This is a genomic window from Chloroflexaceae bacterium (genome assembly GCA_025057155.1).
Taxonomy (GTDB): Bacteria; Chloroflexota; Chloroflexia; order Chloroflexales; family Chloroflexaceae; genus JACAEO01.
Genome location: JANWYD010000006.1, coordinates 57,672 through 115,342, shown reverse-complemented (window position 1 = coordinate 115,342; position 57,671 = coordinate 57,672). Strand labels below are relative to the sequence as shown.

Sequence of the window (57,671 nt, the reverse complement as noted above, 5' to 3'; positions counted from 1 at the left end):
TGCTTGCGCAGCGCGTAGTAAGTGACGAATGCCGCTTGCAGCGCATCAGGCGCCAGGCGATGCGGTTGTTCCTGATTGTCCGACAGGCCCTCGATGATCGTCTGCTCCAGAAACGGGCCGTTGCGGTTCTGCGTATCCGCCAGGTCAACGATCCGGGCGATGAAGGCCGGTTGCGGTTCAACCAGCGACGGTATCTGGCGCAGAAAGAACGTCTTGCCCTGACCGCCCCCGCCCTCGACGTAGAGCATGTGGCAATGGTCCGTGTCCGTGCCGGCCCGTTCGAGAGCGGCGTGCAGGGCCTCAATCGTCGGTTGCTGACCAATATAGCGTTCAGCAATCGGGATCGGTATCGCCACCTTCGGTCTCCTTATCCCTCCAGGTTGTTAGCACCTGCTTGAGCCAGGGTTCCACCACAAAGGCCCTGGCCGGCTCATCGTGGATGACGACATAGCTGGTCGTCAGGCGCTCCAGGCGTTCCATGGCTTCGGATAGCGTAACGACTCTGGAGGAGCGGTTATCGCGTTGCTTGCCGATAGCCTCACGAACCTCGGCGACGCCAAAGGACGGCAAAGCCGCCAGGTCGCGCAGGAGGGCAATATCCTCATCACCAAGCGGCGTCTCACCGCCCCTGATCCGTTGCCGGCGCAGGTGGTCAAGGATCTGCGGATAGAGTTCGGCCCGGCGCTCGCGCTGATCGGGCACGAAGCGAATAATCGCGGCGGCCCGCTGCTGGCAATCGCGAGCGGCGAGCAGCGCCTGCAGGGAAGCGTCCTCGTAGAGCAGTTGCGCCCTTCGCGAGGACCCCACGCGCCACCAGAGCCAGCGAAACTGTTCGGCCCACCGCGCGCAGGCGGAAGGACCGGGGGGCAGGGCGCTGAGACTGTGGAACATCCACTCGTTGATTAAGAAACCATACCGCTGGGGGTTTGTCTCAAGTTGTTGCGCGTACCAGTCGGCGAACCGGTCATGGAGCTCGGTCCGCACCCGGGCATCCAGTTCACGCTCGGCCAGATCGGTCAGCGCCGGGACCAGTTCAGCGCGCCAGAGATAGCGCAGCGGCGCGCTGCCGTGCTCCGCCACCAGATCGGCGGCCAGGTAATCGCCCAGCGCGGCGTGCAGATCGGCCAGACGGAAGGGCGGAATGGCCAGGCCGGGCACCTGCTGTATAGCGGTGGCCAGAGCCCCCAGATCCAGGCTGCGCAGCAGCCCGGCCACGGGGAGCAATTGTCGCGATGCCGGGGCGAGCCGCTCCACCAGGTCGCCCGGATCGGTAACCGGTGGTGGTGAAACGTCGGTGATGGCCGGGCGGATGTCAGTTGCCGCGCCTGAGGCCGCAAGTTCCTGTCGGGTCTGGCGGAAACGATGCTCCGCGAGGTAGGGGTGTCCCTGGGTAAGCATATACACCTCGCCCGCGAGGGGGTCAAGTTCATAGTGCCGGGCCATCTCACGTATCTCACGCGGGTTCAGCCCGGGCAAGGGCTGTTCGTGCACCACCCGAGCCAGTTCAAAATAACGCCAGACGAGCTGGCCCTGTCCGGTAGTGAAGCACAGCACCCTGCCGGTGAGGTACAGAGGGCGCAAGAGGTGGGTTTGCAGGGCCTCCCAGAGGGCCTGAGCGTCAACGCCGATACGTTGCTCCAACTGGTCGAGACCGTCGAGGAACACCACCAGCCGGTCGCGGTACTGTGGCGCGGCTTCATCGTCGGGCAGGATCGCTGCAACCTGAAGATTGCCGGCGATCGCCCCGAGTTGTTCGCTATGCGCGCCATTAAGGCCAAAGCGTCGCAACAGGTTGTCACAGAGTTCGTTCAGGGCCATCGAGCGGGTCATCAACGGCGCCAGCGGCGGTCCCGGCTGGTAGACCAGCGTCCACGACAGCCAGTCGGGCGGAGTGGTGAGGGGAGGCTGTTCGTCCGCCGGAGCGAAGCTGATCCAGCACGTGGCGCTGAGCCGCCCCTCGCGCAGCGCAAGGAACAGCATCCAGATCAGCCAGGTTTTCCCCATGCCGGTAAGCGCATAGATGTGAAAAAAGTAATCTTTATTACGATTTTGTAAGAAACTGCGAATGGAGCGAAAGTACTCATAGAGCAGGGGTCTTCGTCCAAAAAAGGCTTTTGAAACGTTTGTTTCTATTGCTTCCAAGGATACAACTCCAATGGATTCCGGATTGTAAGCCACCATACCATGCTAAGCGCAAAACGGCATGACCCGGTCTTCACCCAGTCTTCCGAATGGTACACCCCTTTCGGCGGATGGGAAGAGGAGAGCGTCCTGACGGAAACCTGACAGGAAGCCGACAATTCTCGGACAGGTGTACGTCTTATATGGCGACGACCTGGCTGGCCCGGGGTCTGATTGCGCCGCGAAAGCAGCGCGTGCGGCGGTTACTGGTCGGGATCGTAATTCACGAGGCGATATCCGCTCTGTCGTACATAATCAATATATTTGCACTGCTCTTCTGTCAAGTTCCGGGGTGGAGCAAGTTTGGGGCGCAGCCGTTTGATGGTTTTTTCCAGCGCCTCTATGTCGTTTGGCTCGCTCTTGCCATAAATCGCATTCGTCAGATCACGTTTGGAAATCAGTTTGCCGCGCTGGCGCCAGAGTTCGGTGAGCACCTTCCGCTCCATCTCGGTCAACTGCACCGTCTCGGCGCGTTGTCCATCGAAGCAGACAAAGCCCTCGGCGTCGAGGGAGAGCAGGGGGACAGGGAGGGGAATGACCCTGTTGAGCAGGGTGCGAGGGATCCTGGCTTCCGGGTTGTCAATCTGTGTGCAATGTTGCTCGACCAGTTCGCGGGCGAGCTGGATCATACGACGGGGGGAACCCGCGGCGGCTTGCACCAGCCGCTCGTCGGCATTGCTGCCGGATTCACAGAGATCCTGAAAGCGATTGACGCGCGCCGCGCGGGTGACCCGGCCCGCGGGCTGGCTGTAGGCTTGCAGGCGCCGGGCCAGCATGGCCAGCAGGTCGTGGTCACGCCAGCGCAACAGATAACTGGGCGGGCGTTCGCCGACCCGCCCGACGCGGCGCTCAGCGAACAGGGACTGGAGCGCGTCGGGAAGGAAGAACTTGAAGGCGTAGCCTGGGTGCTCAAGCACGGGCAGATCGCTGATCAGCGGCTGCAGGCGGGCCAGCACCATCGCCGGATTGTGCACCGTCCATTGATCCTCATCGGTACGGTCCAGGAGAATGTACAGGCTGACGAAGCCGCCTATGCGCGCGAGTTCGAGGAGTTCGCTCTGCAGGTCGCTATCGCTGAGGCCCTCATAGTGCCGGGCGAACTGCTCAACCAGGGCATGGGCGTCGCCGCCTGCGGCAGGCAGGCGAAACGTGCGGGCCAGCTCGGCCACGGTTTCCGGGCCCAGGGCTGGCTCGGGCAGACGCAGGCGGTACGAGGGCGGAGCGGCCCAGTACCGGAGAGCGTGCAGGCGCAGCAGGGCGTGGGGTTGCTCGTGGAAGCGCCGATGGAACTCCGGGTTGCGCTGGCAGTGTTCCCAGAGCTGCCGGCAGGCCTGGTCGGCGACATAACGGAGGTAATCGCGGGCGGTCAGGGTGGTCAGATCGGCCGGCAACCATTTATAGTCGGTGATCTGCACAACCAGAGCCGGCGGCTGCGCCTCCAGGCCGCAGAGGCGCGCAATCTGCAAGCGCTGGCTGGTCTTGCCGTACCCGCGGGGCGCAAACAGCACCGCGCTGGCCGGCTGGCGCGGATCGCCCCGCAGGGCCTCGAACCACTCCGGCTCGACGAAGTAACTGGCAAGCAGTTCTTCGCGATCGGCCTCGTAATACTCGAACGGATTGCGTTCAAACCCCTGAACTTCCAGCCAGCGTCGGATCTGCACAGGCATATGCCGTCTCCCCGTGCGTGTCCTCTCCACGCAAGCATCGGCGTGGCGGTAATGGTTGAGCCAGGAGGAGGCCAGTATCGGCGGGCCTCAGGGGTCCTTGCTCTATTGATGCTCGGAGGATCGCTCGAAAACGGTCCGCAGTGATCGCAATGCGTTGAAAAACGCGCCGATCTGGGTATGGTTCTTCGGATCGCGGCGATGCACGGCGTCCAGGCTCTCTTCCATCAGCGGCCCGAAAGCGCCGCGCGATGCCGTTCCCCGCAACCAGCATTCGAGATAGTTGAGGAGCTTCCGATCGCACGCCGTGTATGGCGTGTCGCTGCGGGCAAGGTCGGCGACGTAGTCGGCCAGTGATGCCTCAAGACCGTACCGTGCCGCGCTTTCCAGCAGGATCAGCCACCAGCGATAGAGCGCGTTGTCCCGGTCGGCGGTCTCGTCAAAGTTGTAATCGGCAATTTCGTAGCGCGAAGGCGTCTCAAAGAGCGAGCGTTTGAGGATCAAGCGGAGCAGGTCCTCGGGAAGAACGTTGTGCTGTTTGCGCAACGTTTCCCGCGCCACCCGCTCGTACCATCTCTTGAACCAGGCGCGAATCTCGGCGCGGATGGGGGCGGTCCCTTCATCGCCGGCCCAGTGCCTGACCAGCGTGCTATCGAGGCGCGCCTGGTAGCGCTGGCCATCGTAAGCCGCCAGTTCTTCTTCCTTCAGATGTTGTAGCGCCTTCGCGACATCGGTGTCTTCACCCAGGGTTTGCATCTCGCAGTAGGCCCGCAGTGTCGTCTCGTGCAGCGCCTGGTCTGCGATGAGCAGCACGGCCAGCAGGCGGTATGCCAGTTGCCCCTTGCGCTGAATGAACCATTCAGTAAAGGCATCCGCGCTATGGAGGTAGGGCCGCGGTTGAGTAAAGAGGCGCGGAATACTGATGGTCTCATCCGCCTCGAGCTTGAGGACATTCATGTACAGTTGCCGGCCAAACTCCGGGTTCCGCGTGGTAACGATAAAGCGCACCTGCGTCTCCCCGCACTCGTTCAGCGGCAGCAGGCTGAGACCGGGGAAGGGTTTGCGACCGTCCTGGCTTTGCGGCTCGCCAGGCCAGTCAATATCGTCAATCAGCACCCAGAACGGCTTTCGGCGATGGGCCTTCAGCGCCGCGACATAGCGCCTGTGCAGATCCTCGGAGTCTGGATGGTCGGACATTGCCCGTTTGAGGCTTTGCCCGTCCCAATGGGCATGCAGGCCGCGGGCCTGACGGAGGCGGGTGATGATCACGTTTTTCAGCAGAGCCAGGCGATCAACGCCGCCTGGCTGTCCATCACCGGGAGCCGAGAGGAGCAGGTGGCCCTTCCGCTCCGCGCGCAGCCTTGCGGCAATCTGGTGCAGCAGGGTGGTGCGCGAGGTTTGCGGCGTCGGTCCGTGCACGTTGACCACCCGGTAGCGACTATGTTCAAGCCGCTCGAAGATGGTCTTGATGTGTTCCTGCTGTTCCCTGTTTGGCGGGTAGTACTGCCCCGGCGGTTGCAGGCGTCGCTGCCAGGCCGTATGGTTCACCAGGGCGCGATCCCAGCAGGGATGGCGCAGGTACAGGGCGGGGATCCACCAGGCGTGCCTGTCGGCGGACCAGTGACCCTGTTGATGGAGGGCATGTTGCCAGAGCGCCCGGCGCATCTGGTGCGCCGCCTGCAACAGGGTCGCGCCGCGGGCCAGGGCCGCGTACCAGGCTTCGCCGGCAACGCCTGCTGCGGCAGCGCTGATCGCGATGGTCATCATCAGCATGGCCGGCACGCTGCCGCTGAAAGTGTTGATGATGCTCCAGCGTTCGCTGGTGAGCGGCTGCTCGCTCTGATCGCCCGGCGTCCCCGAGTGGCAGGCAAAGCAACAGAAGAGCCAGATCGGGCAATCGTGAGTCTGCGTGGCCAGCTCGAGCGCGCCCAGCAAGGCGTCATCAATCTGGAGCGCGTTGATGAGGCGCCCGGGATCGAGGGGCCAGAAGGCGCCGTGGCCGAAGTAGTGCAGCGCTGCCGGCGCGTGCCGCTCGAATATCGTGCGCAGATGGGCCCTTCTGACGCCGGGGCGCGGTTTGGGGCAGTCGCACCAGACCAGTTCCTGGCGATGCCGCCGGGGCGCATAGGGGCGCGCGCGGCGCTCGGCGGCGCGGATTTCAGGCGTTATCGCCTTGTGCGGCAGCAGGGCCAGCATCGGCGCCGGCTGCTCCAGGTTCAACTCCTCCGGTGGCTGGTACGGGTCCGCCGCGATAGTGCGAACGATAACGATGGGGCGCTCGATCTGCAGCGGTGCGGGGCGCTCCGGTTCGGTCAGCGCTTCCCAGGGCAGCAGGAGCAGGGGATTGTACCAGTCGTTGCGAGCCCCGAGCAGGGAGAGATTGATCATCAGACATCCAGGCCTGGTCTCTGCGGGGAGCGGAGCGGGAGGATGATCGTCAAGAAAGGCCTGGATGAGCCGTTGCGCGGACAATCGCCCTTCGGGAGAACGTATCGCAGCCAGACGCCGGAACAGATTAACACCTACGAAGCGCGCCGGTTCGCGCAACGCCCCGGTAGGTCGCGAGAAATCGCTGCATATCACCCCATCGGTCAGTCCAAGCGTATGGAGCGCCTGCCAGTGCTCCGTCTTCTGGGCCAGCATCCAGTAGGTGCGTCCGGCCTGGGTGTCATCGAAAAGATCCGCCAGCAACCTGACGGCGCGGGGCGTAGGCAAACGGCAGCATCCGCTGCTCTCTGCCGTGAGGGTGATCCGTCGCCCGTCCGGGGTCGTTTGTTCCCAGCGGATCAACAGCGGCAGGTCAGCTTCGAAAGCATCAACTGGAACGTCAACACATTCTGGTAAAAAGATAATTGAAAGGATGTCCACCGAAACGACCGACCGTACCTGTGCCTGCGCTTGTTGGTATGCAGTGATAGCTATCAGTGTAGAGGGTAGCAGGCGTGATGTCAATACGGGGTCTTATCGAGGAGCGATAAAACTCACGCTCGTCCTATGCAGGACGTTAGCCTATGGCTTATTAAGTCTGTGAACGAAGTTTTTAGCTGAACCTCCACCCCCTCCGGGGTTTAAAGGCGGACAGAACACCCATCCCTACCTGATCGGAGCCTCGTGAGCGTCCCTATATCGGGCGCAGCGGATCTCAGGGCAACCTGGTTTCCCCGACCCCTCTCCTATTCTTCCCCCCGCTCGTCACCGGCCTCCCCGCCGAAGGTGGCGATCAGGCCGGCGATGAACTGCTGCTGCTCGGCGGGCGCAAGGCGGGCCTCGGGATGCAGCGGCAGATAGAACCACGGCGGCATCTCCCCATTTTGCACCAGCTTCGCCGCCTCATCACCCTCATTATCAGGACGCCCCCACTCAGAGACGTTGAAGGCGGCGCGGCCCTCGCGCACATCGCGCGTGATCAGCCAGGAAGCCGGGGCGACGGCGCTATACCAGGGCCAGGCGGTCTGGTTGCTATGGCAGTTGCCGCAGGCGCGCAGAAAGGTGGCGCGCGTCTGGGGACTATCCCAGGCCGGTTCGGCGGTGACGGGGGGATTGGCGCGGTCGCGGCCGTAGGGCAGGAACTGGATGGCGACGAAGGCAACAAGCAGCGCTCCCAGAGTCCAGGCGCCGACGCGACGCGGGGACCAGCGGCGGGCGTTTGTTTCCGGAATTGTTTTGCCGGCCATGACGGATCCTTTCGCAAGCGTGACGAGCTATGCACCTGCCTGTAGCATAGCGCGGCTGGATTGGAAACGTCTTAGAGCGCTGATCGGCATGCTTGATCCTCTGAGAACCCTGAGCCGTGAGGCTCGCTGCGATCGTGCTGCCATCGTTGCGGGTCAATCGTTTCGAGAAAGGCTGTAGAAAGAGCGGGGCGTGTAACGGAATGCACCGCGGAGGGCGCGGAGAGCATGGAAGGGGGAGAGAGACGGCGTCGTGTCCGGGGGTGGGGGAATAGAATCAGCCCTGATCCGGAGCGCCGCGCGCTCCTGCCGTCGCGGGCGTCGCCAGCAGCTCCTCCCGGCATGCCCCTGCATAGGCAGGTCTGCGTCCGCCTATGCTCCCCTCGTCTTCGTTCCCGCTCCTCAGTCCTTCCCGCCGCATCCGGGAGCGCCACAGGCATGGGAGGCGGAGCCGATGAGGGAGACAAGAGGGAGAGGCGCTCAGGGATTGTTACCGAGGCCGATCACAATCGCGAAGACCAGATCGCCTTCCTCGAGTCGCTTGGAGATCACGATGTGATCGCCTGGCTCGCCATTTATCCAGTTCGCGTTCGAGAAACGAGTTGCCAGCGAGGGGCTGCGATACCGAATGTACCAGTCGTCCAAGGCTGGAGTAGGTTTCGATCAACGCGGCCTCGACCAACCGCGAAGCCAGGGTGTCAGCGCCATGGGCGACTGCCTGCGGCTGAGCAGCCTCAACGCGGACAGCGCGAGGAGGACCAGCGCGGTTGGCGCTTGCCACGAGCTTCGAAGCGTTGCCCCGCCTGGTCGTTGCCGCGCAGCCGCCCCTATGTTCGCCGCCCCAAAGGCGCCGTCGATGAAGCATGCCGAAGGGTCAATCACGCCGCGTTCCCGCAGGTCTTCGGCCAGAGCGGTCAGGATGCGCTCGAACGTTCCGTGCTCGAACCACGCCTGGAACTCCCTGGGCGGTGGATGGTTCGTCGCGCTTAGTATAGGCGCTCGAACGTTCCGTGCTCGAACCACGCCTGGAACCGTGGATGGCGCGTCTGGAAGGGAGGGTGGCGATCCGGGAGAGCGGGCCGCGGCGCAGCCGTTCGTTCGCACGATCCACAGGCTACCGTTGAGCACAGGCCGGTCATCCCGCTGCGGACGCCCTTTGCCATCCGTCCGTCGCGGCGGTCGCACCAGCAAGGGATCGATCACCGCCCATGGTTTCGTTCGTCCCATCCGTTGCCGCCTCCAAATGCTAGCGCATCAGGACGCAGTATGCCATTTTTGAGAACGCCTTTAGTGTCACGACGTGCCGAGGATGACCAGCCGGGACGCTCCGCCGGGTGAGCGGGTTCTAATCCCCTTGCGGGGATTGAGGTTGTTCGGAGGACGCCCAACGGAATGGGACTCGTCATCGAGTCTAGGTTCTAATCCCCTTGCGGGGATTGAGGTTGTTCGGAGGACATTTTTTCCGCGGCCCTGGGCAAAGCGAATGAGTTCTAATCCCCTTGCGGGGATTGAGGTGGTTCGGAGGAAGAACAACCTGGAATCCGACCATGCCGCTCAGCGCCTCGGAGATCCTTGCGGGGATTGAGGTGGTTCGGAGGAAGAACAACTCGCGTTTGCGTATAACACGCTGGAGTTCTAATCCCCTTGCGGGGATTGAGGTTGTTCGGACCGCCGTCAACGAGCCGGATGGTGCGGACGGGGAGACCGAGGTTTTAATCCCCTTGCGGGGATTGAGGTTGTTCGGACACGACGGCAGATGACCTGCTCGCGTCGATCTCGACGCTGATGTTTTAATCCCCTTGCGGGGATTGAGGTTGTTCGGACCCAGCGTGATGCTCCCGTCCGTTGGGATCGTCCAAGCGGGTTTTAATCCCCTTGCGGGGATTGAGGTTGTTCGGACGATGTAATCGCCGTGGAATGAAGTCAGGATCATATAGTTTTAATCCCCTTGCGGGGATTGAGGTTGTTCGGACGGGTCGTGCGGAATACGACGATCGCGGCGATTGTGGTCGTCCTGGACCGCCCTGGGAGATTGAGGTTGTTCGGACACGGCGCTCAGCACGCTCAAGCACACGAGCGCAGCGTCCTGGACCGCCGTGGGAGATTGAGGTTGTTCGGATGGGTCGTGAGGAATGCGACCTGGCCCGATAAGGGTGTAGGTTTTAGTCCCCCTATAGCACATTAACAATTGAAGTTTCAATCCGCCTTGCGGATTAGTGGCCTTTTCGACCGTGGTTGTGTAATGCCGCCAAAAACTCCGAGTACATGTTTCAATCCGCCTTGCGGATTAGTGGCCTTTTCGACGCCGGGCATGCCGGCGCAATCCGGGAGCGAGTGATGTTTCAATCCGCCTTGCGGATTAGTGGCCTTTTCGACCCATTCTGAGCCGCCTCTCCCCGCCTGCTGGTATCAGTTTCAATCCGCCTTGCGGATTAGTGGCCTTTTCGACGAAAGGCGCGTGCACGTTGTACGTGCACACGCCTCTCGTTTCAATCCGCCTTGCGGATTAGTGGCCTTTTCGACCGTCGGAATTGCCGCGGTGAGCCAGCACCTGGGCGTGTTTCAATCCGCCTTGCGGATTAGTGGCCTTTTCGACCGGCGGGGGTCAAAACGCCGTCCTTGACCAGGCCGGAGTTTCAATCCGCCTTGCGGATTAGTGGCCTTTTCGACCTTCCATGGTTATCGTTTCCTAATGATGTAGATGAGGTTTCAATCCGCCTTGCGGATTAGTGGCCTTTTCGACCGCGTAGGGATACGCTGAATTAATATCGTATTTATGGTTTCAATCCGCCTTGCGGATTAGTGGCCTTTTCGACTTGACCAATCAAAGGTCATATGGCGCATACGCACGCAGTTTCAATCCGCCTTGCGGATTAGTGGCCTTTTCGACCTGGGCCGGGCGTTCCTGATGCAGTTCTGGGCCTGGGTTTCAATCCGCCTTGCGGATTAGTGGCCTTTTCGACCTTCGTGCGCCTGGCTCGCACGAAGCTGCAAGACAGGTTTCAATCCGCCTTGCGGATTAGTGGCCTTTTCGACGGCGCTGAAAGCCAGCGTGCGCAAGGAAACGACCGTTTCAATCCGCCTTGCGGATTAGTGGCCTTTTCGACCATCCTGCGGGGGCTGCTGGGTAACTTATTCTGCGACGTTTCAATCCGCCTTGCGGATTAGTGGCCTTTTCGACCCAAACGCGCGGCCTGCCCGCCGTGTGCCCATGATACGTTTCAATCCGCCTTGCGGATTAGTGGCCTTTTCGACCTCCTGCGTCGTTGCTGCGTTGAGCTTTTTGATACGCGTTTCAATCCGCCTTGCGGATTAGTGGCCTTTTCGACGGCCGCACCGTGACACGCCACGCGGCGGATATCCTGTTTCAATCCGCCTTGCGGATTAGTGGCCTTTTCGACGCTCTCAGGCGATCGCGGACGCCTTTCGGACCTATGTTTCAATCCGCCTTGCGGATTAGTGGCCTTTTCGACCGAGTGTCACGGCGCGGGCCAGGTCGGAGTCGAACGTTTCAATCCGCCTTGCGGATTAGTGGCCTTTTCGACCCCGGCGGGTGCGCTTGCGCTTGAACGGACTTGTTGTAGTTTCAATCCGCCTTGCGGATTAGTGGCCTTTTCGACCGCGATGGCCGATTTTGAGCACGAGGCGGGACCGGGGGTTTCAATCCGCCTTGCGGATTAGTGGCCTTTTCGACCGGATGGTTTTCAATGTCTTCTTCCCCCTCATCGCCGAGTTTCAATCCGCCTTGCGGATTAGTGGCCTTTTCGACCGTCCAGTACCGCGGCCATTCGAGCCTGCTCAATAAGTTTCAATCCGCCTTGCGGATTAGTGGCCTTTTCGACCCTTCCAGGGGACGTTATCAGGACGCTTTAAAACCGCGTTTCAATCCGCCTTGCGGATTAGTGGCCTTTTCGACCAGGGAGATCTGCACGATTGGGCGCTGCAGGTGATAGTTTCAATCCGCCTTGCGGATTAGTGGCCTTTTCGACAAGGATGGCATGGTCTGCGTCGGGAACTATCGTTGTGTTTCAATCCGCCTTGCGGATTAGTGGCCTTTTCGACACCCGCCCCCCTCGGGCCGGCCCATGATGTTTTCATCGGTTTCAATCCGCCTTGCGGATTAGTGGCCTTTTCGACGCCAGAACACGTCATCACTTTGCTGTCCAGACACTGAGTTTCAATCCGCCTTGCGGATTAGTGGCCTTTTCGACCGTTATCTGGTGATGTGCTATCGGCAGATGAAACGAACGTTTCAATCCGCCTTGCGGATTAGTGGCCTTTTCGACCCGTGCTCACATTTCCGGCATCGTATCCTCAACCTCAGTTTCAATCCGCCTTGCGGATTAGTGGCCTTTTCGACCCCTATGACCACACCGCCCGACCGCCCATCCGATGAGTTTCAATCCGCCTTGCGGATTAGTGGCCTTTTCGACCGCACAATTTGGCAATATACGGACGCGAGACATTGGTTTCAATCCGCCTTGCGGATTAGTGGCCTTTTCGACCCGGATTTGCCACGTTCAACTACCGGGAGCGTGGGTTTCAATCCGCCTTGCGGATTAGTGGCCTTTTCGACCGTAACTCGCCTGTAACTCGCAACACTATTATGGCGGTTTCAATCCGCCTTGCGGATTAGTGGCCTTTTCGACATCATCAGCCTGTTGGCTCCCAACCGCCGGTACCAGAGTTTCAATCCGCCTTGCGGATTAGTGGCCTTTTCGACCTGTGCAGACACGCGCCGTCACCGCACTCGTACCGGTGGTTTCAATCCGCCTTGCGGATTAGTGGCCTTTTCGACTTGCCCTCGTACGGCGTGGACCGCGTTGTGTTGTCGTTTCAATCCGCCTTGCGGATTAGTGGCCTTTTCGACCCTCGGCGGGGAGCTTCCGCCTCTGCTGCCGCCTCCGTTTCAATCCGCCTTGCGGATTAGTGGCCTTTTCGACACAATCCGAACCCGAACCCGCCGCGGTTGCTCAAAAGTTTCAATCCGCCTTGCGGATTAGTGGCCTTTTCGACCCCTACACGCTCGTTACCGCTTCAGGACGCCAGGGAAGCGCGCTGTTGCGAGTAGCGCGCGCATGCAGGCACACTGTGCCGTGAATCGGCGACCGGATTCCCATTGTACCATGACTTCCGCCGCGCTGGAATGCCCAATCGTGTCATGCGAGCACCTCCCGCTCTGAGACCCCATGCTTCGCTACTCGAATCGCGCCTGGCGCGTGGCGATATGGCGGAGACGTACCATGTTTAAACTTACTGCAGAGCGCGCAGGGGACGCAGAGGATGTAGTGCGAACCTGTTCGGCCGCCGGGTCGGGGTCGAGGGCCTCTCGCTCCACGTACGAGGTCCGGGTCGTAGCGGGTGCGAACCTGTTCGGTAGCGGTCAACCCTGTCGGCAAAGATTTGATGGTCCCCTGATCGGGGCCGTGGCGTCCTTCAGAGAATGACCGTTACCGGATCGCGCGGTTTCGGCCCCCCTACGGTCAATACCTGCTCGCGGCACGCGCCACAGAGCGGGTAGAACCGCACGCTGTCACGCTCCTCCAGCAGGTGCCGTGCCAGTTTGGCCCGCAGCTCTACGAGTTGGCGCCGCGTGAGCCAGCATTCAAAGAGGGAGTACTGCGTCCAGGCGCCGTATCCGCAGAGCAGCCGGTGCACCTTTGTCCGTCGCCGATCGTCGGGAATGTCATAGGCGATGATGTAGAGCGTTGTGGTTGCTGAGGCTCCCATGATATGTATGTCGTTTCTTGTATATCGGATCTGAGCCCTGAGGCGAGTGGCGCCGCCAGAGATCCTCTAATGAGGTTTCCGCCACGTACCTGGCCGGGGAGCGCGCACAACCTCATAGGCCGGCGAGCAGGTTTTTCGGCGAGCAGGCCCTCTTCGCGACCCTCCGTGGTGTGGAAGCGCCTAGCGCACTTGTTGCGCGGATCGCGATCCGCGCTCCCGGTGACCGCTCTTCGCGACTGCACCGGTAGGTGTAGTAGGCGCACGCCCAGATGTCATCACGATCCGCGCTCCCGGTGACTGCTCTGCGCGACCCTCCGTGATGTGGAAGTGCCTGGCGCACGGTAAACGGAACGTAACATGCCAATGAAGCTGATCTGTCTGCAATAAAACTTAAGCTTGGAAGCGCCTAGCGCACGGTAAACGGAACGTAACGTTCAATTTCCCCCTGGGCGTATTTGGCGAACAGCCGGACCTGAAGTTCGATGCAGCGCCGGTAGCTGACCCGGTATCCAAACAGGGGATGTTGCACCTGTTCGTTGAGCCGGGCTTCGAATTTCTCCAGAAAGGTTCGCCGTGCGCCATCCCGTAACCGGTACGCGCCCAGTTCTTCTTCAAAGTCTCTGGGCGTCAACTGGCCGGTGTTGATCATGGTCATTACGACGGAGTCCACGATGATCGGGCGAAACATTTCGACAATGTCCAGGGCCAGCGCCGGTTTGCCGAAGCCCGGCTGGTGCAGCACGCCCAGGCCCGGATCGAGCCCGACGGCGTGGACCAGGGATACCGTCTGGTTGGTGAGCAGGGTGTAGCCGAAGGAGAGCACCGCATTCACCGGATCGGTGGGCGGGCGTTTGACCCGTCCGGTGAAGTTCCATTCGCCCTTGAGCAGCATGCCCAGCACGCTGTAGTAGGCAGCGCTCCCGCTGCCCTCCAGCCCCAACAGTGGCCCCAGACCGTGCATGCGGTCGCTCGTGTCGGCGGGCGGTTCCAGACGCTCGAGGTCACGCAGGTAGCGCCGGATGCTCTGGGCCGCTTCCTGCAGCGCGGCGTCATTGTCGCGCCCGCGGGCGTAGCGCAGCAGCAGCGTGCGCATGTTCTGCAGTTTGCCTCCAATGCAAGCGCGGGCCACGGCGAAACTGCGCGCCACGTCCCTTGCCAGGGCGTACTGCGCCAGGCGCACCCCGCTGTTTTTGCCCCAATCGGCCACCAGCGAGCCGTAGGAACGGCCCCAGGCGGTCAGGTAGTGGACCGGTATCCGGCGCTTGAGGAGTTCGTGCAGCGCCGGAGTGGTCAGGGTGATCTCGCCCAGCACCATGATCTGTTCGATCTTGTTGAGCGGAACCCGGATCGCGTCGCCGTTGCGTCCGCCCGCGGCCTGCACCCGCAGGGTCTCACCTTCGAGTTTGACGACGCTGTATTGTTCGGTGAGATACAGGGTTGCCATACAAACCTCCACGCCAGGTCCAGGGATGTCAATCATAGATGGTTGTCTCCGAGCATGGGCGAATGAGGCGAACTGAGAGCACTGACCGGAATGCTTGATCCACGCAAGCCACTGAGCCTTATGGCTTGCTGCGCTCGCACTGCCATCGTTGCGAGTCGATCGTTTCGAGAGACGCTACAGGCCCCGCCGGTGAGGGTCGGAGTACTGTCTGGTACACTATCAACCATCAGCCTGCAACCGCGCCAGTTAGTTGACGGATTTCGTCGGGCAGGCATAGAGGCTCGAGCGAGCAGGCCCGGCAGCGGGCGCGCTGGTCAATCGGCGGCGGCAGGGTCCCGGCTGCCGCCAGGCGGTGGGCCTCGCGCGCCAGATGCTCGACCTCGGCGCGTAGTTCCTGCGTGAAGCGCACTTCCTCCCGCCGCCGCGCCGCGAAGTAGAAGATGAAGCCCCGTTCGATCCGTGCGCCGGTGCGCTCCTCCAGGCAAAGGGCCTGGGCGCAGATCTGTGCGTGATCGTTCTGCCAGCGTCCCGGCCGGCCTTTCTTGAACTCCACCGGATAGCGTTCTCCGCCGCGCGCTTCGACAACGTCGCAGAAGCCGGCGATCCGCAGGTGGTTGCTCCAGACGTACACCCGCCGGTGTTGCACCGTGTCTTCCAGCCATGTCGTGCCGCCCAGATCGACGCCCTCGTGCCGCAGGTGGCCCTCAACCACGTGTTCGTTCAACAGCATTTCGGCCTGAATGAACTCGTAGGCGAAGCGCCGCGGGCAGTAGGCCAGGGCATTCAACATTGAGAGCGGAATGAATTCAGGCGGACCTATGTCAATGCTCATGGACCTGTCTCCTTATCGGGCAGGCGCCGGCACAGACCCATGCCCCGTGCAGTCTTGATCCCCACGCCGAGGAAGAGGGCCGCGTCGGCGAGCAGGGCCAGCAATCGCGCCTGCTCCGGGTTCACCGGTAGTTCGTAGGCCACCGTGCCGACAAAGCCTTTTTGCGGGCCTTTGCCCAGGTTGATCTCGCGCGACTCGGCGCGATAGCGCGAGACCAGGGTGTCGGCGGCGGCTGCCCGGACCAGATCGAGATCCAGGCGCGCCTGCGCCGGGGCCAGTTCGTTCCAGCGTCTGCCCAGGCTGAAAAAGATCAGCTCCGGCTCAGGCAGGATCGCCAGGCGCAGCTTGCCGTCGGGGCGCGCCGCCTGACCGATGGCGGTGGCGCTGGCGAACTCGAGCACGACGGTATGTGCCGCTTCGGCGCGGGCCGCCAGGGCGACGAAGCTGTCATAACCGGCCCAGGGGTGGCCCTGCGGCGGCGGGGTGCCGATCACATCGCCGAGGTGCAGCGCGCTCTGGCCGAGGCGCAGCGGGGCCGCGCCGGGCATCTGGCGGAGCAGGGCGTGCACGAAGGGCTGGAATAGATCGGCGCGCAGCAGGGAGACGCGTAGGTCCACCACGTCGCGGTTACGTTGGGGCAGGGCCGCGACGGTGTAGGGCTTGCCCGGGCCGTCGGCATGCAGCTCCTCGGCCACCTCGGGTGCCACCTGGCGCACCAGATCCAGAAAGAGCGCCTGCAGCCCGTGGCCCTGGGGGCGTGGCGGTGGCCCGCCCTCCAGCGGGTGCAACCGGAGAACAAAAGCGTACAGATCGGGAAAATCGCTCATATGCGCCTCCGTGGCAGGTGATTGCCTACCGCAAATAATTCAAGCCTGCTCGTTCCCTTGGGCCATAGTTTCACTTCCCTACCTTTACACTTCCACACCTCTACACCTCCACACCTCCACAGACCGGTGATGTGGAGGTGTGGAGCAGACTGTCAGGCTGATGTGCAACATAGCCTACGGAAACATGTACCGCATCCCCACCGGCAACCCCTGGTCACCGGGCAGGACGTAGTGCAGCCCGTGGCAGCGAGCATTGGCGACGAGGCTCGCCGGGGGCATCGAAATGATGTCGAAGGCTTGCAACACGTTCGCCGGCACGTCGAGGGGGTTGAGCGGGCAGGCGGCCACGTAGGCGCCCTCCCGCTCCTCCACCGGAGCCTCTTCAACCTCCACTAGCGCCTTGCTGTGCCATTTGCCCAGGCGCACCCAGCGCGGCAGGCGCAACGGCGCCTGGCTGATAACGTAACACACGAAGCGCGAGTCGGGGGCCAGTTCCTTGGCGCGGCCAAAGGAGGGCGTATTGCGCGTCGCCTGTTGCATCTCGACGTGCAAGATCTCCTCGCCATACTTGAAGGTAGCAAGCTGAAAACTGGTCCGTTCCGGTTGGGCCGCGGTTACGTATACGCCGGTGAGGCTGCCAAGGTCCTCCTTGTAACGCGGAACCTGCTCGCGGTTGAACCAGGGGGCCTGTGCCAGTCCCAGGGCGTAACTCAGGGCATAGTTGTGCAGGTACCGCCCCGTCTCGTAGAGCCGCCCCAGTTCGCGGGTGGCGAAGAAGAGCGGTTCGTGGAGCGTTAGACGACAGACGTACAGGTGCATGTGCGCGCTCCTCTTCCTGGCGCCGCCTTCGAGCCGGGCCGAAGCAGCGGCGCAGCCAGTGCTTCGGCCCCGGCGTCGGACGGGGTCCTAGCCTTTCTTGCTCTTATCCTTCTTCTGGATGTAGGCGGCAAAGTAGGCCGCGCTGTCGCGGGCCGCGGCCCGCAGCAGTTCGCGCATCCCTTCGTCGCTGCTAGTCCGCTGTCCAAAGTCGGCCAGAAACGACGCCAGATTATCGCCGTGCAGATGCTGGGCGATGACCACCCGATCCTCCTCCAGCAGGGAGCGGATCACCTCGCGCGAGGCGGCCAGGGCGTCGGGCACGGGGATGGGGCGAGCAGGATCGATGGCGCCCTGCCGGTGCAACAGGTCGTAAAGATGCTGAGTAAAGTGCAAGTTCGAGAAGATCTCGCCATCGGCCAGCACAATGCCCAGGACGTGATTGGTCATCGTGCCAGTGCGGGTGGTCTGCGCGCCGTAACGCCGGGTGCGCAGCACGTTGTTGAGGACGTACAAAAACAGAGGCGCGGTCAGGTCGCGCGTGGTAATCACGGACGGGAAGAGGGTCTGCGGGCGCACGTGATCCTGCTCGTTGATGCGGCTGGTCACCTCGCCCTTGCGGCTCATCGTCCCGCCTTCATAGGGCGCGTTCAGAGTAAACGCCTCGTGGCTGGCGTCGAAGGCGCTGAGGCTGTAGGCCGTGTCGCTGTAGACCTTCGACTTCTCGGAGCCAGCGTCGCCGATGGCGAAGCCGTAGCTGATGCAGTCGGGGCACTGCTTGCAGAAGTCCACGTTGTAGTCGCAGATCGGCAGGCCCTGACTGTCCACGGCGACGCCACGCTCGTCCGTCTTGCGATCCTTGCCCTCGGCGGCCTGCTCCGCGCTGATCAAGCCGTAGCGGCGCAGCAACTCCCGGCCCGCCAGCCGCTCCGGGGTGGTCTGCTTGCGTTTGAACATGGTGATGCGGGTCATGAGATCGGTCTCAACGACGCCGGCATGCATCCGGGCGGTGTTGAGTTCGCCGTCGGTCTGGAACAGGGCGTAGGAGTCGGTCTCGCGCAGCAGCACGATGTGGGCGTAGCGCCCGTTGGGGCGCGGCGGAACGCTATCGGGGAAGAACGTTGTGGCGAGCATGATTCGGTTTTCTCCTTCCAAAAAGCTGCAGTTAGCGTAACGGTTGGACAGTGCTCTGACAACCAGCCTCAGGCTTCGGCGGCGCCATTCTCGGTTTCGTCGGGTTGCTCGCCGCGCTCGCGCCATTCGCGGCGCTGCTCGGCTATGTAGATCGCTTCGCAGGCGTTTTTGAGCAGGTTGAGTTGGCGGCCGGCCAGCGCGGCGCGGTCACCGCCAAAGGCCTTGCGGTACACCTCCTCGACCATGTAGCGGCTGAACGCCTCCAGACTCGCGTCGCGCGTCTCGCGGTCAATCCACCTGGGGATGGCGCCATCGGCGCTTCCGCGGTCCACGTTGTCAAGAAACTTGCTGAGCCGTCCCTGAACCGCTTCGATCAGGGCTTCGTCGTCATCGAACAGGCGGGGATCGGCCTCCAGAATGACTGCGGCGGCTTCGCTCAGCGGCTTCAGAATGCTGTTGCTGTTGAGCCGCCCGGGTTTGTGGCGGTAGAACTGACGGTAGAGGGTGACCAGCTGGCGAGCGTGGGACATGGCTGTGTTCTCCGGATCGAGATACTGTTCGACGAGGTGGACGTAGCGCGCGGCCTGTTTCGCCGGGATGCCGTCGCCGCTCTCGCGGCGCAGCCCCTTCTTCAGGTAGTGAAAAGCGTAGAGGGGTGAGGTTTCCAGGTTGCGGGCCACCGCCGGGATCTCGTTCCAGCGGTAATCGAAGCCGCCCGCGCCGGCTCTGGCGTTGCCGTCGAGATGCACCAGGTAGCTCGCCACCAGCCGCTGGAGCGCGGGGAGGAGTTGATCCAGATTGAGGCGCGCCTGTTCGACAGTACGACCCACGTAGGCGTGCGCCCCGTCGAAGGCGACCGTTTCGGGCAGTTCCGTGGCCTCCTGGATGATAGGCAGCAGGCTCTCGCTGGCGACTACCTTCACGTCCAGAATGAACGGCAGCAGCAGGGCCAGGAAGGCGGGGTTGATCCAGGCCTCGGCGTCCTTCGGTTCGCGCGCGGCGGGGGGGATGCCGATGAAGCTGAAGGTGATCGGTTCGTTGCTCGGGAAGCGGAGCCGGAAGAGCCGGTCGCTGGCCGGCTCAGGCGGCGTGGAGTCCAGCAGCAGGGGTTCTATGCGCTGGAATGTCTCCGCGTCCAGATCAAGGATCTCGCCATTGTTGCCCAACGCCTTGCGCAACTCGGTGAAACTGACCCGCTTGAGCTGATCGTGTGCGGCGCGGAGCATCTTCAGGCTCTCGGGGGTGAAGAAATAGGTGGGGTAGAAGTAGAGATAGCGCAGCTTGCGCTTCTCAAAGTTGCCGCCGCTCTCCTGGCCGCGCTTCATCAGCAACTGGCGCAGCATCATCTCCGCGCCGCAGATCGCGCAGATGTGGCGCATGGCCTTGCTGCCGTGCAGCGGTTGCTTGTTGGTGTAGACCATCGGCGCGAACAGGCTGGCGGCTTCCTGTTGCTCACTGACGCGGTAGGGCGAGGAACACAGGCCGCACACTGTCGTCGCGCCGCGCCCGCCGGCCCGGGCCTTGCCGTAGCGCGCCAGTTCCGTCTGGAAGCGGGCGGACAGATCAGCGTGGGGCGTCGGCCTAAAGCGCAGGTGATCGGCCACATAACGCCGAATCTCTTCCCACTGCGGCGCGGCGGTTGGCGGCGTATCGGGCAGCCGCGCGGCGACCGACTCGGCCAGCGCGCGCAGGCGTTCGACCCACTGCTGCTCATCGAGACCGGGCGTCATTCTGCGGTACATCCCCGCCGCGTAGTACCAGCCATACGGAACGCCGCCGGTCTTGCCGCTGTTGATCTGCCTGACCAGGTCACGAAGATGGGAGAGACCCATGTGATCCAGCAGCACCTGTTCGGCATCGAGGGCGGGATCGGCGTCGGCAGCGATCTTCACCAGGAGGGCGCAGGTTTCGGCGATACGATCAACTTCGAGCGTGTCTGGCAGGTTCAGGTCGGTTCCGGCGGGCGCCAGGCCCTTGGCAGCGATGCGGGCGTAACGCTCGCCCGCCGAGGCCCTGCCGGTGATGCGCTGTTCGGCGAAGTCGGCGACCAGGCGGGCCAGGTCGCGCGGCGCGAGAAACATGGTGTAGTAGTCGGCGAGCTTGATCCCTTTCCCGTCGCGACGAAAACCGGTCAGGTTCTCGGCCAGTTGGCGCTGGCACAACTCGCGGATATGCGCGACCGTGGTCTCGGCCACGTCGGCCACCGCTGGCGCAGGGGGCGCGCCCCGGCGCTCCAGATAGACCGCGCCGGTGGGCGCGAAGAGCAGCGGTGCGCGCTGGTCTGGAACCGCGTAGGCGGCGATGGCGGCGTTGTTGATGATGCTGGTGATCACCCCGCGCACATCGGCGAGGTGATGGTAGGTCAGCGCGATGCCGACATGCGCATCGTCAAAGCTGGCCACCATGTCCCGGATGGCCCGATGGCTCGCCGCCTCGATTGGCGTGCGGCCCAGATAGGCCAGGTAGTCGGCGAAGGTTGCCAGATCGGTGGCGAGACTCAGGGTGCGCCCGCGCGCGCGCAGCCCCGGCAGGGCCGCCAGGTTGCGCATCACTCCCCATTGAAGCTGGGTGTTCGAGGCGATGTAGATCAGAGCGTGCAGATGCACGGCAAGCCCGCCGATGGGTTCCAGAAAGCGGTCAAGGCCCAGGTCAATGCACCAGCGGCTGATGATCCGCTCCACCTCGGGCAGATGGACCGCTACGTTGACCGTGTTGTATTCCAGTCCCAGGGCGTGTAGCTCTTTATTGACGCCTGGCAGCTTGAGCCAGTCGTGGAGGGTGTAGCCCGCGCAGAAGAGCCGGTACGTCTCGTCGTCAAACTCGTCCACGAAGCGTTGTACGCCCCAGCGTTTGAGGGTGCGCGCCACCCGCGCCACCGGCAGCAGGCCGTTGACGATGTGGGCGCGCATGCTCTGGTCGTCGCCGTAGCGTGCCACCTCCTCCGCAGGGGCGCCCGCTGCGCGCTTCCGCAGAGCAAAATCGCCGCCCTTGGCCGCCACGTGGGCGAGCCGGGCCGAGAGACGCGGGGCCACGTGGGTGGCGTAATCGGCCAGCACTGCGTCGTCTGGGTCGATCGCCCCACGCAGCAACCGCGCGAAGATCGGCTCCGGGGCCAGCGCCGGCTGCTCCGCCTCCGGCGCCGCTCGCGCTTCGGTCGCGGTAAGCTGCTCGCTCAACTCGGCGACCTCTTCCAGGTTTTCTTCGAAATCGTCGGTCGGTTCAGAGTCAGACAGCGACAGGTTCATCAATCACCTCCCGGTTCTGCGATGAGACTTCTCGTAACAGAAGTCGTTACCTCTTACTTTTTTGTCATTTGCCGCAGTTTCCGCTACAAGGAGGTTTGGAGGGGCTACATCCCTCCGGGTTTTCCCCTTCCCGGCGGGAAGGAAAGATCTTCGGGGGCCACAGACCCCCGCAACCCCCGCCAGGGGCAAAGTAACAAAGTGGCGTTACCCCTTCCAAAACCTTGTCTTAGCAAATGAACGGGGCCTCCCCGCCCTCCAGCGGGCGGTTGTGCAGGCGGCTATCCAGCAGCAGGGCCTCGCGTCCGAAGGCGACCGCGCCGCGCAACTCACCGCCCTCGCTATCCACACGGTAGGGCCACAGGCGCATACCCGGCGGCAGATACGCCTCGCGCCGCACCTGGAGCGGGTCCTTGCCCGGCACGATCAACGCCACATACTGGCGCCGGCTGATCTCGCAGTTGAGCTGGTTGAGAAAGTCATGCCCGTTACAGTCCACCCGTGTGCCCTTCGGCAGCACCACCGCCACCTGCTGGCGCTCCGGTCCCCAGCCGGCCACCTCGGGTGGAAGCAGGACCTGCACCCGTTCCGGCTGGGCGCGCAGGGCGCGCCAGCGGAAGAAGAAGTGTTGCCAGCCCCGCCGGTAGGGCGCGTCGGGTTTCTCCAGGCGCCGCACGGCCGCGCAGAACTCGTCCTGGCTCAGGAGTTCCAGATGGCCATTGGCCAGCAGCCAGAACAGGTCGTAGGTCACCACGTCGCCCTCATCCTCCTTGATCACGCCGCAATCAAAGGGGCTGCCGCCGCGGAAGGCCCGGGCCTCCTCGATAAGCGGCCCCTCGCCTTGATCGCGGCGCGCCTGCGCTTCGCGCAAGGCGTCCCCGATGCGGCTCTGCGTCAGCCTGCCATACTGCCGCAGCAGGTCTGGGGTAACCGAGGCGTAGGTGATTTTGAGCGGCTTGCTGGAGAGGATCTGGATCACGCGGGCGGGAACGAAGCGCCCCCAGCGGCGGGCGTAGGCCGAAAAACTAGCCGGCGGAGGGAACGCCGCCTGAATGGCGCGCGCCAGATCCGTGCGGGTGTAGGTGTCGCCATCGCGCAGTGGAGCGCCAGCCCCCGCTTCAGGGATGCTCAGCCGCTCGTAGACAAACGGCGGCACGAGCGCATAGGCAGCGAAGGCCTCAAACTGCCGTTCGGCGCCATCGCGATCAATGAAGCTGGTATGGCGTCCCAGGCGACCGAGACGCTGCAAGAATGCCCCGGCGTTAAGCGCCTCGAAGACCAGGAAATTGATGCGGAAATCCACCCCCACATCCACCGTCGAGGTGCCGATCAGCAGATCGGCCTGGTAGGAAGCCTGGCGCATCCGGTAGCCGGTGATGCCCGTGTTGCACTCCACGCTCAGGCCCGCGCGCGCGAAGAGCGGGCGCAGGCGTTCGGTCAGGCGCAGGGCCGTCGCTACCGAGTTGACGATCAGCGCCCCCTTCGCCGCCGGACGCTGCTGGCGGAACCAGTCGAGGATGATCCGCTCGCCATCGGCGGCGATCCACGTTTCGGCATTCTGGGCCGCGAAGTGAAGCGTACTGGCCTGCAGAATCGGGCGCCATCCCGCGCCGGGGTCGGCCCCTTGGTGGTACCAGCCTTCGCACTGGGGGTCGATCAGCCTGATCCGGTCGTGGAGGCCTGCCCGCTCGAGAAGCTGGATAGCCTCGTTGCTGGGCGTTGCCGAGAGAAACAGGGTTTTGAGCCTCGGCTGCTGCGTGCGCAGGAACAGCAGCCCGGTGAGCGCGGCAATCACCTGGGGCGTCTCGAAGATGTGAAACTCGTCGAAGGTCAACTGCTCGAACAGCAGCGGCAACTGACCGGTCACGTGGTCGGGACTCCGTCCGGGCCGCTGGTAGTGAAACTGCATGATGGCGTGGAAGATATCGGGATTGGAGAGAGTAAGGCGATGATCCTTCAAGACTTTGACAAGGGCATCGGGCCGCTGGAGCGCCTCGACCTCCGCCGTCAGCGCGTCGATCCGCGCGCCGTAGAGCGTGCCCGCCCATGCCTCGGCGCGTCCCCAGGTAGGCAGGGTCAGCCTGGCGCTGCGAAACTGATCCTGGATCAGTTCATTGGTGGGGAAGAGCGCCAGCGTTCCATTGTGGCGCGAGTCGGTGAGCAGCGGCAACAGCCCGGCCAGACTCTTGCCATCGCCAGTCATGGCGGTATTGAACACCACGTCAATGTTGTCGTCGCGGAGAGCCTGATAGGTGGCCAGTTGGTGCTGGGAGAGACGCCAGCCTTCGGGCAGGCGCGCTGCCAGCTTTGCTTCGGCAGCCACGGCCGCCGGGTCAGCCAGGCGGGAGTAGACGGGGAGGGTGTGAAGGTGCATTGGTTATTACCTGATGTGGGAGGTTGAGAAAACGCTTATGCATTCTGTCATTACATAACGCAGCCGCGCGGGATCCCGTCGTAAACGTAGCCGGTTCGGGGGTAAGCAGAAACCTGGTTTCCCCGCACTTTTCCCCATCTCCACCTCCGTACCTGCATTCGTTGTGCGTAGCCGGTTCCGGCACACAGCATACCCGGTCGCCGTTACCGTCACCTTTCATGCGCCCGCGCTGCGCGACGCGGAGAGGGTATTCCTGGTCATCGGGCAGGAACAAGCGGAGTTCCCCTGCTTCCCCTATGATGCCACAGGCACGGTTCGCAAATGCGCCCATGAGGGCCGTCGCCATATGTGCCTGGATGAGGGGAAAGCCGGTTTTCCCGGCTCTGGTTGAGGTTTACCGCAGAGTACGCGGAGGATCGCGGGGGATTGGCCTTGTACGAGCCGCTGCGCCCTCTGCAGCGAATAGATCGGGGGAGAACCACAACAACAGCGCCCCTCATCGTGAGGGGCGCTGCGACGGTACGACCCTGGTTGCCGTTTCTTCCTACCCCGCCGCCTCCGCTTCGATCAACGCTTCCGCTCAGGCCGCCACCCGGCGCGCCAGGGTCAGGGCCTGTTGATACTCCGCTTCGGTGACCGGCTCCCCGAAGCCCGGATAGCGTGACTCCCAGGCGAATCGCGTCAGGTCGGCGGCGTCCCAGATCGATTCAGGAATAACCATTCCGTTGCGCTCAAGGCCGTACAGTAGATCGTCAAGATCGTGCGTGTAGCGGAAGGTCTGGCTGCGCGCCCGACACACCGCCTTGATGGCTTTCTCGGCAGCCTGTTGCGCGTGAAAACAGAGTTGTTCGTAGACGGCCCCTTCGGGCAGCGGCGCCTGCGCCATCGCCAGGTCGCGCCGGGCATAGACCAGCCATTGGCCTGCTGAACCGGGAACGGAGCGCTCAGATGGCACGGTAGATCTCCTTTCCCTCGGTCAGGGCAGGGTAGATCACCAGTGACGGCTCGTGCGCGAACCGGGCCACATCGCTCTCGGTCACAACCACCACATCTTTCGGCGTCCCCAGGCGGCGTAGCGCCGGGTAGATCTGCCGTGCCGTCTCGCGACGATGAGCGCTGTCGGGCATGATCACGAGGACGTCCAGATCGCTATCCTTGTGCATCTGGCCGCGCGCCGCCGAGCCGAAATGATGCGCTTCGGTTGCACGGCTGCGACGATCCGCCGCACCAGCTCCTCGATAATCGGCGCCAGATCCGCTTCGTCCATCGGTTGCCTCGTGGTACGTGGGGCCAGCGGCTCGTTCCTCGCCACCAAGCATACGCCTCGTGCGCCTGGTTGTAAAGTCTCGCCGGAGCGATCCGGGGCGCCTGCAATGGCGTTGCCGTAGCCTGGTGAAGCCGCTGGCAAAGCGCGCGGCGCATCTTCCGTCCTTCCGGCTAGGGCAAAGCGGAAAGGCTTTCGCCTACAATGAGGCGATAGGGGAGCCATCGCGCCCACGCCTCTACTTCCCCGTCTGGTGAATGTATGGCGCAACTCTCAGGGTTGCGCGCCACAGGGCAGTACAGGTCTTCTATGTCAAAACCTTCCTTTAACGAGGCTCTACGCCAGCTCGATCAGGCGCTCCAGCGCCTGGAGACGGCCGCAACCGAGGCGGAGAGGCTTCCGCCGACCCCGTCGGAGGCCGCGACGTCGCCTGAGGCGCCTCCAGCGCCCCCCGGCGGGGCTGCCCTGCCCGCGCCGCCTGGTCCCCGCCCGCGCAGCCGGCGGCGGTTCGCCGCGCATCGAGGCGCCCGGCGCCCTGCTGGCGCTCCAACCCCGCCCCCCGCCGACACGCCGGCGCTCTGGTTGCGCGATGCAGACGCGCCCGTCGAGCGCGGCGCCGCCGCGCCGCCGGAGCCACGCGCGCCCGCGGAACCGGTTGCCGTTCCGCCCCCTCCGCCGACCGAGGCGCTGCTGCGCCTCGTTGTCGGAGCGGCGCTCCTCGGTCTCGATGGGCTAACCGCCCGCGCGGGGGCCTGGGAGGCGGCCGCCGGGATCAGCCGGCCCGCCGAAATTGCGCCGGGCGACACCGAGCAGAGCGGCGCGGGGCGCTTCCGCCACGCGCTGATCGGCTGGCTCTTCGAGGCCGAGGCCCACCTGCGGCCTCGCGGCAATCCCATTGCCTGGCTGCGCGCCGTGGTGGCCTATCTCTTCGGGACGGTCTTCTCGGTCGTGATCGAGATGCTGCCCCTCCCGCGCTTCGGCGCGCGCCGGGGTCGCCGGGCCGGCGCCGATCCTACCGACGAGGATACGCGGCGCTGGGTCAGCCGGGGCCTGGCCGAGGAGGCGCCGAGCCGGCGCTTCGCCCGGGCGGCGCTGGAGGATCTGCTTCATCGCGCCATCATCTATGCCGCCGAGCGTCCTGCCGTCGCCCAGGCCCTCGGCGTGATCGTCCGCTCCCCGGCTATGGACGACGCCGTCGAGCACATCGTCGCCGGGCCCGTCGTCGAACAGGCCATCGAGCGCGTCGCCGCCAGTCCGAAGCTGGATACGGTGGTGGCGCGAGTGGCGGGCAGCCCGGAGCTGGATACGGTGATTGAGCGCGTCGCCGCCAGTCCGGCTCTGGATGGGGCGGTCAGCAAAATTGTGCGCACCCCGGCGATGGAAGACGCGATCACCTATCTGGCGGAAACCCCGGCCATGGACCAGGCTATCGCAACGCTTTCCCAGAACCCGGCCCTGGCCGATCTGGTGCGCTCGCAGAGCGGTTCACTGGCCCGCGACATTTTGAACGATGTGCGTAGTGGAGCGATCCAGGGCGATCAGGGTCTGGAGAACCTGGCCCGGCGCCTGCTCCGCCGGCCTCCGCGCGCCTCTCTGCCGCTCGAGGCGCGCGGTCTCATGATTGGCGAAAGGACCGGTGAGTCTGAGGCCGACAGCCGATAGCCGATGAATCGCCGCCAGTGGTTTCGTTGCGGGGCGGGCGCGTAGCACATGCGCGTCTGATGCCAATTCGATTGAACCAGAAGGAGAGGCCGATGATTGCCAGTTTCTCCGCGCGCAGGCGCCGAGCGCGCTCTTCCGGGGCCGGCGAGCGCTTTGTCGGCTACGCCGGCTTCGTCACCCGCGCTATGGCGATGGTAATTGATGTGCTGATAATCTTTGGCGTCTGGGTCGTTGGCGCCATTATCCTCGACTTTCTCTGGCGCACCTCAGGCATCGACCAGGTGTTCCGCTGGCTGTTCGGAGCGTCCGGCTGGCTTGCCATGGAACGAATGCCCCTGCGTGACCTGCTGCTTGGCTTCGCCAGCCTCCAGTTCTTCTCCTTTCTTTACTTCACTGCGTTCCTGGGTCTGGGCGGGGCGACCATTGGCAAGTACCTGCTGGGCCTGCGCGTGCTCCACGCCGATGGAACGTCGCTGCGCATCGGCAGGGCCGCCCTGCGCACCCTGGCCTATAGCCTCTCATCCCTGCCGCTCTACCTCGGCTTTCTCAACGTTCTGGCGGACGATCGGCGCCGAGGGTGGCATGATCGGCTCACCGGAACGGTGGTGGTCTACCACTGGCGTGACTATCCCGAATCGCTCACCGTCCAGAGATCGGTAGAACCCTAGACCCCTGTGTCGCAACCCGGAGGGTTGCCGCAACGCAACCCGGAGGGTTGCGGCACAGTCAGGTTCCTTGCACGTTCACTCCCTCTCAGCATCTTCTCAGGTGCCGGGTTTCCCGGCGCATCCTCGCGTCGCATTCGCTATTCGGGCCATTGGGACGCCCAACTCCCCCCTCTCCTGCTCGCGGGAGAGGGGAGCGAGAGGGTGAGGGTCGTAAGTGCGCTGGAATGCTGAAAACCCCTTCTCCCTCGAAAAACCCTTACACCTGCGGGCGCCCTACCCCGCCGGGGAAGGGTTGGGGAGGGAGCGGGGGTCTAGCGAAAAACGTTGTTTCCTTAGTGTTCTTCGCCTGACGTCAGCATATAGCCTGCGCCGCGCACGCTCACCAGAAACGTCGGGGCGCGAGGGTTGGGTTCCAGCTTGGCGCGCAGCCGGTGCACGCGGGCCTTGATCAGTTCGCGGGCCTCGTCGGGCGCGCAGTGGTAGCCCAGTACGTCGCGGGCCAGGCGTTCAGGGGAAAGCACTTCACCGTTGCGATGCGCCAGGTAGAGCAGCAGATCGAATTCGCCACTGGTGAGCGGCAGGACCCGGTTGCCCAGCGTCGCCCGGCGGCGGCGCGGGTCAATCTGTAGCGCGCCGATGCGCAGAGGGGCCTCGCGGGGTTCGCTGACCTCGTAGGGGTTGTCGTGAAGCTCGGCAATGCGCAACAGGGTGGCGCCCAGGTGCCGGAGGGCGGCGTGATGGGCGCTGCGAGAGCGCCAGTGTTCCAGCGCCCGCTCCACATATCGCTCCACAAGGTCGAAGGTGAAGGGTTTCCGCAGGTAGGCGCGCGCGCCGAGGTTCAGGGCTGCAATCGCCGACTCGAGCGTCGCCGCGCCGGTCAGGACGATCAGTTCCAGGTCGGGGTGCAGGCGGCGCGCGGCGGCCATCAGGGCGATCCCGTCGCCTGTGTCGAGCGCGACTTCGGTCATCAGCAAGGTGAAGGATTCACTGCGGAGAAGCTCCATAGCCTGCTCCGCGCTGCCCGTGGCGACAATCGCGTGTCCCCTGGCGCGAAGCTGGCTGTCGAGGGCGGCGCGAAGGTTCTGGTCCTCCTCTACGAGTAGAATGCGTGGCTTGTTCATCGGGTGCCCCACTGCCTCAGCAGGATGTCCGGTTGTGCCGCGACACGCCGGGGTGCGCAGGCGCTATGAGCTACGGCGGCTTCGCTCCGCCGTGATGTGGGACGCGCACAGGGCGCCAGACTCCGCCGGTGTGCCAGAGCACGTAAACGGCAGTACGATACCAGGTTCGGCGCTGACGGTGCAAGCTCCCGCGCTCCTATTGCGTAGAGAGGTAGTGGTATGGTGCCATATGGCACATACGCCCCGGCGGGCGTTATGTGGGGCCTTGGAGAGCTGTCCTGCCAGGACGGCTCTACCTGAGGGAACCCAGAGGTAGAGCCGTCCCGCCAGGACGGATCTACTTGCGCGTCAGAAGACTTTACGGTAGAGTAAAGATAACGTCTTTGCAAAGGATGTGCATATCCTATCCAGGAGAAGGTAATGGCAACCGGCCCCAGCCAGAAAGAGAAGCTCAACGGCCTCTGGATCTCCGATATGTCCATCCGCCAGCCGGTGTTCATCACCATGATCATGCTGGCGGTGCTCACCTTTGGCATCCTCGCCTTTCGCACCACGCCCGTCAACCTGCTGCCCGATATTGACATCCCGGTGATGGCGGTGTCGATCACCTACCCCGGCGCTGGTCCGGAGAGCGTCGCCGATCAGGTGGTCAAGCCGATTGAAGATGCGGTCAATACGCTGGCGGGCCTCGAGGATATCACCTCGCAGGCCAGTGAGGGCTTTGCTCTCATCCTCCTGGAGTTCAAAGCCGGCACGGACATTCGCGAGGCGGAACAACAGGTGCGCGAGAAGGTCAACGCGGTGCTCCCCACCCTGCCCCGCGATGTGCGCCAGCCGGTCTATGAACGCTTCGACCCTAACCAGGAACCGATCATGGCCATCGCCGTGGCCGGTACCGCCGGGCAGTCGCCCCTGGAACTGCGTCGCATCCTTGATGATGAGATTGTGCCCCTGTTGCAGCGCGCCCAGGGCGTTGGCTCGATCAGCGTCAGCGGTGGCGAAACTCGCCAGATCAACGTGCTGATGGACCTGGAAAAGCTCCAGGCCTATGGCATTTTGCCCTCCCAGATCAGCAATTCCCTGCGCCAGGCCAACACTAACCTGGGCCTCGGCACGATTACCCAGGGCGACCAGGAGATCAGCCTGCGCGTCCCGTCGTTGCTCCAGACCCCTGAGGATATCGCCCGCGTCCAGATCACTGGCACGCCATACCGCGTCGGCGATGTGGCCCGCGTCGAGGACGGCGTGGCCGATGTGACCCGCATCTCGCGCCTCAATGGCAGCGACGCGATTATCCTCCAGGTCCGCAAGCAGAGCGGGGCCAACACCGTCGCCGTGGCCGACAATGTGCGGAAGACGCTCGCCGAGGTGTTTGCCAGTCGCCCTGACCTGACCTACACCATTCCTCGCGACGACTCCGAGGCCGTGCGCTCGTCGGTCGCCAGTTCGCTTGAAGAACTGGTCTTCGCCTCCATCGCGGCCTTCGCTGTGGTCTGGCTGTTCTTCCGCAACCTCCGCAGCACGATCATTACCATGGCCGGTCTGCCCATTATTCTGATCGGCACGTTTATCTTTATGCCGTTCTTCGGGCTGACCATCAACCTGATCACCCTGCTGGCGCTGTCCCTCTGCGTCGGTCTGGTGATTGACGACGCGATCGTGGTCCGCGAGAACATTTTCCGCCATATGGAGCGGGGCGAATCGGCGCGCGTGGCCGCGTCGAAAGGCACCTGGGAGGTTGGTCTCTCGGTAGTGGCGATGACCCTGACCATCGTCGCCGTGTTCGTGCCCGTGACCTTCGCTGAAGGCACCGCCGGCATCGTCTTCAAGTCTTTCGGCCTGGTGGTCTCCATTGCCATTCTCCTCTCGCTGGCCGAAGCGTTCACCCTGGCCCCGATGATGTCGGCCAACGTCTTCCCCGGCGCCACGGTCAAGCCGCACCAGCATACCGGGCCGCACCACGACGCGGTTCCCGGTCTCAAGCTCGATCATCTGGAGGGCGAGCATATCGAGCGCGACGCCGGGCTGATCCACGAGGCCCAGGAGGATCCCGGGCGCATGGGGCGGGCCTATGGCTCGCTGCTGGCCTGGACGCTGCGCTCTACCCGCAACCGGCTGATCGTCGTTGGCATTGCGATTGGCGTGCTGGCGCTCAGCATGGTGGTTGCCAGCGGTCTCAAGTTCAGCTTCTTCCCCGAGCAGGACCCGCACCAGTTTTTGATGGGCTTTGAGGCCCCTCCCGGTACGGCGCTTGAGCAGACCAACAGCCTGGCCCGGCAGGCCGAGCAGGTGCTGCTGGCCGATCCGGCGGTGGAGACGGTGATCGCCAATGTCGGGTTCGCCGGCAACCCTGAACGCGCCGAGTTCTTCGTCAAACTCAAAGGGCGCACGCCGACGGTGCCGGTGCAGGAGCGTTTACGCGACCAGTTGGGCTTCCTGCCGCGGCTCTCCTTCGCCCAGCCGAGCTTCCAGCCCACCAGCACCGGGGTGGCCGGGCGCGAATTGCAGGTTAGCCTGCAAACCACGCGGCCCGTAGCCGAACTCGAACCGGTGGTGCAGGCGGTGATGGCCGAGCTGCAGCGCACCCCCGGCCTGGTGGACGTTGACACGAACTTCCAGTTCGGCAAGCCCGAGTTGCGCTTCCGCGCCGATCCCGGCCGCATCGGCGAGGTGGGAGTGACCAACGACGACATCGCCACCTCGGTGCGCGCGCTGATCAACGGCGACCGGGCCACCGTGCTGCGCCAGGACGGGACCGACACCGACGTCGTGGTGCGTCTGGAGCCGGAGGATCGCAGCGGAGTGGAGGCGCTGGGGGCGATCAGCATTCCCACGCGCACCGGCAACGTGCCTCTCAGCGCCCTGGGCACGGTGGAACTGGCCTCCAGCCCGGTGACCATCCGCCGCTTTGACCGCCTCAACCAGGTGCTTATCGGCGCGAACCTCGAAGGGGGGCGCAATCTGGGCGAGGTGCAGGCCGAAATCGCCCCGCGCATCGCTGCCCTGGGCATTCCGAGCGATGTGATCGTGAGCTACGTCGGCACCCTGCAGCAGACCAGCGAGGGCTTCGAGTCGCTGTTGCTGGCAATGGGCCTCTCGGTGCTGTTCGTCTACATGGTGCTGGCCTCGCAGTTTGGCTCCTTCTCCCAGCCGCTCGTGATCATGATGGCCATGCCCTTCAGCTTCATCGGCGCCTTCCTGGTGCTGCGCATCATCGGCATTGACCTCGACATCACGGGCATGATCGGCCTGATCATGCTGCTTGGTCTGGTGGTGAAGAACTCGATCCTGCTGGTGGACTTCACCAACCGCCTGCGCGAGCTGGGGCTGAGCAAGCACGATGCGCTGCGCCTGGCGGGGGCCATCCGCCTGCGCCCGATCCTGATGACGGCTCTCTCGCTGATCGCCGGGGCCTTGCCCACGGCGCTGGGCCTTCACGTCATCGCCACCGGTGAGGGCAGCGAGTTCCGCAAGGGGCTGGCCTGGGTAATCATCGGCGGCATGACCACCTCGACGTTGCTGACCCTGCTGGTGGTGCCGACGGTCTACAGCCTGATGGACTCGGCAGTCAGCCGGTTCTCGGCCTGGGTGCGGCGCCGCATTCCGGCGGCGGCGCAGCCAGAAGCGCCCGCGCTCCATGTCGCGCCCGCCGCGCCCGCTGGCGATCCGCCCATCCCATCGTTGCCCGGCCCGGCGGCGCCAACGTCCGAGCCGTCGGCGGATTAGGCGAGGTTTGACGAGCGGATTTCCCTGGGAGGGCGAAGCCCTCCCAGACCCTCCCAGGGGCAGGGGAGTAGAGAAACCTGGTTTGTGCATATTCCTGCAATCGGCATCGGGGCGCCGCTCCTCACCCTCCCCCGCCTCGCTGCACTCGGCGCGCCCTCCCTCTCCACCTGCGGTGGAGGGGGAGGAGGCCCGGGGAGGTTGAGGATCGTTCCCCTTACGTCATATGGAGTCTATTCCGTGTACCAGAAGATTCTCGCTATTGTGCTCCTGGCTGCGGCCCTGGGCGCCTGCGCCGCACCCACCACCGCGCCGCAGCCTACGGTAGAGATCCGTCCAACGATGGTGTTGCCGACCACAGCGCCCGCAGGCGCCGGCGACGCCTCCGCGCCCGCCAGGCAGGTCGCGCCGACGCCCGCGCCCGTTCTGAACCCTGGCGTCACCGCCTCGGGCGAGATCGCCGCCCGCAGTTCCGCCGAGCTGAGCTTCCGTGTGCCGGGCGTCGTCGCCGAGGTGCTGGTTGAAGAGGGCGCGCGGGTGCAGGCTGGCCAGGAGTTAGCCCGGCTGGACCGGGCCGAGCTGGAGTTGCAGGTGCGCCAGGCTGAGGCCGCCCTGGCCCAGGCGCGGGCCAACTACGACCGGCTGGTCGAGGGCGCCAGCGCCGAGGAGATCGCCGCGGCCCGCGCCCAGGTGGCTCAGGCCCAGGCGGCGCTGCGCCAGGCGCGGGGCAGCGTCACCGACGCCGACATCGCCGCCGCCGAGCAGGCCCTCCAGTCGGCCCTGGCGCGCCAGGCGGAGATTGAGGCCGGGCCCAGAGCCACCGATCTCCAGCAGGCCGAGGCAGCGGTGCAACAGGCCGCGGCCAATCTCGAACTCCAGCGGGCCAATCTCTCGGCCGCCAAGACCAGCGCCCAGTTGCGGATGGAGCAGGCCGCCAACCAGCTCCGCGACGCCCAGGACGCCTACAGCACGATCTACTGGCGCAACCGTGAACTGGAGAAGTTGCCCGTCGAGTTGCCCCGCGAGGCCCGCGACCGCGAAGCGTCGGCCCTGCGCGCCGTGCAGACCGCCGAGGCCCAGCTTGAGCAGGCCCGCGTAGCGTTTGAGCAGGCGCAGCAGGCTGAAATCGAGGGCCTGCAGGCCGCCGAGGCGCAGCTCCGCCAGGCCCAGGCCAGCCTCCAGCGGCTGCTCGATGGCGCCACCGCCGAGCAACGCGCCGCCGTGGCTGCCCAGGTGGCCCAGGCCCGGGCCAACCTCGAAAAGCTCCGCGGCGACCAGCGCGCTGGCGGTCTGGAGGCCGCCGAGGCCAGCCTGGCAGCCGCGCGAGCCAACCTGGCGCGCATCACCGCCGATCCCAGCGCGGCGACCCTGGCCGCTGCGCTGGCCCAGGTAACCGCCGCCGAAGTCGCCCTGGAATCCGCCCGGCTCAATCTCGACAAGTCGGTGCTCCGCGCGCCCTTCGACGGCATCGTCGCGCAGGTCAACATCGATCCCGGCGACCCGGTGGGTACCGCCGCTCTCCCGGCCATCCAGATCGTTGACATAAGCGAACTGCGGGTGGAGGTCAATGTCAGCGACACCGACGTGGCCCGTGTGCGTGAGGGCATGCCTGCTGACGTGAGCCTGGACGCCATTCCCGGCAAGACCTTCGCTGGAACGGTGACCTATGTCGCGCCGACTGCTACGGTGATTGGCAATGTGCGCACCTACACCGTGCGCATCACCCTCGATACCCTGGACCCAGCGCTTCGGGCGGGGATGAGCGCCAGGGTGAGCATCAAAACCGAGGGGTGATTGAAGCCCCGTCAGGCGTCCTCCGGGTCCGGGGCGCGGGCGCGATCCGGGAGGCCGGGGCCTGGGGAAACCCGGTTTCCCCAACCTCTAGCCGGTGCAGGGGCGTCTGCCACCGCAGCGGGCCGGGGCGCGGGGCCAGCCGGGGGCGGGCGCAACCAGGTAGGCCGGGGCCTGGGGAAACCCGGTTTCCCCAGCCTCTAGCCAGTGCCGGGGCGCCTGCCACCGCAGCGGGCCGGGGCGCGGGGCCAGCCGGTGGGCCGGGGCGGGCGCAACCAGGTAGGCCGGGGCGCCTGCCACCGCAGCGGGCCGGGGCGCGGGGCAACCCGGTGGGCCGAGGCCCGGAGAAACCCGGTTGCCCCAACGTCTGGCCGGTGGCGGGGCGCCTGACACCCCGGTGGGCGGGGTGCCGGGCAACGCGGCTGCCCCGTGTTGAAAAACAGAGCGAATCGAAGAAGATGCTATGACCCACTCACTCCGCGAACGCCGTCGCCAGATGCTCCGCGAGGAGATCCTGGAGGCCACCCACCAGTTGTTGACCGAGCGTGGCTACGCGGCCATGTCAATGGACGAACTGGCCGCCCGCGTGGGGGTCTCCAAGCCGACGCTCTACAACCAGTTTCCCACCAAAGAGGATCTGATCGCGGCAATGGCGACCCAGTTAATCGAGCGCATGCTGGCCCTGGTCGCCGGTGAGCGCTCCGCTTCGCCGCTGGAACGGCTCCTGCGCTTCCTGCACACCAGCGTGCGGCTTCAGGTTGAGCACCGCACCAGCACTATGCAACTGTGGCTGCCGGAGATCGTTGACCTGCTGGAGCGCCATCCTCACTCCCGCGCGTGCTTGAAGCGCATTGACGAAACGATCGTCGCCACCTTCCACGAGGCGATCCAGGCCGGCGAAATTGACCCCGGCGCGGATGTTCCCAGCCTGGTGCGCGTGTACTACGCCCTCAGTCTCACTCCCAGCGTCGGGCGGCTGAGCATCGTTGACGAACCCGACGCCGAACGCCTGGCCGATACGGTGGTGGATCTCTTTCGCCGGGGGTTGCCGCGACCGGCCAGCCCTGTTGCGGCGCAAAACACATCGGATTAATGTAAGGGCAACCTTACAAGGTTGCCCTACAGGGGTTTCCTCAGCATGTACGAAGTCGGCATAGCCACCCACTTCGAGGCTGCCCACCGCCTGGCGGGCGACTTCGGCCCGGCCACCCGGATGCACGGCCACACCTACCGGCTGGAGGTCGCGGTGTCCGGGCCGGCCCTGCGTCCCGATGGGACGCTCTTCAATATCACGACGCTTCAGGACGCGGTGCAGGCCCTGGTCGCCGAGTTGCACTACCGCGATCTGGGGGAGGTGCCAGGGCTGGCCGGGGTTAACACCACCGCCGAGAACGTGGCCCGCTTCTGCTGGGAATGGCTGGCGGGGGCGCTGCGCGGCCTCGAACTGGCGCGCCTCAGCGTGCGCGTCTGGGAGAACCCCGGCGCCTACGCGGCCTACGTGGCTGACTTGTGAGCGCCGGATGGATTTTGGATTTTAGATTTTGGATTTTAGATTTTGGATTGCGGAACAGGGCCACCGTTTCCTCCATACGCGCACCTCTCAATCCAAAATCCAAAATCCAAAATCCAAAATCGCACCATGCGCATTGCCTTTCTCACCGTGGGCGACCCGGCCCGGCTCACGGGGGGCTACCTCTACCACCGTGAGGTGTTTGCCCGCCTGCGCGCCCGGGGCGTAACCGTGACCGAGTTCGTCGCCTCTGGCGCGGACCTGGCGGCGCAACTGGCTGCCGCGCCGGGCCTGGGCGCGCGCTTCGACCCGGCCCCCTTTGACGTGGTGGTAGTGGACGCCCTGGCCTGCGCCGTCTGCGCCCCCTGGCTGGACCGGTGGCGCGCCCGGCGGCCCCTCGTGGCCATGGTCCACGAACTGCCGAGCGTGGCCGCGGGCGAGAACGGCAATGATCGTGCCAGTCCTCCACACCTCCACACCTCCACACCCCCGCCCTCCTGGGAGGCCCCGCTGCTGCGCGCCGACCGGCTGATCGCCGTGAGTGAGGACGGCGCGCGCCTCCTGGTCGAACGGGGCGTGGCCCGCGAGCGGATCATCGTCGCCTCGGGCGGGTATGACCGGCTGCCACGACGCCCCGCGGCGCCCGCCGGCCCTCCCTGGTCGGCGCTGTGCGTAGCGCAGTGGATCCCCCGCAAGGGCGTGCTGGAACTGGCGCGCGCCTGGGGCCGCGTCGCCCGTCCGGGCTGGCGGCTGGAACTGGCCGGCGAGCCGGACGCCGATCCAGCCTACGGGGCGGCGGTGCGCGCGGCGCTGGCCCTGGCGCCGCCGGGCAGCGTCGCGGCTCACGGCCCGCTGAGCGACGCCGCGCTGAGCGATGCCTACGCGCGCGCCGCCTTCTTCGCCCTCCCCTCGCGCTACGAAGGCTACGGCCTGGTCTTCGCCGAGGCCCTGGCTGCCGGATTGCCCGTGCTTGCCTGCGCGGTAGGGCCGCTGCCGGAGCTCGTCGGCCCCGACGCGGGTCTCCTGGTTCCCCCGCACGATGATGCGGCTCTCGACGCGGCTCTGGCGCGCCTGATGGACGACGCGGCCCTCCGTGAACGCATGGCTCTGGCAGCGCAGGCGCGGGTCGCTGCCCTTCCCGCCTGGGAGGGCTGCGCCGCCGCCTTTCTCGGCGCGCTGGAGGCTGCCATCGCCGTCCGAAAGAGGGCGTGAGCCGCGAGAAGCACGGCGCGCCAGATCGTGGTAGCATACAGAGAGGTTCGCCTGCCTGCCCGGGGAGAGGCGCATTGCCATGACCCAGACCCTCTCGAACCGCGATGTCGCGGACATCTTTCTGGAGCTTGCCGACCGCATGGAGATCCTCGGCGAGGATCGCTTCCGGGTGCTGGCCTACCGCCGGGCGGGCGAGGCGATCGCCGATCTGCCCATGCCGCTGGCGGACTATCGCGCCCGCGGCGCGCTGGAGGAGATCCCCGGCATCGGCAAGACTATCGCCGAGAAGATCAGAGTGATCCTCGACACCGGGGCCCTGCCCCTCGCCGAGCGCCTGCGGGCCGAGGTTCCCGACGGGGTGCTCGATCTCCTGCGGGTGCCCGATCTTGGCCCGATGCGGGCGGGCCGGCTCTACCGCGAACTGGGGATCGCCAGCCTCGACGATCTGCGGCAGGCGGTAGAGAGTGGCCGGCTGCGCTCGCTCAAGGGGTTCGGCCCGAAGAGCGAGGAACGCATCCGCCAGGGGTTGGCCGCGCTGGCCGAAGGCGAGCAGCGCACCCTGCTCGGCACGGCCCTGGCTACAGCCGAGTTGCTGCTCGCCGAGTTGCGCGCCGCGCTGCCCGCCGTGCCGCGTCTGGCCTACACCGGCAGTCTGCGCCGCGGGCGCCCGACGGTGGGCGACATTGACCTGCTGGCCGCCGCCGAGGATGCCGCCGCCGTCACTGCGGCCTTCGTCGCCCTGCCGCAGGTGGCGCGCGTGCTCGGCCAGGGCGAGGTCAAAGCCTCGGTGCTGCTCCACAGCGGGTTGCGGGCCGACCTGCTGGTGGTGGCCCCGGAACGCTGGGGCAGCGCGTTGCAGCATTTCACTGGCAGCAAGGAGCACAACATCCACCTGCGCCGGCTGGCGCAGGAGCGTGGCTACAGCTTCTCCGAACAGGGCTTCGCCCGCCCCGACGGTTCGCTGCTCGCCTGCGCGACCGAGGAGGAGGTCTATGCCACCCTGGGGTTGCCGTGGATCCCGCCGGAGCTGCGGGAGGACGCCGGAGAGTTCGAGGCCGCCGCCGCCGGGCGCCTGCCGGACCTCATCCCCCCGGAGGCGCTGCTGGCCGATCTGCACATGCACACGCGCTGGAGCGATGGACGCGCCAGCATCGCCGAGATGGCCGCTGCCGCTGCCGCCCGCGGGCTGCGCTACATTGCCATCACCGATCACAGCGCCTACCTGGGGGTCACCGGCGGCCTCGACGCGGCCCGGCTGCGCGAGCAGGCCGCCGAGGTGGCCGCGGTCAACGCCGAGTGGGCCGCTCGCGGCGCGTCCTTCCGCGTGCTCCACGGGGTTGAAGTTGACATAACAAATGACGGCGCCCTGGCACTGCCCGACGAGGCGCTGGCCACGCTCGACCTGGTGGTGGCCTCGCTCCACGTGAGCCTGCGGCAACCCCGCGAGCAGATCACGGCCCGCCTGCTGCGGGCGATCGCCAACCCGCACGTGGACATCGTCGGCCATCCCACCGGGCGCATCCTCAACCGGCGGCCCGGCGCCGACCTGGACATGGAAGCGGTGTTCCGCGCCGCCGCCGCCCACGGCGCGATCCTGGAGATCAACAGCGGCCCTGACCGGCTCGACCTCGACGCGGCCCATGTGCGCCGGGCGCTTGACCTGGGAGCTGATCTGGCCATCAACAGTGATGCGCACCATCCCGACGAACTGGCCTGGACCCGCCTGGGCGTGCTCACTGCCCGCCGGGGCTGGGCCCCCGCGGAGCGGGTGGTGAACACCTGGCCGCTCGAGCGCCTGCTGGAGCGGATACAGAGGAGAGGGAGATGAACCTGCGAGGCATCCATCATCTGACCGCCATCTCGGCGCGGATCCGCGAGAATTATCGCTTCTACACCCGGACCCTCGGCCTCCGTCTGGTTAAACGCAGCGTGAACCAGGACGATGTCAGCGCCTACCACCTGTTCTACGCCGACGCGAAGGGTACGCCCGGCACCGATCTGACCTTCTTCGACTGGCCGGTTCCGCCGGAGCAACGCGGCACGCGCTCAATCACGCGTGTGGCGCTGCGAGTGGCTGGACGCGCGGCCCTGGAGTGGTGGAAAGAGCATCTCGACGAAGCGGGTGTCACGACGGGGCCGCTGGTCGAGCGCGACGGACGCCTGGCGCTGGATTTTGAGGACCCGGAGGGGCAGCGCCTGACCTTGATTGACGACGGAGGCAGCGGCGAGGCGCACCCCTGGGAACGCAGTCCGGTCCCGGCGGCGTACCAGATCCGGGGCCTGGGGCCGATTACCATAAGCGTGCCTGACCTGCAGCCCACTGACGTGCTGCTGCAGCAGGTGTTGAACATGCGTCCGGAGCGCCGCTACGCGCACCCGGAGCATCCGCGGCGCACGGTCTATGTCTATGCGATGGGACCGGGGGGGCCGGGCGCCGAGTTGCACGTGGCCGAGCAGCCCGATCTGCCGCCGGCGCGCCCGGGGGCGGGCGGGGTGCACCACGTGGCCTTCCGCGTGCCTGACGAGGACTACGATGCCTGGGCCGCGCGGCTACGAGCCTTGCGCATCCCCAACAGCGGCAAGGTGGACCGCTACTGGTTTCGCAGTCTGTATTTCCACGAACCGAATGGCGTGCTGTTTGAACTGGCGACCGATGGGCCGGGCTTCGCAGTGGATGAAGACGAAGCCGCCCTCGGCGAAAAGGTGGTCCTGCCGCCCTTCCTGGAACCACGGCGCGAGGCGATCCTCGCGGGCTTGAAGCCATTGGATTAATCAGCGCCTACTCTTCCTTCCGCTCCCGCGAGCGGAAAACGATCACGATCGGCGTGCCCTCGAAGCCGTAGCGCTCGCGCAGCCGGTTCTCCAGGTAGCGGGCGTATGACCAGTGGACCAGGGAGCCGTCGTTGGCGAAGAAGAGGAACACCGGCGGGTCAACCTGCGGCTGCACGGCGTAATACAGGCGCAAATGTGCGCCTTTCTTGGTAGCCATTGGTGGCTGGGCATGCACGGCCTCGCGGAGAAACTCGTTCAATTCAGCGGTTGGCACGCGCTGCTTGCGGTTGCGCCCGATCTGCCGGGCTACCTCCAGCACCCGGTTCACCCGTTGCCCGGTGAGCGCCGAGATAAACAGGATCGGCGCGTAGTCCACAAACTTGAAAGCCTCGCGCACCTCGCGCTCGAAGGCGGTGTACGTGTGGCTGTCCTTCTCAATCAGGTCCCACTTGTTCACCACCAGGGCAATGCCCTTTTTGGCCTCGAGCACCATCCCGGCGATGTGGGTGTCCTGCGCGGTGACGCCATCGGTGGCGTCAATCAGCAGCAGGGCCACATCACAGCGCTCGATGGCGCGCAGGGCGCGCAGCACCGAGTACTTCTCAATCCCCGGCTGAATGCGCCCGGCGCGCCTGATGCCGGCGGTGTCAATCAGCGTCACCGGCTCGCCGTCGAATATAATCGTCGTGTCAATCGTGTCGCGGGTGGTGCCCGGCACCGCTGAGACCACGCTGCGTTCCTCGCCGGTCAGCTTGTTGAGCAGGCTCGACTTGCCCACGTTGGGCCGCCCGACGATCGCCACCCGCAGGTGTGGCGCTTCTTCGCTCTCGGCCTCAACGGCGGGAAACGTCTCGACCACCCGGTCGAGCACATCGCCGGTACCCAGGCCATGGAAGGCGCTCATCGGAATGGGCTCGCCCAGGTTGAGGGCGTAAAACTCAACCGCGTCGAGGGCGCGTTCGGGATTGTCGCACTTGTTGACCGCCAGCACCACCCGTTTGGCCATGGGACGCAGGATCTCGGCCACCTCGGCGTCGGCGGCGGTCAGCCCTTCACGCCCGTCCACCAGAAAGATGACCGTATCGGCCTCTTCGATGGCGTGGCGGGCCTGTTCGCGGGTGCGGCGGTGCAACTCGCTCTCGGGCAGGCCGGGATCTTCGGGGCCGAAGAGCAGCCCCGCCGTGTCCACCACCGTAAACTCGCGCCCGTTCCAGAAACTCTCGCCATAGAGCCGGTCGCGGGTGGTGCCCGGCACGTCTTCGACGATGGCCCGGCGTTCGCCGATCAGCCGGTTGAAAAAGGTTGACTTGCCAACGTTGGGCCGGCCAACGATGGCGACAATCGGTTTTGGCATCGCTACGTTCCTCCGGGGAGGAATTATACCATTTCAGGTTGTGGTTTTCAGATTGGGGATTACGGCGCTCTTCCTGACCCCGTAGGGCTTCCCCCGTCGCTCAGGGTTGTACCAGGAAGTTGCCGAGCAATGCGGCATCAGGACCGGCCATGGCCACGTCGGCGGCCGGTCCGCCCGTCAGGGGCAGCCGCGCGAAGGTCTCCGGGTCGTAGAGGCCGATGGTCAGACGATAGACCCCGGCGGGCAGAGCAGCCGGCAGATCGATCGGGAGGGGCACGGCCACCTGCTGGCCAGGCTGCCAGGCGCTCGTCGGGGGCGCACTCGCGCCGCCCGGAGGCACGTCAATTCCAGCCACACGCATGCCCGCGGCATCGTAGACATGCACGAAGACCAGCAGATCGGCGTTCAGGGGCGCGCGGACGTCCCACGAAGGGGTAAGGGTCAGGCGCCGGCCCTCCAGGGTGGCGGTGTAGCCCCGCAGACGCACCGCCCGGCCGAACTCCGCCTCCACCGCTGTCTGGTACGGCTTTGGCAACTGGTAGATCCAGGCGTACTCGATGCCGTGAATAGTCACCACATGCAGGGGCAGGCTTGCTCCGGTGATGCGCGCGTAGATGTCAGGGGCGTCGCGCCGCTGGAGCGATTCAAGGTAGACCACCGCGTAGTTGGCCGAGGCGCGGTCAATGGCTTGAACCTCCTGGACCGGCACGGGCACGAAGGGCTGGAGGGTGGCCGGCAGCGCCGAGATGATCTGCCCTTCGCCGATGTCATAGCGAGTGCGCAGCCATGCGCCCACCTGGTCCATCCCCTCGCCCCAGCCGATCAGAAAGGTGCGCTGGGCTACCGGCCCGCCGCCGAGCAGGGGGTTGTAGTAGCTGAGGTAGTAGGGATGGCACCAGGCCAGCAGCGCGCCCTGGAGGGACAGGAGGCCGGCGATCCCGGCAGCGGGCCCGGCAAACCAGCGCCGAGGGAAACGGGCGCGCAACCTGTGCCAGATGGCCAGCAGGCCAGCGGCGCTCAGGGTGAGCAGGGCCGGCCACGCCGGCAGGATGTAGCGGTCGAACTTCTTCGGTCCAGCGGTCATCACCAGCGTCCACAGGAGCGCGAAGGCCGCCAGGGCCAGCAAGGTTGTCCGTTCACGGGCGATCAGGGGATCTTTGCTCGAGCCCCCGTGCCGCGCAATGAGTATGAAACCCGCCCCTACCCCTATAAGACCCGCCAGTTCCAGCGGGGTGACGCGGAAGAGGACCACAACGGGGTAGAACAGCGGGCCGGGATCAGGATCGGGGCTGCCGAGAAAGAACTGTCCATCGCCATTAGGGCGCCCGCCGTTGCTGATAATCTCATCGAGGTAGCGCTCCAGGGCCTGGCCAGGCGCCACCCAGAGGGCGGGCCAGAGCGCCAGCGTCACTGCCGCGGCCACCGCCAGCACCAGCAGGTAGCGCGGCGCCGACCAGGCGATCCCGTGGAGCAACCGCCCGCGCCAGCCTTCTGGCGCCCCGGTGCGCGCCCCGCCCAGAACGAACAGCGCCAGGCCCACAAATGGCAGCACAATGAGCGCCGGGCTCTTGGTCAGCAGGGCCAGGCCGCAGAACAGACCGCTGAGCAGCAGCCAGGGGAGGGGGCGCGCGGCCTGGACGGCCACCAGCGTCGCCAGCACTGCCAGCAGGCACAGGTCGGTCAGCAGAGCGTCGAGATGCAGCAGGCGGCCGTGCGCAACCATGAAGGGCGAGGTGGCCCACAACAGCGCCGCCGCCAGGGCCAGGCCGGGCTGTACCAGCCGGCGCAACAGGAGATACGCCGCAATCAACAACGGGGTATGCGCCAGCGCCGGCCCGAGCCGTAACCAGACCAGGTGGCCCAGGGCGTCGGGGGGCGCGGCCCAGCCCGCAGCGGTCGCAAGGCGCTCGAGGTGCAGCCCTACGCTGCCCAGCCACCACAGCGTCACGCCAGGGTGACCGGTGAGGATCGTCTCGGCCCACTGCCCCGTGCTGATCGCTTCGGCAAAGCGTCCGGTGAGCCGGACCCAGTGGTGGGCCTCGTCAGTGGTAAAGAAATCGCGCAGGCCGATCACCCGAGGCAGCAGCGTCGCCAGTCCGATGAGGAGGGGCAAGAAGAGCGTCGTGCCAAGGGCCAGCGGCCGGGTGGCCGGGCGGCTCAGGGAGGGGGCGTATCTCCTTGTGGCGGTTCCCTTCATAGACGGCCCTTGTTGCGGCGCGATTATAGCACAGGCCGCCAGACCATCTATTAACATTGCGCTAGAAGCGGCGTGCGAATGCCTTCCTGCCGTTGACACTGCCGCCGGCCAATTCCATAATAATTGCAGTGCGGAACGTGTTTCCGCTTTGTCAGGAGCATAGATTATGAGCGAGGCCAACCAGGAAATCCATGAAACTCCGCCAGCCCCCGAGTCGTTGCCATTGATTATGCTCGAGGGCGCGGTCGTCTTTCCCTATACGGTTATCAGTCTGACCCTCGACAGCGATAACGAAGCCGCCGCCGAGGCCGCGCTGAAGAGCAACCGCCTGGTGCTCCTCGTTCCGCGGCGCCCGGACGCCGAGAGCGGCGCTCCGCTGGCTGAGCAGCTCTTCCACGTGGGCGTCGAGGCGCGCATCGAGCAATCCGGCTTGCTCCCCGGCGGAGCCAGCGGCATTGTTGTGCGCGGCCTGGTGCGGGTGGAGCTTGGCGAAGAGGTCCAGCGCGAACCGTACCCCCGCTTCACCTTCACCCGCCGCCCCGACGTGTTCGAGCGCACCCCCGAACTCGAACAGTTGATGGTTGAGGTTCACGCCGCGGTTGACGCCGTGCTCGACCTGCGGCCCGGCGTGACCCAGGAGATCCGCAACTACGTGCGCTCAATCAACGATCCGGGCCATCTCGCCGATAATACCGGCTATTCGCCGGATTACACCTACAGCGAACGACTGGATCTGTTGAGCACCTTCGACGTGGTTGAGCGGCTGATCAAGGTGCGCGAGTTTTATCGCAAGCAACTGGCCCTGCTCGAAGTGCAGGCCCGGCTGCGCCAGGAGGTGCAGGAGGGTTCGGCGCGCCAGCAGCGCGAGTTTTACCTGCGCCAGCAGTTGCGGGCCATCCAGAAGGAGCTGGGCGAAGACAGCCCCGAGGCGGTCGAACTGGAGGACCTGCGCGAGAAGCTTGCCGCCGCCAATTTGCCCGAGGTGGCGCGCAAGGAGGCCGAGCGCGAACTGCTGCGCCTCGAACGCATCAATGCCAGTTCGCCGGAGTATCAGATGGTGCGCACCTACCTGGAGTGGGTCGCCGAACTGCCCTGGGGCAAGCGCACCGGCCACGCCATTGATGTGGCTCGCGCGCGTCAGGTGCTCGACGAGGACCACTACGGGTTGCAGAAGGTCAAGGAGCGCATCCTCGAATACCTGGCGGTGAAGCAGCGCCGGGCGGCGCTGGGCGAGGACGGCGGGCGCGCCAGCCGCGAGCCGATCCTGGCCTTCGTCGGGCCGCCCGGCGTGGGTAAGACCAGTCTGGGCCAGAGCATCGCGCGGGCGCTCGGACGCAGCTTTGTGCGCATGAGCCTGGGCGGCGTGCGCGATGAGGCCGAGTTGCGCGGCTTCCGGCGCACCTACATCGGCTCGCAGCCGGGGCGGATCATCCAGGAGCTGCGCCGCGCCGGGGCCGCCGATCCGGTGATGCTGCTCGATGAGATTGACAAGCTCGGCAGCGACTACCGCGGCGACCCCGCGGCAGCCCTGCTCGAAGTGCTTGACCCGGAGCAGAACCATACCTTTACCGACCACTACCTGAACCTGCCTTTCGACCTGAGCCAGGTGCTGTTCATCGCTACGGCCAATAACTGGGATGCTGTGCCGCCGGCCCTGCGCGACCGGATGGAGGTGATCGAACTCTCCGGCTACATCGAGGACGAAAAGGTGCGCATCGCCCAGAGCCATCTGATTGACCGGCAACTGCGCGCCAATGGCCTGCGCCCCGCCGAGGTGGTCATCGAGGAGCCGGCCATCCGAGCGATCATCAACGACTACACCCGTGAGGCGGGCGTGCGCAACCTGGAGCGCAACATCGGCGCCGTGCTGCGCAAGGTGGTGCGGAAGATCGCCGAGGAGGGCCAGGACGCGGAGGGCCAGGTGGCCGCACCCGCCGCGCCGGAGGAGGGGAACAACGGAGCGGGCGCTCCACTGCCGCTGGCCTCCCCGGTGGTGGTTGACGTAGCCTTTGTGCGCGAGGCCCTGGGCCGTCCGCGGTTCTACAATGAGGCCCAGGAGCGCATTGACCAGCCGGGTGTGGCCACCGGCCTGGTATGGACGCCGGTGGGCGGCGACATCATTTTTGTAGAGGCGCTGGCGGTTGAGGGCAAGCCCGAACTGAAGATCACCGGCCAGCTCGGCGAGGTGATGCGCGAGAGCGCCGAAGCGGCCCTCACCTACGTCCGCGCGCGGGCGCGCGACCTGGGCATCGATCCCCGTTTCTTCGAGACCCACGCCCTCCACGTGCACGTGCCGGCGGGCGCTGTGCCGAAGGATGGCCCCTCGGCGGGCATCACTATCGCCGCGGCTCTGGCCTCGGCAGCCACCGGCCGCCTGGTGCGCGACGATGTGGCCATGACCGGCGAGATTTCGCTGCGCGGGCGGGTATTGCCCATCGGCGGGATCAAGGAGAAGGCCCTTGGCGCGCACCGCGCCGGTATCAAGACGATTATCCTGCCCAGGCGCAATTTGATTGACCTTGACGACCTGCCGCAGGCGATCTTCAAGGAACTTACCTTTGTGGCCGTAGAAACGCTCGACGAAGTGCTGACGACGGCGCTGCGGCCCGCCGGCGCCCCTGCCCAGACCCTGAGCATCCCCCAGCCGGATAGCGAACTGGTGCCTGAAGGGTGAGTCCGGGCTTCTCACAGCCTGCCTCTGGGGGCAGGGGATTCGAGCGGGTGGCGCTTCCGCCCGCCAGGACCGGCAGGGGCAACCGGCGGGTCGCTCCTGCCGGTCCGCCTCCGCCAGCGGAGAAGGGTTGGCGCGCCGGCGCGAGTTTCAAGGTTCATCCCAACCAATCTGGAAACAGCGCCTCCAGCTCGTCGGGCCGCAGATACTCTTCAATCCGCGCCAGCGTGTCCGCGTGAGCGATAGCTCGCCCATGGCCGGTGTACTCCACCCAGGCCCCCGCGCACCAGCTCACCGCCCGCAGCAGAATGAACGGCCGGCGGATCTCCAGACGGACGCGCAACTCCTGCGCGTCAAGCTCGGGGCGGGCAGCGCAGTAAGCGGCCAGGAAGCGCTCAATCTGCGCCGCGCTGAGGGTCTGTCCCGTCTTCCAGCGGGTGGTGGTGGGGATGCTAAAGTGAGCCAGGTCGTAGGTCGGATCGTCGAGGAGCGGACGCTCCCAGTCCACCAGACGGCAGTGGGGGCCATCGGGGCGATCTTCAACGACAAAATTGTGCGCCTGCACGTCGGTGTGGACGAGGGCGAAGGGCGCAGGAAAACGGTCGGCGTGGCGCGCGGCATCCTCGGCTGCTCGTTCAAGCAGGCGGGCCAGGCGCGCGCGCGCCGGCGCCGGGGCGTGAGGGCTTTCCAGATAGGGCGCCAGCCAGCCACGGGCCTCTTCCAGGTCGTCAACCAGCGCCCGGCGCCGGATGAAGTTGCCGTGGACCGCGGGGGTCTGGTGCAGGCGCGCCAGGGTTCGCGCCGCCGCGACGAGGTGCGCCGCGTCGGCGTAGCGCAGCGGCCCGCCTGGCAGGTAGTCCATCACCAGCAGGCCATAGGGAAGGAGTGCGAGCGTCGCGTCGAGATAGTGCAGACGCGGCGCCACGCCCACCGGCGCCAGCAGGCGCAGGGCCGCCCCCTCGTAGGCGATCTGGGCGCCGCCGGGCCGGCCGATCTGCGAGCCGGTGTTGACCCGCACTACCAGGGGCGGCCCGCTGTCGCGCTCGAGCAGATAGTTGATGTTGTATTCACCCTGGGCCAGAAAGCGCAGGTCCCAATCTCCGGTCAGTTCCAGACCGGGAGGCCCGGCCACCTCCGGCCGGCGCAGATAGATCTTGATAGCAGGTAATAGTTCGGTTGCAAGCATGGTGGCAGGCCCGATCAGGCGCGTTTCAGAATTGCCAGGTCTCAGTGGAGCGTCATATCCGCCCATCCAACATCCAAAATCGAGTCACTATCCATCCTCTCGCATCACCCACAGCCGTTCCGGCGGAAGGGTCAGGCTCACGGCGTCGCCTGGATGGTAGGGGCCGGCGGCGTCGGCCAGGGCCTCCAGAAGGAACGGGCCAGCCTGGATCTGATAGCGCATCCGCGCGCCGAGGTAGCGCGCCGCCGTGACCGTGCCGCGCAGGCGGTTAACCGGGCCGTTGCAGCCCAGCGCCAGGGCCTCAGGGCGGATGGTCAGCACGGCTGCGCCCTGCAACGGCGGTTCGGCGGCAAGCTCGAAGGCCCCCAGGTCGCTGATGAAGCGCCGGCCTGCTACCCGTCCGGAAATGAAATTGCGGCCGCCGAGAAAGCGCGCGACGGCGACGCTGGCCGGGCGCTCGTAGAGGCCTCGCGGGGTGTCGTACTGCAACAGGCGACCCTGCTCCAGCAGGGCGATACGGTCGGCCAGCAATAGCGCCTCTTCCTGGTCGTGGGTCACCATCAGGGTGGTAATGCCCAGCCGGCGTTGCAACCCGGCGACCAGTTCGCGCATCTCGGCTCGCAGTCCGGCGTCGAGCTGGCTGAAGGGTTCGTCGAGCAGCAGCACTCGCGGTTCGACGATCAGGGCGCGCGCCAGGGCCACCCGCTGTTCCTGACCACCGGAGAGCTGGCCGGGGCGCCGGGCGGCGCTGCCCGGCAACTGCACCAGTTCGAGCAGTTCATGAACCCGGCGCCGGATGGTCGCCGGGCGCTCGCCGCGCACCCGCAGCCCGAAGCCCACGTTCTCGCCGACGCTCATGTGCGGCAGCAGCAATGGCTTCTGAAACACCATCGCCACGCCCCGGCGCTCGGGCGGCGTGTCCAGCACCGAGCGCCCATCGAAGCGCACGTCGCCGCGGCAGGGGGTGAGCAGCCCGGCCACCAGGCGCAGCGTGGTGCTCTTGCCGCAGCCCGAGGCGCCCAGCAGCACAACCAGTTCGCCCGGGGCCACATCGAGAGATAGATCGCGGAGTGCCGGCGCGGGCGCGCCGGGGTAGGTTTTGGTAAGATTGCAGAGTTGCAGGGCGGTCATATGGAAAGGATGGCTACAGGCCCCGAATGCCGCCGGCGGCGGGCGCGGCGCCCAGAAAGCGGGCGATCAGCGCCAGCAACACCACCGCCGGGGCGATAAACACCAGACTCAGGGCGGCGGTCACCGCATGATCGCCGCTGCGGGCAAAGGCGAACAGCAGCATCGGCAGAGTCACCAGACGCCCCCCGCCGATGATCAGCGTCAGCGCGTACTGGCTCCACGAGATCAGGAACACGAACAGCGCGCCCACCACCAGACCGGGAAGTACGGCTGGCAGGGTCACCCACCGCCAGACCTGCAACGGACGCGCGCCCAGGGTGCGCGCCAGGTCCTCGTACTGCCGGTCGAAGTTGGCGAACACTCCGGCCATGACCAGAGCCATGTACGGGGTCGCGGGCACGAGATGCACCAGAACGACGCCGAGGAACGTGTCGGCCAGGCCGTAGCGGATGAACACAATCTGGATGCCGAGGGACACGGCGAAGGCGGGGACGATCAGCGGGGCCAGGATGAGCATCTCGATCAGAGCGCGGCCCCGGAAACGGTACATGCCCAGGGCGCGCCCGGCGGGCGCGCCGATCAGCGTGGCGAGCAGCGTCACGGCTCCGGCAAGCAACAGGCTGTCGCGAAGGGCGGGCAGCACCTGCGACTCCGGGGCGGCCAGGTAGCGCCAGGCCCGCAGGCTCCAGCGTTCGGGCAGCAGATCGGGAAAGCTCCAGCGAAAGGCGAACGACCAGATAACCAGCGGCACGATCGGCAGGAGCATACCGATCACCATCGCCGCCAGGACGAACCAGCGCAGCAGGGGCGGGCGCGGCGGAGAAAGCCCGGCAGAAGATTCCGCGGAACGCATCGTCAGTCGGCCTCGCGGCGCAGATAGCGCCGGCTCACGTGCAGATAGGCGACAATCGCGGCCCCGGCGACCAGGGTAATGATCACGCACAGGGCCATGGCCTCGGCTCGCGCTGCCAGATCCACCGCGGTATAGCGCTTGTAGGCCAGCACTGGCAACACCTGCGGATAACTGGCGCCGAGCAGATAGGGCGCCTCGAAGGCGCCGAAGGAGAAGGCGAAAGCGATCACCGAGGCCGCCAGCACCCCGGGCAGCATCAATGGCAACAGCACCAGGCGAAACCGCTGCCAGCGGTTCGCGCCCAGGGAGCGGGCCAGTTCCTCGTACTCCGGCCCGATGGCGTGAAGGACGGCCAGCACGGTCACCCCGATGAAGGCCGTCTCCTTCCAGACGTACTCGGCGATGATCCCCACTCCGGCGCGGTCGAAGACCAGCACAGGGAACTGGCCAGGATCATCAATCAGCCCGAAGGCGGCGGCGAGGCGCGCGAGCAGCCCGCTCTGGCTGAGCAGGTCGGCCATGGCCACCGCGCCGACGAGGTGCGGGATAGGCAGGTTGAACTGGAAGATGAAACTCAGCGCCTGACGCCCCCGCGTGGTAGCGCGGATGGCCAGGGCCGCCGTCACCGCCAGCGCCGTGGCGATGACTGTCGAGGTAGTGGCGATATACAGGGTGAGGAGCAAGGAGGCCAGAAACGAAGATTGCCGCAGGACCGTGACATAGGCCGCGAGGCTGAACTCCGTCTGCCCGATCAGCGGCAGGTAGCCGAAGGACTGGATCAGGGCGAAAAAGAGGCCGCCGCCGAAGAGCAAGAACACTACTGCCAGCATCGGGGCGAGCATCAGCCAGATCCGCGGCCGTTCGGGGTCAGCGCTCCAGAACATTGGCGATCCAGTCCTCCTCGATGCGCGTCAGCCACGGCGCCTGCAACTCGGAGAGCTGGCGCGCGGCGAGTTCGTCGGCGGGCAGCACCGCCTCAGGGCGGGGCAGGGCGTAGAACTTCTCGACCCACTCCCTGGGCAGCTTTGCGAAGGAGAGCGGCGTGCTCCATCCTACTACCTCGGGCTTCGCGGCCTCGTACTGCGCCTCGGGCGAGAGTAAGAAATTGGCTACGACCATGGCTCCGGCCTTATTGGCCGCGTTGTAGGGAATGGTCACATAGTTGGTGTTGGCGATGGTGCCGCTATCGAAGACCCATGTGCGGGCAGTGGAGGGATAGACCCCGCGGGCGATCTGGTTCGCTGCGTGGGTCGGGCTGTAATTCATCGAGATCCAGACCTCGCCACGGGAGAACAGGTCGTAGAGGGCGGTATTGGTCTGGGGATAGGTTTCGCCGCCGCGCCAGAGGCAGGGTTCCACAGCGTTGAGCATCTGCCAGGTCTTTTCGGCGATAGGGGCGTAGAGCGTCTCATTGAAGGGGCCAAGCAGTTGTGTATAATCCCCGGCGGCGGCGTAGAAGACATGGCGCACGAAGACGCTGCCAGTGAAATCAGGGGGCGCCGGGTAGGTGAACTTGCCGGGATTGGCGCAGGCCCATTCCAGCAGCGCCTCGATGCTGCGGGGCGGCTCGGAGAGCCGCGCGCTGTCGTACTCCATCACGAACTGGGCTGACCCCCAGGGCGACTCATCATACTCAACCGGAAAGCCGAAGTCGTAGGCGATGGAGGGGTTCTCCCAATCCACGAACTGGCTGCTTGGCAGCAGGTCGGCCCAGTTGCGAAACACCGCCCCGGCCTCCTTCAGGGTGCGGAAGTTCTCGCCATTGATCCAGATCAAATCTGCCGAGCCGCCGCTATCCTTCCCGGCCTGTTTTTCGGCCAGCACCTTGTTGACCGTCTCGACAATATCGGTGACCGGCGCCTGTTTGAGCGTAATCCCATAACGCTCCTTCAGCGTGCCGGCTACGTAGCCGTTGACATAGGCATTAATTGCGTCCGAGCCGCCCCACATGAACCAGGTCACCGTCTGCCCACGGGCCGCCTCGACGATCTGCTCGAAGCTCATGGATCGGTAACGTTGCTCGAAGGGCTGCTCGCCAGCGGGCACGCCTGGCTGGCCGCCGCAGGCGGCGAGCAGCAGCAGTGTAAGGATCACCAGCAGGTGGAAATATCCTGCGCGCATGGCGTCAACCTTTCATCGAAGCGAACGGGTGATGTGAGGGCCGTAACGCCGGGCCGGGGGGCCGGGGGGCCGTAACGCCGGGCCGAGGGGCTGTAGCGCCGGCCCGCCGGGCCGGCTTTACATGGGCCTCGCTTTGGGTATCGCCTCTGCGGAGCCATAGACCAGCACCGGTTCACCGAGGGTCAGACCTTCGGGCGTAAGCGGACAGAGATAGGCGTAGACCTCGACCCCGGCGGTAATGGCATTGCGGAAGGCGCGTCCGAACTCGGGGTCCACATCATCGGGAACGAGAGCGCGGGCGGCGTGGCGCTGAATGATAAAGACAATGGCGCAGCGCTGCCCGTTGCGGGCCATGTGGGTCAGAGCCTGCACCTGGCGGCGGCCCCGCTCGGTCGGCGCGTCGGGGAAGCGAGCCAGGCCATTCTCCACTTTGCTGACCGATTTGACCTCGACAATACAGGTATGGATGCCCTCGCTCAGACGAAAATCGAAGCGGTGCTCGCCGATCATCACCTCCCGCTGCACCTTGGTATAGCGGGCGAACTGCGGCAAGGCGCCGGCCGCCAGGGCTGCGACCACCAGCCGGTTGGCCAGGTGCGTGTCAAGAGAAACGAGCTCGCCGTTGTGGTATACGCCAACCACCTGATAGCCGGTCTTCCGGCCGATCTCCTCGCGGGGGGCCAGCAATAGCCGCGCGCCGGGAACCAGCAGGTCGAGCAGGCGCCCCCGGTCGGCCAGGTGGGCGCGCACCATCCGGCGCCCCAGGCGAGCTTCCACTACCAGTTGATTGGGCCGGGAGACAAACTCCGCCTCAACGAGCGGTCCGCTGGAGGTCAGGGGCACACGGACAGGCATAGCTGATCCTGAGCGGCGGGTCGGTTCGCATCACATCCGGTGCCTAGTATACCACGAGGAACGGGGCGGGGATTATGGGGAATCGGCGGTATACGTTATCGTTACCTGCACCGCGCCGCCAGTGTCAACCAGGCGGTAGGCCTCGTCGGCGCGTTCAAGGGGCAGGCGCGGCCCCTGCAGGGGGGCCAGGCGCAGCCGGGGCAGCAGCGCGGCCACCGTGGCCGCGCGGCGGGCATGATCCCAGCGCGGGGCCGTTTCCGGCGCCAGGCGCCCGACCTGCGATGAGCGCAGCCGCAGGCGCCCGCGGTGAAACCGCCCGCCCAGGTCGAGCGTCACGGGCTTGCGCCCGTACCACGAGGCCACCACTACCGTGCCCTCGTCCAGCACGGTGTCAATGGCCGCCTGCAAGGCGGCGGGAGCGCCGCTAACCTCGACGGCCAGATCGGCCAGCCGGCCGTCGTTGTGGGCCCGCAGCGCCTCGAGCAGATCCGGGCCGGGGGCCAGGGCCGCGTCGGCGCCCACCGCCAGGGCCAGGTCGCGGCGGGCCGGGTCAGGCTCCACGGCGATCACTCGTGACGCCCCGGCCAGCCGCAGCGTCTGGGTGACGAGCAACCCCACCACGCCCTGCCCGAAGACCACTGCCGTCTCGCCCAGACGCGGTGCGGCGTCGTGGGCCACGTTGAGCGCGGTCTCCGTGTTGGCGAAGAACACCCCCAGGGCCGGATCGAGATCCCCAGGCAGGCGCGTCACCAGAGCGGCCGGAGCCACGTAGAGGCTCTGGTGCGGATGCAGGGCGAAGACAAGATCGCCGGGAGCCAGGTGGCGCACCGCCGCGCCCACGTCCAGCACGCGACCCGCACTGGCGTAGCCGTACTTGATCGGAAAGGCGAAACTGCCGGCCAGGGTCGGCAGATCCAGGGGCAGGGCGGGATCAACCTGCCCGCGGTAGACCAGCATCTCGGTGCCGTGGCTGATCGCCGAGCACAGAGCCGCGATCCGCACTTGATCGGGGCCGGGAGGCGGCACGGTTTCGCTGCGGATCGCGACCTGACGCGGGGCGGTGATCCAGACAGCCTGGGCGTTGTAGGAACGCATGGCGATTTTGGATTTTAGATTTTGGATTTTGGATTGCAGATCAACTCCGACTGGCAATGCGCTGGCGCTGATGGACCCGGCGCGACCGGGGTTCTCTATAGCCTCGCTTGCCGGGGCGAGTCAGGACCGTTCGTTCCCTGCTGGCAGAGCGGGCCTCTCGCTTCATTATATGAGACAAGCGGGTTTCTTCTGCCACGCGCAGCCCGATGCGCCCTGCACGCAACCTGGAGAGTTGCACGTAGGGCGCGCACGATCCGGAGGGTTGTGCTACCGTAGCGGGAAGGAAGCCAGCGTCAACTGAGCCAGCGTCCGCGCCGAGGGATGCGCCTGGGCCTCGGCCAGGCGCCGGGCGACCAGGGGCATGGCCTGCGAGCCGAGCAGCATTGGGTTAAGCGGCGAATGGAACCGGGCGGTGAGCACCGACTTCTCGGGCGAGCGAAACATGAGCGCATTGCCCACTGTGCCCGCCCCGGCGAAGGGGTCGTGCTCCGGGGAGGCCGGAAAGACTCCCCAGGTCGTCAGGCCGGCGTAGTGGTTCCATCCCGGATGCGTGTTCACGGTGATGACGCCATAACAGAGATCGAACAAAGCCCGCTCGTAGGCTGCGCGCACCCGTGGATCGCGCAGTGTTTCCGGATGCACCACGATCGCGGCGGCGAGCCGGCCCCACAGCCGCTCGTTGGCGAAGACCACCGCCCGGTCAATGAAGCCGGCCACATCGGGCGCGTCGAGCGCGGTCTCGGCTATAAACGGCCCGAAGTGCTCGCGAGTAAAGAGCGGCTCATTGCGCTCCTCAGGATCGAGGTTGGGCGCCAGGGTCCAGGGCAACTCATCCTTGCCAGGGAGACCCAGGCGGCGAACATCGCTATGCCCGGCCAGGACGGCAGCGAAGGTCGCCTCGCTGCCGGGATGCCAGGCGCGGCGGGTAGGGGTGGCGGCGAGGATCTGCTCGAAACGCCCCAGGAACTCGTGGCGCAGCGCCCACTGCCGCTGCTGGATGATCACCCGCGGGGCATAGCAGAGAAAGCCGCCGTTAAAAACGGCCCAGGTGGCAAGGGCGCGGGCCTGCATTTCCAGTTCGGCGGGCTTCCAGGGGCCAGGGACGATGATCACCGGCGTCACATTGCCCAGTTCCGCGGTGAGCGGGCGAGCCAGAGGCGGGGGGCCTGCCAGGAGCCGTTCGCAGGTCTCGCGCGAGCCGGTGAGATGGACGTGATCAACGGCGGGGTGGTGGGCCAGGTAGAAGCCGACCATGGCCCCGCCGGGGAGCAGGCGCAGGTAGCCGCTGGCGATCAGCGGCATGAAGGCCTCGGCGAAGAGCGGCTCAAGGTAGGCGTTGAGCGGGCTGAACTTGAAGGCCACCACGCGGCCCTCAACGAAGAGCTGGTAGAGGATGTCCAGAGGGATGAGGGACGAAAGGCTCCCCGCGCCGAGTACAGCCGCCACCTGGCCGGCGTGCGGCGCGCGGTAGGCCCATGCCTGGGTGGCGATGGTCTCCTCCAGCGAGACGCCTGGCCGCATCCATACTTCGGCGTGCATGCCGGGGTGGGTCAATTCTTCATAAATGTCATCGGGATAGACCCGCGTCACGGCCTGGTCGCCGGGGCCATAGTATGGCGGGTGGGGCAGCCGGGGATGACCGTGGCGCTCAATCTCGGCCAGGGAGCGGCGGAGCAGGCGGGCGTAGCGCACATACGTGGCCACGTTGAGCCACTCCTCGCCCTCGGCGTGGCCGCCGGACGGCAGGCCCTTAGCCTCCAGCGCGGCTTCCACGATGCGCGGCCCGACGCGAACCAGGCCCGCCAGCACCTCATCGAGCAGAGCGCCGCGCTGCGCGGGGCCGAGGCGCGCCCAGGCGCCGGCATAGGCGCGCAGTTCCTCCAGCGCCGCGTCGAGCGCCGCCCGCTGCTCGGAGGCAAGCTCATCGCCAGGGGTTGGATGCGCATCCGGTCCAGAGCGATCAACGGTCGTGCTGCTCATCGCCTTCCTCCTTGAAGTCGAAACGACAGCAACCGACACACAGACGCGCGCACCGGCGCGCGCATCTCTAATAATAGCTCCGGCGCCCTGATTCGTGCGAGAACAAGCTGGCACCGTGCGTAGCAGGGTCGCTACCGGGGGTGGCGCGCCGGCTCGGGGGCCACCCGGACGCGACCCCGGAGGGGCGCGGCACGCCGCGCCGGGCGTCGCTACGGGACGGCCATGGGACGCCGCGCCGTCCGTGACGCTACGGGGGCGAGGCCGAAGCATTTGCGCCGGAGGGCGCGCGACCATCGGGATGCGGTGGGGGTGCCGATGCGGGGGTGAGGCCGAAGCATGCGCGCCGTGGGGCGCGCGCCCTCCGGTGCGCACGCTTCGGCCCTACGCCCCCGCGTCCAGACGACCCTGCACGATGACATCCGCCCCGCACAGTGTCACCGTGACATCGTGGAGCGTGCAGGCATCGGCCAGACGGCTGATCCCCAGGTCGCCAATCGCGCTGATGCCCTCGCCAAGGATCTTCGGCGCGATGCAGACGGCCAGCCGGTCGGCCAGGCGCGCCCGCAGCAGCGCGGTGATCACCCGCGCCCCGCCCTCGACCATCAGCGACGCGATGCCGCGCTGCCTCAAGGCGGTCATCAGCGCGGCCAGGTCCACGCCTCCCTGCGGCCCCGGCGGCAGCGCCAGCACCGTGGCTCCCAGGGCTTCCAGGGCGGCGCGCCGGGAGGGAGCAACGCCGGTTGCGCAGGCGATGATGGTGCCATGGGCCGCGCCATTGCGCAGCACCGCAGCCGTGAGCGGGATGCGCAGCGCGCTGTCGAGCACAACGCGCAGGGGGTCGCGGCCCGGCGCGAGCCGCACGGTCAGCCGCGGGTCGTCAGCCAGCACCGTGCCAATACCGACCATGATCGCGTCGTGGCGCGCGCGAAGCTCGTGGGCGAAGCGCAGCGCCTCCGGGCTGCTGATCCACTGCGAACTGCCCGTCCGCGTCGCCAGGCGACCGTCAAGGGTCTGGGCGTAGCTGATGGTGATCTGGGGGCGCATCTTGCGATTTTGGATTTTGGATTTTGGATTGAAGATCCAACTGTTTGCTCATGTTTCTCGCCGATGCCTTCATGATGCGATCAGAGACTTAATACGGTCGGAGCGGAGCCGTTTCATAGCTTCAGGAAACCCTGAGCAAACATTTGGGAACCGAGGGTGGCTTTTTTGTGGCAGCGCAACCAATATCCAAAATCTAAAATCCCAAATCAAAGATCGGCAGCCAGGCCGTACATCAGAGGCAGTGGCGGCATGTCGTTGGGCGGCAGCCAGCGACGCCCAGGCGCGGGGCGCATGCGGGCAAAGGGCCGCTCGCCGTTGACAAAGGGGTGCTCGCGCAATGCCACGATCCGCAGCCCGGCGGCGGCCAGAGCGCTTACCACTTCGCCGACCCCCCAGCGGAACAGGTGGCAGGGATGCGGATTGACGAAATCGCGCCGGCCCTCGGCGAAACCGCCCGGCGAGAGGCCGCCTGCCGCTTCACCGACGTAGTCGCCCACGCCCGGCAGGGTCAGCCGCGTGCCGCCCGAGGGGTAGCCGTAGGCGAGTTGCCAGTTCCGGTCAAACATGTTCGAAAGCGGGTGAAACTCCATCAGTACGAATCGCCCTCCGGGGGCCAGGATGCGGGCCACGCCAGCGGCGAACGCCCCCAGGTCGTGCAGCCAGCAGATCACCCCGTAGCCGCAGTAGACCCGCTCGAAGGCGTCTGCCGGCGCCGCGGCGAGATATGCATACACGTCAGACTGCACGAAATGCGCGGCGATCCCCGTCTCCGCGCTGAGCCGCCGCGCCTCGGCAATCGCGGCGTCGCTCAGGTCCACGCCGGTCGCCCTGGCTCCCAGGGCCGCCAGGCTCAGCGTATCCTGGCCGGTGTTGCACAGCAGATGCAGCAGGCGCAGCCCGGCCACCTCTCCCAGCAACTCGCGTTCCTCGGGGAAGAGCGTCAGCCCCCCGGCGCGCAGGAAGGCGGCCAGATGGGGGCGGTGGCTGGCGTGGACGGGCACGGCGGCATTCCACGAGTGGCGGTTTTGTTCACTGATGGTCGGGTCGGTCATACGTTCTGTATGAGGAAACCAGGTTTCTCCATCCCTGCCCGCCTGAAGAGCATCGCCGTCCCTGACCGGGCCTACTCGTCCTCCTCCTCGAACCCGAAGAAGCGCATCCACTCCTCCACCTCGGCGGGGCTGAGGGGACGTTCGCCGATCTTCTCGCGCGCGGAGACGCGGGGCTGATCGAGGGCCGCCAGGCGACGGGCGAACTCCTGCGAGCTGATCACCGGAATGCCGCGGGCGCGCGCTTCGCCGACCACGGCGCGGTCGGAGCTGACCACCAGCCATTCGTCGCGCCGCCTGACCGCGCGAATGCGGCGGATCAGCTCGGCGTCGGCATCGGCGGGAGAGCGGGCAAAGTGCGCCTCGACCCCGTAGCCGTTCAGGCTTCCCGGATGGCCATAAACGCCATGGTCGAAGACCACCACCACCTTGCGTCCGCGGCGCCGAGCGGCATAGCGGCGCAACAGCAGCACCAGGCGCGCCTCATCGTCGGGATC

General features: G+C 65.9%; 39 protein-coding genes, 2 pseudogenes and 2 CRISPR repeat arrays (2 of these 43 cut by a window edge). Of the genes and pseudogenes, 11 read left to right on the top strand and 30 right to left on the bottom strand.

All coding sequences use genetic code 11. From position 1 onward, the window contains the following. From NZU74_06635 to NZU74_06565, 15 genes are all read right to left on the bottom strand, one after another. Positions 1-356 carry the start of a hypothetical protein gene (locus tag NZU74_06635; protein MCS6880992.1) on the bottom strand. It extends 2,773 nt beyond the left edge of the window, so the window shows 356 of its 3,129 coding nt (coding positions 1-356); its start codon is at positions 354-356; the stop codon falls past the left edge of the window. Beyond that, entirely contained in the window at positions 331-2,004 is a 1,674-nt protein-coding gene (locus NZU74_06630) for a hypothetical protein (protein ID MCS6880991.1), read from the bottom strand. Before NZU74_06630 ends, NZU74_06635 begins: the two co-directional genes overlap by 26 nt. A gap of 380 nt (positions 2,005-2,384) precedes the next feature. Beyond that, positions 2,385-3,848 (bottom strand): winged helix-turn-helix domain-containing protein, encoded by a 1,464-nt coding sequence (locus NZU74_06625; protein MCS6880990.1) that lies wholly within the window; start codon positions 3,846-3,848, stop codon positions 2,385-2,387. A gap of 102 nt (positions 3,849-3,950) precedes the next feature. Continuing rightward, complete coding sequence (locus tag NZU74_06620; GenBank protein ID MCS6880989.1) at positions 3,951-6,560, bottom strand: ATP-binding protein; 2,610 nt, start codon at positions 6,558-6,560, stop codon at positions 3,951-3,953. A gap of 458 nt (positions 6,561-7,018) precedes the next feature. After that, the gene (locus tag NZU74_06615) at positions 7,019-7,519 is read right to left on the bottom strand and encodes a heme-binding domain-containing protein (protein MCS6880988.1); all 501 of its coding nucleotides are present in this window, start codon (positions 7,517-7,519) and stop codon (positions 7,019-7,021) included. 1,339 nt (positions 7,520-8,858) lie between these two features. Further along, a CRISPR array of direct repeats spans positions 8,859-9,635; the repeat unit is 32 nt; unit sequence TAATCCCCTTGCGGGGATTGAGGTTGTTCGGA. Positions 9,636-9,709: 74 nt separating this feature from the next. Next, positions 9,710-12,532: a CRISPR direct-repeat array (repeat unit 37 nt; unit sequence GTTTCAATCCGCCTTGCGGATTAGTGGCCTTTTCGAC). 420 nt (positions 12,533-12,952) lie between these two features. After that, positions 12,953-13,246 (bottom strand): CRISPR-associated endonuclease Cas2, encoded by a 294-nt coding sequence (gene cas2 / locus NZU74_06610; GenBank protein ID MCS6880987.1) that lies wholly within the window; start codon positions 13,244-13,246, stop codon positions 12,953-12,955. A gap of 406 nt (positions 13,247-13,652) precedes the next feature. After that, positions 13,653-14,690 (bottom strand): type I-D CRISPR-associated endonuclease Cas1d, encoded by a 1,038-nt coding sequence (gene cas1d, locus NZU74_06605; protein ID MCS6880986.1) that lies wholly within the window; start codon positions 14,688-14,690, stop codon positions 13,653-13,655. 226 nt (positions 14,691-14,916) lie between these two features. After that, a complete protein-coding gene (cas4, locus tag NZU74_06600) occupies positions 14,917-15,522 on the bottom strand; it encodes a CRISPR-associated protein Cas4 (protein ID MCS6880985.1) in 606 nt (201 codons plus the stop codon). After that, on the bottom strand, positions 15,519-16,349 hold the full coding sequence (gene cas6 / locus NZU74_06595; GenBank protein MCS6880984.1) for a CRISPR system precrRNA processing endoribonuclease RAMP protein Cas6: 831 nt from the start codon (positions 16,347-16,349) through the stop codon (positions 15,519-15,521). The genes cas4 and cas6 overlap by 4 nt, the downstream gene beginning before the upstream one ends. 174 nt (positions 16,350-16,523) lie before the next feature. After that, positions 16,524-17,168 (bottom strand): type I-D CRISPR-associated protein Cas5/Csc1, encoded by a 645-nt coding sequence (gene cas5d / locus NZU74_06590; GenBank protein MCS6880983.1) that lies wholly within the window; start codon positions 17,166-17,168, stop codon positions 16,524-16,526. Between the two features lie 87 nt (positions 17,169-17,255). Next, positions 17,256-18,299 (bottom strand): type I-D CRISPR-associated protein Cas7/Csc2, encoded by a 1,044-nt coding sequence (cas7d, locus tag NZU74_06585; GenBank protein ID MCS6880982.1) that lies wholly within the window; start codon positions 18,297-18,299, stop codon positions 17,256-17,258. Positions 18,300-18,367: 68 nt separating this feature from the next. Continuing rightward, positions 18,368-21,544, bottom strand: coding sequence for a type I-D CRISPR-associated protein Cas10d/Csc3 (cas10d, locus tag NZU74_06580; protein ID MCS6880981.1), 3,177 nt, complete (start codon positions 21,542-21,544; stop codon positions 18,368-18,370). Between the two features lie 226 nt (positions 21,545-21,770). Continuing rightward, positions 21,771-23,915 carry a type I-D CRISPR-associated helicase Cas3' gene (cas3, locus tag NZU74_06575; protein MCS6880980.1) on the bottom strand — a complete coding sequence of 715 codons (2,145 nt, stop codon included), beginning with the start codon at positions 23,913-23,915 and terminating at the stop codon, positions 21,771-21,773. Positions 23,916-24,495: 580 nt separating this feature from the next. Further along, positions 24,496-24,870, bottom strand: a complete 375-nt coding sequence (locus NZU74_06570) for a HEPN domain-containing protein (GenBank protein MCS6880979.1) — start codon at positions 24,868-24,870, stop codon at positions 24,496-24,498. After that, positions 24,860-25,234 (bottom strand): nucleotidyltransferase domain-containing protein, encoded by a 375-nt coding sequence (locus NZU74_06565; protein ID MCS6880978.1) that lies wholly within the window; start codon positions 25,232-25,234, stop codon positions 24,860-24,862. The genes NZU74_06570 and NZU74_06565 overlap by 11 nt, the downstream gene beginning before the upstream one ends. A 254-nt stretch (positions 25,235-25,488) precedes the next feature. Between NZU74_06565 and NZU74_06560 the strand changes: the two genes are divergently transcribed. Both NZU74_06560 and NZU74_06555 read left to right on the top strand, forming a co-directional pair. Next, positions 25,489-26,841 (top strand): hypothetical protein, encoded by a 1,353-nt coding sequence (locus NZU74_06560; protein ID MCS6880977.1) that lies wholly within the window; start codon positions 25,489-25,491, stop codon positions 26,839-26,841. Positions 26,842-26,933: 92 nt separating this feature from the next. After that, complete coding sequence (locus NZU74_06555) at positions 26,934-27,509, top strand: RDD family protein (GenBank protein ID MCS6880976.1); 576 nt, start codon at positions 26,934-26,936, stop codon at positions 27,507-27,509. Between the two features lie 332 nt (positions 27,510-27,841). Here the strand turns inward: NZU74_06555 and NZU74_06550 are convergent, their stop codons facing one another. Continuing rightward, complete coding sequence (locus NZU74_06550) at positions 27,842-28,630, bottom strand: response regulator transcription factor (protein ID MCS6880975.1); 789 nt, start codon at positions 28,628-28,630, stop codon at positions 27,842-27,844. A 420-nt stretch (positions 28,631-29,050) separates the two neighbouring features. On the opposite strand from NZU74_06550, the gene NZU74_06545 reads away from it, so the two are divergent. Together NZU74_06545 and NZU74_06540 are read left to right on the top strand one after the other, a co-directional pair. Then, entirely contained in the window at positions 29,051-32,356 is a 3,306-nt protein-coding gene (locus tag NZU74_06545; protein ID MCS6880974.1) for an efflux RND transporter permease subunit, read from the top strand. A gap of 339 nt (positions 32,357-32,695) precedes the next feature. Next, positions 32,696-32,911: pseudogene (locus NZU74_06540) on the top strand (biotin/lipoyl-binding protein). On the opposite strand, the pseudogene NZU74_06535 reads toward NZU74_06540, so the two are convergent. Beyond that, positions 32,868-33,005, bottom strand: a pseudogene (locus NZU74_06535) (murein L,D-transpeptidase). The pseudogenes NZU74_06540 and NZU74_06535 overlap by 44 nt on opposite strands. Positions 33,006-33,274: 269 nt before the next feature. Between NZU74_06535 and NZU74_06530 the strand changes: the two are divergent. The 6 genes from NZU74_06530 to NZU74_06505 all read left to right on the top strand — a co-directional run bounded on the left by NZU74_06530 (position 33,275) and on the right by NZU74_06505 (position 39,638). Continuing rightward, on the top strand, positions 33,275-34,147 hold the full coding sequence (locus NZU74_06530; protein MCS6880973.1) for an efflux RND transporter periplasmic adaptor subunit: 873 nt from the start codon (positions 33,275-33,277) through the stop codon (positions 34,145-34,147). 460 nt (positions 34,148-34,607) lie between these two features. After that, positions 34,608-35,237 (top strand): TetR/AcrR family transcriptional regulator, encoded by a 630-nt coding sequence (locus NZU74_06525; GenBank protein MCS6880972.1) that lies wholly within the window; start codon positions 34,608-34,610, stop codon positions 35,235-35,237. Positions 35,238-35,282: 45 nt separating this feature from the next. Then, the gene (locus NZU74_06520) at positions 35,283-35,657 is read left to right on the top strand and encodes a 6-carboxytetrahydropterin synthase (protein MCS6880971.1); all 375 of its coding nucleotides are present in this window, start codon (positions 35,283-35,285) and stop codon (positions 35,655-35,657) included. 126 nt (positions 35,658-35,783) lie between these two features. Continuing rightward, complete coding sequence (locus tag NZU74_06515) at positions 35,784-36,866, top strand: glycosyltransferase family 4 protein (protein MCS6880970.1); 1,083 nt, start codon at positions 35,784-35,786, stop codon at positions 36,864-36,866. A gap of 79 nt (positions 36,867-36,945) precedes the next feature. Then, positions 36,946-38,694, top strand: a complete 1,749-nt coding sequence (gene polX, locus NZU74_06510; protein MCS6880969.1) for a DNA polymerase/3'-5' exonuclease PolX — start codon at positions 36,946-36,948, stop codon at positions 38,692-38,694. Beyond that, positions 38,691-39,638, top strand: coding sequence for a ring-cleaving dioxygenase (locus tag NZU74_06505; GenBank protein MCS6880968.1), 948 nt, complete (start codon positions 38,691-38,693; stop codon positions 39,636-39,638). The genes polX and NZU74_06505 overlap by 4 nt, the downstream gene beginning before the upstream one ends. Positions 39,639-39,645: 7 nt before the next feature. On the opposite strand, the gene der is transcribed toward NZU74_06505, so the two are convergent. Both der and NZU74_06495 read right to left on the bottom strand, forming a co-directional pair. Continuing rightward, entirely contained in the window at positions 39,646-40,992 is a 1,347-nt protein-coding gene (gene der / locus NZU74_06500; protein ID MCS6880967.1) for a ribosome biogenesis GTPase Der, read from the bottom strand. Positions 40,993-41,092: 100 nt separating this feature from the next. Continuing rightward, positions 41,093-43,189 carry a glycosyltransferase family 39 protein gene (locus NZU74_06495; protein MCS6880966.1) on the bottom strand — a complete coding sequence of 699 codons (2,097 nt, stop codon included), beginning with the start codon at positions 43,187-43,189 and terminating at the stop codon, positions 41,093-41,095. Positions 43,190-43,355: 166 nt separating this feature from the next. Between NZU74_06495 and lon the strand changes: the two genes are divergently transcribed. Then, positions 43,356-45,863, top strand: a complete 2,508-nt coding sequence (gene lon, locus NZU74_06490) for an endopeptidase La (GenBank protein MCS6880965.1) — start codon at positions 43,356-43,358, stop codon at positions 45,861-45,863. A gap of 154 nt (positions 45,864-46,017) precedes the next feature. Here lon and NZU74_06485 read toward each other — a convergent pair whose 3' ends face one another. From NZU74_06485 to NZU74_06435, 11 genes are all read right to left on the bottom strand, one after another. After that, entirely contained in the window at positions 46,018-47,046 is a 1,029-nt protein-coding gene (locus NZU74_06485) for an aminoglycoside phosphotransferase family protein (GenBank protein MCS6880964.1), read from the bottom strand. 87 nt (positions 47,047-47,133) lie between these two features. Beyond that, positions 47,134-48,177 carry an ABC transporter ATP-binding protein gene (locus NZU74_06480; protein MCS6880963.1) on the bottom strand — a complete coding sequence of 348 codons (1,044 nt, stop codon included), beginning with the start codon at positions 48,175-48,177 and terminating at the stop codon, positions 47,134-47,136. A gap of 13 nt (positions 48,178-48,190) precedes the next feature. Next, entirely contained in the window at positions 48,191-49,030 is an 840-nt protein-coding gene (locus NZU74_06475) for an ABC transporter permease (protein ID MCS6880962.1), read from the bottom strand. A gap of 2 nt (positions 49,031-49,032) precedes the next feature. Further along, positions 49,033-49,914 (bottom strand): ABC transporter permease subunit, encoded by an 882-nt coding sequence (locus tag NZU74_06470; protein ID MCS6880961.1) that lies wholly within the window; start codon positions 49,912-49,914, stop codon positions 49,033-49,035. Next, complete coding sequence (locus NZU74_06465) at positions 49,898-51,151, bottom strand: ABC transporter substrate-binding protein (GenBank protein MCS6880960.1); 1,254 nt, start codon at positions 51,149-51,151, stop codon at positions 49,898-49,900. The genes NZU74_06470 and NZU74_06465 overlap by 17 nt, the downstream gene beginning before the upstream one ends. 117 nt (positions 51,152-51,268) lie before the next feature. Next, positions 51,269-52,006: a DNA/RNA nuclease SfsA gene (gene sfsA, locus NZU74_06460; protein ID MCS6880959.1), complete on the bottom strand. Its 738-nt coding sequence runs from the start codon at positions 52,004-52,006 to the stop codon at positions 51,269-51,271. Positions 52,007-52,078: 72 nt separating this feature from the next. After that, on the bottom strand, positions 52,079-53,101 hold the full coding sequence (locus tag NZU74_06455) for a zinc-binding alcohol dehydrogenase (protein ID MCS6880958.1): 1,023 nt from the start codon (positions 53,099-53,101) through the stop codon (positions 52,079-52,081). Between the two features lie 267 nt (positions 53,102-53,368). Beyond that, on the bottom strand, positions 53,369-55,081 hold the full coding sequence (locus tag NZU74_06450; GenBank protein ID MCS6880957.1) for an aldehyde dehydrogenase family protein: 1,713 nt from the start codon (positions 55,079-55,081) through the stop codon (positions 53,369-53,371). Between the two features lie 381 nt (positions 55,082-55,462). After that, positions 55,463-56,125 carry a RibD family protein gene (locus NZU74_06445; protein ID MCS6880956.1) on the bottom strand — a complete coding sequence of 221 codons (663 nt, stop codon included), beginning with the start codon at positions 56,123-56,125 and terminating at the stop codon, positions 55,463-55,465. A gap of 206 nt (positions 56,126-56,331) precedes the next feature. Beyond that, positions 56,332-57,177 (bottom strand): class I SAM-dependent methyltransferase, encoded by an 846-nt coding sequence (locus NZU74_06440; GenBank protein ID MCS6880955.1) that lies wholly within the window; start codon positions 57,175-57,177, stop codon positions 56,332-56,334. A gap of 71 nt (positions 57,178-57,248) precedes the next feature. Continuing rightward, on the bottom strand, positions 57,249-57,671 hold the 3' portion of the coding sequence (locus tag NZU74_06435; GenBank protein MCS6880954.1) for an NYN domain-containing protein. The gene runs 60 nt beyond the window's last position; the window shows 423 of its 483 coding nt (coding positions 61-483); its start codon lies off the right edge, out of view — the gene reads right to left on this strand; its stop codon occupies positions 57,249-57,251.

Excerpts from the sequence above, each read along its gene's own strand:
- NZU74_06630 (MCS6880991.1), bottom strand. The coding sequence starts at position 2,004 with ATGGGGAAAACCTGGCTGATCTGGATGCTGTTCCTTGCGCTGCGCGAG.
- NZU74_06625 (MCS6880990.1), bottom strand. The coding sequence starts at position 3,848 with ATGCCTGTGCAGATCCGACGCTGGCTGGAAGTTCAGGGGTTTGAACGC.
- NZU74_06615 (MCS6880988.1), bottom strand. The coding sequence starts at position 7,519 with ATGGCCGGCAAAACAATTCCGGAAACAAACGCCCGCCGCTGGTCCCCG.
- cas2 (MCS6880987.1), bottom strand. The coding sequence starts at position 13,246 with ATGGGAGCCTCAGCAACCACAACGCTCTACATCATCGCCTATGACATT.
- cas1d (MCS6880986.1), bottom strand. The coding sequence starts at position 14,690 with ATGGCAACCCTGTATCTCACCGAACAATACAGCGTCGTCAAACTCGAA.
- cas4 (MCS6880985.1), bottom strand. The coding sequence starts at position 15,522 with ATGAGCATTGACATAGGTCCGCCTGAATTCATTCCGCTCTCAATGTTG.
- cas6 (MCS6880984.1), bottom strand. The coding sequence starts at position 16,349 with ATGAGCGATTTTCCCGATCTGTACGCTTTTGTTCTCCGGTTGCACCCG.
- cas5d (MCS6880983.1), bottom strand. The coding sequence starts at position 17,168 with ATGCACCTGTACGTCTGTCGTCTAACGCTCCACGAACCGCTCTTCTTC.
- cas7d (MCS6880982.1), bottom strand. The coding sequence starts at position 18,299 with ATGCTCGCCACAACGTTCTTCCCCGATAGCGTTCCGCCGCGCCCCAAC.
- cas10d (MCS6880981.1), bottom strand. The coding sequence starts at position 21,544 with ATGAACCTGTCGCTGTCTGACTCTGAACCGACCGACGATTTCGAAGAA.
- cas3 (MCS6880980.1), bottom strand. The coding sequence starts at position 23,915 with ATGCACCTTCACACCCTCCCCGTCTACTCCCGCCTGGCTGACCCGGCG.
- NZU74_06565 (MCS6880978.1), bottom strand. The coding sequence starts at position 25,234 with ATGCTTGGTGGCGAGGAACGAGCCGCTGGCCCCACGTACCACGAGGCA.
- NZU74_06560 (MCS6880977.1), top strand. The coding sequence starts at position 25,489 with ATGTCAAAACCTTCCTTTAACGAGGCTCTACGCCAGCTCGATCAGGCG.
- NZU74_06555 (MCS6880976.1), top strand. The coding sequence starts at position 26,934 with ATGATTGCCAGTTTCTCCGCGCGCAGGCGCCGAGCGCGCTCTTCCGGG.
- NZU74_06550 (MCS6880975.1), bottom strand. The coding sequence starts at position 28,630 with ATGAACAAGCCACGCATTCTACTCGTAGAGGAGGACCAGAACCTTCGC.
- NZU74_06545 (MCS6880974.1), top strand. The coding sequence starts at position 29,051 with ATGGCAACCGGCCCCAGCCAGAAAGAGAAGCTCAACGGCCTCTGGATC.
- NZU74_06530 (MCS6880973.1), top strand. The coding sequence starts at position 33,275 with ATGGAGCAGGCCGCCAACCAGCTCCGCGACGCCCAGGACGCCTACAGC.
- NZU74_06525 (MCS6880972.1), top strand. The coding sequence starts at position 34,608 with ATGACCCACTCACTCCGCGAACGCCGTCGCCAGATGCTCCGCGAGGAG.
- NZU74_06520 (MCS6880971.1), top strand. The coding sequence starts at position 35,283 with ATGTACGAAGTCGGCATAGCCACCCACTTCGAGGCTGCCCACCGCCTG.
- NZU74_06515 (MCS6880970.1), top strand. The coding sequence starts at position 35,784 with ATGCGCATTGCCTTTCTCACCGTGGGCGACCCGGCCCGGCTCACGGGG.
- polX (MCS6880969.1), top strand. The coding sequence starts at position 36,946 with ATGACCCAGACCCTCTCGAACCGCGATGTCGCGGACATCTTTCTGGAG.
- NZU74_06505 (MCS6880968.1), top strand. The coding sequence starts at position 38,691 with ATGAACCTGCGAGGCATCCATCATCTGACCGCCATCTCGGCGCGGATC.
- der (MCS6880967.1), bottom strand. The coding sequence starts at position 40,992 with ATGCCAAAACCGATTGTCGCCATCGTTGGCCGGCCCAACGTTGGCAAG.
- NZU74_06495 (MCS6880966.1), bottom strand. The coding sequence starts at position 43,189 with ATGAAGGGAACCGCCACAAGGAGATACGCCCCCTCCCTGAGCCGCCCG.
- lon (MCS6880965.1), top strand. The coding sequence starts at position 43,356 with ATGAGCGAGGCCAACCAGGAAATCCATGAAACTCCGCCAGCCCCCGAG.
- NZU74_06485 (MCS6880964.1), bottom strand. The coding sequence starts at position 47,046 with ATGCTTGCAACCGAACTATTACCTGCTATCAAGATCTATCTGCGCCGG.
- NZU74_06480 (MCS6880963.1), bottom strand. The coding sequence starts at position 48,177 with ATGACCGCCCTGCAACTCTGCAATCTTACCAAAACCTACCCCGGCGCG.
- NZU74_06475 (MCS6880962.1), bottom strand. The coding sequence starts at position 49,030 with ATGCGTTCCGCGGAATCTTCTGCCGGGCTTTCTCCGCCGCGCCCGCCC.
- NZU74_06470 (MCS6880961.1), bottom strand. The coding sequence starts at position 49,914 with ATGTTCTGGAGCGCTGACCCCGAACGGCCGCGGATCTGGCTGATGCTC.
- NZU74_06465 (MCS6880960.1), bottom strand. The coding sequence starts at position 51,151 with ATGCGCGCAGGATATTTCCACCTGCTGGTGATCCTTACACTGCTGCTG.
- sfsA (MCS6880959.1), bottom strand. The coding sequence starts at position 52,006 with ATGCCTGTCCGTGTGCCCCTGACCTCCAGCGGACCGCTCGTTGAGGCG.
- NZU74_06455 (MCS6880958.1), bottom strand. The coding sequence starts at position 53,101 with ATGCGTTCCTACAACGCCCAGGCTGTCTGGATCACCGCCCCGCGTCAG.
- NZU74_06450 (MCS6880957.1), bottom strand. The coding sequence starts at position 55,081 with ATGAGCAGCACGACCGTTGATCGCTCTGGACCGGATGCGCATCCAACC.
- NZU74_06445 (MCS6880956.1), bottom strand. The coding sequence starts at position 56,125 with ATGCGCCCCCAGATCACCATCAGCTACGCCCAGACCCTTGACGGTCGC.
- NZU74_06440 (MCS6880955.1), bottom strand. The coding sequence starts at position 57,177 with ATGACCGACCCGACCATCAGTGAACAAAACCGCCACTCGTGGAATGCC.